General features: G+C 64.6%; 33 protein-coding genes and 6 pseudogenes. 22 read left to right on the top strand and 17 right to left on the bottom strand.

Annotated elements, in window-relative coordinates:
- Positions 1 to 112: 112 nt before the first annotated feature.
- On the top strand, positions 113 to 658 hold the full coding sequence (locus ACTJLF_RS32870; RefSeq protein WP_440884740.1) for a 2OG-Fe(II) oxygenase: 546 nt from the start codon (positions 113 to 115) through the stop codon (positions 656 to 658).
- A gap of 77 nt (positions 659 to 735) precedes the next feature.
- Positions 736 to 1713, top strand: a complete 978-nt coding sequence (locus tag ACTJLF_RS32865) for an IS5 family transposase (RefSeq protein WP_145762084.1) — start codon at positions 736 to 738, stop codon at positions 1711 to 1713.
- Between the two features lie 248 nt (positions 1714 to 1961).
- Here the strand turns inward: ACTJLF_RS32865 and ACTJLF_RS32860 are convergent, their stop codons facing one another.
- The 5 genes from ACTJLF_RS32860 to ACTJLF_RS32840 form a co-directional block, all read right to left on the bottom strand.
- Positions 1962 to 2960: an alpha/beta hydrolase gene (locus ACTJLF_RS32860; protein ID WP_157773730.1), complete on the bottom strand. Its 999-nt coding sequence runs from the start codon at positions 2958 to 2960 to the stop codon at positions 1962 to 1964.
- Positions 2961 to 3006: 46 nt separating this feature from the next.
- A complete protein-coding gene (locus tag ACTJLF_RS32855; protein ID WP_026346465.1) occupies positions 3007 to 4677 on the bottom strand; it encodes an HAL/PAL/TAL family ammonia-lyase in 1671 nt (556 codons plus the stop codon).
- A 5-nt stretch (positions 4678 to 4682) separates the two neighbouring features.
- Complete coding sequence (locus ACTJLF_RS32850) at positions 4683 to 5810, bottom strand: branched-chain amino acid ABC transporter substrate-binding protein (protein ID WP_019655379.1); 1128 nt, start codon at positions 5808 to 5810, stop codon at positions 4683 to 4685.
- A 50-nt stretch (positions 5811 to 5860) separates the two neighbouring features.
- Positions 5861 to 7147, bottom strand: coding sequence for an MFS transporter (locus ACTJLF_RS32845; RefSeq protein ID WP_440884739.1), 1287 nt, complete (start codon positions 7145 to 7147; stop codon positions 5861 to 5863).
- Between the two features lie 73 nt (positions 7148 to 7220).
- Complete coding sequence (locus ACTJLF_RS32840; RefSeq protein WP_019655377.1) at positions 7221 to 8309, bottom strand: succinylglutamate desuccinylase/aspartoacylase family protein; 1089 nt, start codon at positions 8307 to 8309, stop codon at positions 7221 to 7223.
- A 100-nt stretch (positions 8310 to 8409) separates the two neighbouring features.
- Between ACTJLF_RS32840 and ACTJLF_RS32835 the strand changes: the two genes are divergently transcribed.
- The 5 genes and pseudogenes from ACTJLF_RS32835 to ACTJLF_RS32815 all read left to right on the top strand — a co-directional run bounded on the left by ACTJLF_RS32835 (position 8410) and on the right by ACTJLF_RS32815 (position 12758).
- Positions 8410 to 9318 (top strand): LysR family transcriptional regulator, encoded by a 909-nt coding sequence (locus ACTJLF_RS32835; RefSeq protein ID WP_440884738.1) that lies wholly within the window; start codon positions 8410 to 8412, stop codon positions 9316 to 9318.
- Positions 9319 to 9663: 345 nt separating this feature from the next.
- Positions 9664 to 9870 (top strand): annotated as a pseudogene (locus tag ACTJLF_RS32830) (ATP-binding protein); the annotation flags it as partial.
- 217 nt (positions 9871 to 10087) lie between these two features.
- Positions 10088 to 10285 (top strand): annotated as a pseudogene (locus tag ACTJLF_RS32825) (integrase core domain-containing protein); the annotation flags it as partial.
- Positions 10286 to 10357: 72 nt separating this feature from the next.
- A pseudogene (locus ACTJLF_RS32820) lies at positions 10358 to 10774 on the top strand (IS3 family transposase); the annotation flags it as partial.
- Between the two features lie 115 nt (positions 10775 to 10889).
- Positions 10890 to 12758 carry a DUF1963 domain-containing protein gene (locus tag ACTJLF_RS32815; RefSeq protein WP_157773726.1) on the top strand — a complete coding sequence of 623 codons (1869 nt, stop codon included), beginning with the start codon at positions 10890 to 10892 and terminating at the stop codon, positions 12756 to 12758.
- Positions 12759 to 12784: 26 nt separating this feature from the next.
- Here the strand turns inward: ACTJLF_RS32815 and ACTJLF_RS32810 are convergent, their stop codons facing one another.
- Positions 12785 to 13291 carry a hypothetical protein gene (locus tag ACTJLF_RS32810; protein WP_019655371.1) on the bottom strand — a complete coding sequence of 169 codons (507 nt, stop codon included), beginning with the start codon at positions 13289 to 13291 and terminating at the stop codon, positions 12785 to 12787.
- Positions 13292 to 13551: 260 nt separating this feature from the next.
- Between ACTJLF_RS32810 and ACTJLF_RS32805 the strand changes: the two genes are divergently transcribed.
- Positions 13552 to 13854: a transposase gene (locus tag ACTJLF_RS32805; protein WP_440884737.1), complete on the top strand. Its 303-nt coding sequence runs from the start codon at positions 13552 to 13554 to the stop codon at positions 13852 to 13854.
- 309 nt (positions 13855 to 14163) lie between these two features.
- On the opposite strand, the gene ACTJLF_RS32800 is transcribed toward ACTJLF_RS32805, so the two are convergent.
- Positions 14164 to 16140, bottom strand: coding sequence for an SMI1/KNR4 family protein (locus tag ACTJLF_RS32800; RefSeq protein ID WP_440884736.1), 1977 nt, complete (start codon positions 16138 to 16140; stop codon positions 14164 to 14166).
- Between the two features lie 172 nt (positions 16141 to 16312).
- Here ACTJLF_RS32800 and ACTJLF_RS32795 point away from each other — a divergent pair, with 172 nt between their 5' ends.
- Positions 16313 to 16858 carry a hypothetical protein gene (locus tag ACTJLF_RS32795; RefSeq protein ID WP_019655369.1) on the top strand — a complete coding sequence of 182 codons (546 nt, stop codon included), beginning with the start codon at positions 16313 to 16315 and terminating at the stop codon, positions 16856 to 16858.
- Between the two features lie 136 nt (positions 16859 to 16994).
- Here the strand turns inward: ACTJLF_RS32795 and ACTJLF_RS32790 are convergent, their stop codons facing one another.
- Positions 16995 to 17969, bottom strand: coding sequence for a hypothetical protein (locus ACTJLF_RS32790; RefSeq protein ID WP_019655368.1), 975 nt, complete (start codon positions 17967 to 17969; stop codon positions 16995 to 16997).
- Between the two features lie 100 nt (positions 17970 to 18069).
- Positions 18070 to 18555 (bottom strand): hypothetical protein, encoded by a 486-nt coding sequence (locus tag ACTJLF_RS32785; RefSeq protein ID WP_440884735.1) that lies wholly within the window; start codon positions 18553 to 18555, stop codon positions 18070 to 18072.
- A 1538-nt stretch (positions 18556 to 20093) separates the two neighbouring features.
- On the opposite strand from ACTJLF_RS32785, the gene ACTJLF_RS32780 reads away from it, so the two are divergent.
- Genes ACTJLF_RS32780 through ACTJLF_RS32770 form a run of 3 tightly spaced genes read left to right on the top strand, consistent with a single transcriptional unit; the run spans position 20094 to position 23021 of the window.
- Positions 20094 to 20774: a DJ-1/PfpI family protein gene (locus ACTJLF_RS32780; RefSeq protein WP_019655365.1), complete on the top strand. Its 681-nt coding sequence runs from the start codon at positions 20094 to 20096 to the stop codon at positions 20772 to 20774.
- 36 nt (positions 20775 to 20810) lie between these two features.
- Positions 20811 to 21791: a tripartite tricarboxylate transporter substrate-binding protein gene (locus tag ACTJLF_RS32775; protein ID WP_440884734.1), complete on the top strand. Its 981-nt coding sequence runs from the start codon at positions 20811 to 20813 to the stop codon at positions 21789 to 21791.
- A gap of 21 nt (positions 21792 to 21812) precedes the next feature.
- Positions 21813 to 23021, top strand: coding sequence for an amino acid aminotransferase (locus tag ACTJLF_RS32770; RefSeq protein ID WP_440884741.1), 1209 nt, complete (start codon positions 21813 to 21815; stop codon positions 23019 to 23021).
- Positions 23022 to 23034: 13 nt separating this feature from the next.
- Here ACTJLF_RS32770 and ACTJLF_RS32765 read toward each other — a convergent pair whose 3' ends face one another.
- A complete protein-coding gene (locus tag ACTJLF_RS32765; protein ID WP_440884733.1) occupies positions 23035 to 24033 on the bottom strand; it encodes a GlxA family transcriptional regulator in 999 nt (332 codons plus the stop codon).
- Positions 24034 to 24743: 710 nt separating this feature from the next.
- On the opposite strand from ACTJLF_RS32765, the gene ACTJLF_RS32760 reads away from it, so the two are divergent.
- Together ACTJLF_RS32760 and ACTJLF_RS32755 are read left to right on the top strand one after the other, a co-directional pair.
- Complete coding sequence (locus ACTJLF_RS32760; RefSeq protein WP_440884732.1) at positions 24744 to 25466, top strand: helix-turn-helix transcriptional regulator; 723 nt, start codon at positions 24744 to 24746, stop codon at positions 25464 to 25466.
- A gap of 36 nt (positions 25467 to 25502) precedes the next feature.
- A complete protein-coding gene (locus tag ACTJLF_RS32755) occupies positions 25503 to 25895 on the top strand; it encodes a VOC family protein (protein ID WP_440884731.1) in 393 nt (130 codons plus the stop codon).
- Here the strand turns inward: ACTJLF_RS32755 and ACTJLF_RS32750 are convergent.
- Positions 25892 to 26084 (bottom strand): annotated as a pseudogene (locus ACTJLF_RS32750) (IS3 family transposase); the annotation flags it as partial. The gene ACTJLF_RS32755 and the pseudogene ACTJLF_RS32750 overlap by 4 nt on opposite strands.
- Before the next feature lie 84 nt (positions 26085 to 26168).
- Between ACTJLF_RS32750 and ACTJLF_RS32745 the strand changes: the two are divergent.
- From ACTJLF_RS32745 to ACTJLF_RS32725, 5 genes and pseudogenes are all read left to right on the top strand, one after another.
- Positions 26169 to 26723 (top strand): annotated as a pseudogene (locus ACTJLF_RS32745) (helix-turn-helix domain-containing protein).
- Between the two features lie 363 nt (positions 26724 to 27086).
- Complete coding sequence (locus ACTJLF_RS32740; protein ID WP_440884730.1) at positions 27087 to 28271, top strand: efflux RND transporter periplasmic adaptor subunit; 1185 nt, start codon at positions 27087 to 27089, stop codon at positions 28269 to 28271.
- Between the two features lie 10 nt (positions 28272 to 28281).
- On the top strand, positions 28282 to 31425 hold the full coding sequence (locus ACTJLF_RS32735; protein ID WP_440884729.1) for a multidrug efflux RND transporter permease subunit: 3144 nt from the start codon (positions 28282 to 28284) through the stop codon (positions 31423 to 31425).
- Positions 31426 to 31429: 4 nt separating this feature from the next.
- Positions 31430 to 32839, top strand: a complete 1410-nt coding sequence (locus ACTJLF_RS32730; RefSeq protein ID WP_440884728.1) for an efflux transporter outer membrane subunit — start codon at positions 31430 to 31432, stop codon at positions 32837 to 32839.
- Positions 32840 to 33289: 450 nt separating this feature from the next.
- Positions 33290 to 33622 carry a DMT family transporter gene (locus tag ACTJLF_RS32725; RefSeq protein ID WP_440884727.1) on the top strand — a complete coding sequence of 111 codons (333 nt, stop codon included), beginning with the start codon at positions 33290 to 33292 and terminating at the stop codon, positions 33620 to 33622.
- 136 nt (positions 33623 to 33758) lie between these two features.
- On the opposite strand, the pseudogene ACTJLF_RS32720 reads toward ACTJLF_RS32725, so the two are convergent.
- Positions 33759 to 34083: pseudogene (locus tag ACTJLF_RS32720) on the bottom strand (DNA-binding protein).
- 335 nt (positions 34084 to 34418) lie between these two features.
- Positions 34419 to 34664 (bottom strand): hypothetical protein, encoded by a 246-nt coding sequence (locus tag ACTJLF_RS32715; RefSeq protein ID WP_440884726.1) that lies wholly within the window; start codon positions 34662 to 34664, stop codon positions 34419 to 34421.
- 132 nt (positions 34665 to 34796) lie between these two features.
- On the opposite strand from ACTJLF_RS32715, the gene tnpA reads away from it, so the two are divergent.
- The 3 genes from tnpA (at position 34797) to tnpC (ending at position 37136) form a co-directional block, all read left to right on the top strand.
- A complete protein-coding gene (tnpA, locus tag ACTJLF_RS32710) occupies positions 34797 to 35144 on the top strand; it encodes an IS66-like element accessory protein TnpA (protein ID WP_145762085.1) in 348 nt (115 codons plus the stop codon).
- Entirely contained in the window at positions 35141 to 35473 is a 333-nt protein-coding gene (gene tnpB / locus ACTJLF_RS32705) for an IS66 family insertion sequence element accessory protein TnpB (protein ID WP_440884725.1), read from the top strand. Before tnpA ends, tnpB begins: the two co-directional genes overlap by 4 nt.
- 103 nt (positions 35474 to 35576) lie before the next feature.
- Positions 35577 to 37136: an IS66 family transposase gene (gene tnpC / locus ACTJLF_RS32700; RefSeq protein ID WP_354415532.1), complete on the top strand. Its 1560-nt coding sequence runs from the start codon at positions 35577 to 35579 to the stop codon at positions 37134 to 37136.
- Here tnpC and ACTJLF_RS32695 read toward each other — a convergent pair.
- The 4 genes from ACTJLF_RS32695 to ACTJLF_RS32680 all read right to left on the bottom strand — a co-directional run bounded on the left by ACTJLF_RS32695 (position 37102) and on the right by ACTJLF_RS32680 (position 40198).
- Positions 37102 to 37551, bottom strand: a complete 450-nt coding sequence (locus tag ACTJLF_RS32695; RefSeq protein ID WP_145762087.1) for a carboxymuconolactone decarboxylase family protein — start codon at positions 37549 to 37551, stop codon at positions 37102 to 37104. The two genes, tnpC and ACTJLF_RS32695, sit on opposite strands and share 35 nt — an antisense overlap.
- Positions 37552 to 37700: 149 nt before the next feature.
- The gene (locus ACTJLF_RS32690; RefSeq protein ID WP_354415522.1) at positions 37701 to 38609 is read right to left on the bottom strand and encodes a sigma-70 family RNA polymerase sigma factor; all 909 of its coding nucleotides are present in this window, start codon (positions 38607 to 38609) and stop codon (positions 37701 to 37703) included.
- A 243-nt stretch (positions 38610 to 38852) separates the two neighbouring features.
- The gene (locus ACTJLF_RS32685) at positions 38853 to 39086 is read right to left on the bottom strand and encodes a hypothetical protein (RefSeq protein ID WP_440884724.1); all 234 of its coding nucleotides are present in this window, start codon (positions 39084 to 39086) and stop codon (positions 38853 to 38855) included.
- A 521-nt stretch (positions 39087 to 39607) separates the two neighbouring features.
- Positions 39608 to 40198: a hypothetical protein gene (locus tag ACTJLF_RS32680; RefSeq protein ID WP_440884723.1), complete on the bottom strand. Its 591-nt coding sequence runs from the start codon at positions 40196 to 40198 to the stop codon at positions 39608 to 39610.
- Between the last annotated feature and the right edge of the window lie 1066 nt (positions 40199 to 41264).

Here is a 41264-nt window from a genome sequence, read left to right as displayed (position 1 = left end):
CACAGCCGGTTTGGGCCCGTTCACGATGCTGTCGCGACCGGCTACAGTCGGCCAGGAGCGGTCATCCGCCTTTGTTGCAGGATTCACATGCTCTTAAACCTTGACGTATCGCATGAACCGAATCGATGTAGCCAGTGGGATTTTCGTAATCGACCGGTTGGTCGACCTGGCCGAATGCGAGGCCCTTGTTCGGCGAGGTGAAGAAAATGGGTTCGAGGCGGCTCCCATCATCACGGCTCGCGGCACGCAGGTGGACACCGCGACACGAGACAACGACCGCTACGTCTTTGATGATTCGGCACTCTCAGAGTCGCTCTGGCTGCGTGCCCGAGGCATGATTCCCGGCGCGATAAACGGGCGCAAAGCGATCGGTCTAAACGAACGCTTTCGCCTTTATCGCTATAGCCCGGGCCAGCGCTTCAAATGGCACTCAGACGCTCCATTTCATCGGCCGAACGGGGATATCAGTCTCCTAACATTCATGGTTTATTTGAACTCTGACTACGAAGGAGGCTCGACTCGATTTGAAGGCGCAAAGGTCATGGGCAGTATGGGGCAAGCCTTGGTCTTTGAACATGGCCTGATACACGAGGGTGCCGAGGTCCTGAAGGGCATCAAATACGCGCTGCGCTCCGATGTCATGTTTGGACCACGCTGACCCTCTAAGGAACGTCTGATCAAGTCCACGGATGGCCAATCTGAACGTTGATCACGGATGCTGAAGGATCGCCAACGATGAGCCAGATCAGTTTTTCGGATGCTGAGCACGCGGGTAAGAGGAAGAAGACGCGCCGGGAGATTTTCCTTGCCGAGATGGAACTGGTGGTGCCCTGGAGGGCACTGCTCAAAGTCATCGAACCGCACTACCCGGTGGCAGGACGTGGGCGCCGGCCGTATCCGCTCGAAGCGATGCTTCGCGTGCACTTGATGCAGAACTGGTTCGCGCTGAGCGATCCGGCGATGGAGGAGGCACTTTACGAGATCGCCTCGCTGCGCACGTTCGCGGGGCTGGGGCTGGAGTCGATTCCCGACGAGACGACGATCCTGAACTTCCGTCACCTGCTGGAGGCCAGTGATCTGGCCGAGGACATCTTCAAGCAGGTCAACGCCCACCTGGCCAAGAAGGGTCTGCTGCTGAAGCGCGGCTCCATCGTTGACGCCACGATCATCGCGGCGCCCAGTTCGACCAAGAACGAGAGCGGCGAGCGAGACCCTGAGATGCACCAAACGAAGAAGGGTAACCAGTGGCACTTCGGGATGAAGGCTCACATCGGTGTGGACGCAGATTCGGGGCTGGTGCACACGGTGGCGACCACTGCAGCCAACGAGGCGGACGTGGAGCAGGTGAGCGATCTGCTGCACGGCAAAGAAAACGCGGTGTGGGCAGACTCGGGCTATCGCGGAGCACAGAGCCGAGTGAAGCAGGATGTGCGATGGCACATTGCGGGGCGCCCCAGCGACATGGCCAAGATGCCAGAGGGCCGAGCCAAGGCCAGAGCGCGCAGGCAGGAGTTCCAGAAGGCCAGCATCCGGGCGAAGGTGGAGCACCCGTTCCGGGTGATCAAGCGGCAGTTCGGCCTGGCGAAGGTGAGGTTCAAGGGGCTGGCCAAGAACACGGCGCATGTGATCACGCTGTTTGCGCTGTCGAACCTGTGGATGGCCAGAAGGAAACTGATTGCGATGATGGTGCAGGTGCGCCCGCAGGCAACGTGAAGGGGCCACGGGGGCTCTCAAACGCATGGGATCCTCGGTGAGACGAGCCTGCGAGCGCAACGGCCCAACCACGAACCTTCGCCGACAAGCCAATTTACGACTTGATCAGACGTTCCCTAAGTCAGAACGGATAGCAATCATCCGCGAAAGGATGGACTTAGACACGGTTGCGACCTGCACTCGCAATGCCATGGCTGCATCAGGCAAGCTGAACTCCTTGCGTTAGGCTACTTCATGTGATTTGGGGGTCATTCAGTCCTGATCAAATCCAAGGCCGCGCGACCGAACGTGCCATACGGATTTCCCAGGGTCTCGAGTTGTTCGAAGTGGTTGTAGAACTCGGCCTTGATCAGCTGGGCTTTGCGGCCACTTCCGATCAACGCATCGACCAACGCGCGGGATTGCCGCTGATACTCTGGTGTGTCCAGCGAGCCGTGCCCGACAGTGGCGGCGCAGGCAAAATGGGACGCATTCTGCAGGGGACTGAGCGCGGCGACCACCTGCTTGTCGGTAAGCCGAACGTAACTGCTTCGCTCGGACAGGCTGACGGGTTCAAGGTCGTAGATGCCACTGAGTAGCAGTGCGGATCGGAAACCATCCGGATAGATGCCCTGCTCTGTCTTCCAATCGTGCGTGAGCGCGACCGCCAAGAGGTGTGCCCCTGACGAGTGACCCGAGAAATGCAGCCGCTTGGCATCACCCCCGAACGTCGATGCATGTCGTGCTATCCATGCGATGCTTTCCCGGACTTGCCTGGCGAGGGCCACCAGGTCGCCGGCGAGGTCCTTGACCGAGGCAAAGTCAGGGATCACGAAGTGGACGCCCGAATTCACGAACATCTCGGCCAGGAAGACATAGTCCCTGGCGTCGGTGATCACCCACGCACCACCATGGACGAAGACATGGACGGGCGCGTTCGGGCGGCTCGTCCGGTAGATGTTCACGAACTCACTCGCCGAGGCGCCGTACTGCAGACGCTGCGGTGCTACGAGCCTGCCTGCCACGTCGTCACTTCGGCTGCGGTAGCGGTGCAGCACCTGCTGGCTATTGGGCGCATAAGCGAGTTGGTCGAAGGCCTGGTCGAGCTGCTTCTGAGTCAGCCCACGCCACACCACCGGACCTGCCGGTACAGGCCTGTCCTCCTGCGCGCCCATCGCAGCCAAGGGCGCCGCCGCACAGCTCAGGGCGCAGAGCATGGCATGGCGGCGCCCGTTCGGCGGCTCTCGGCTGTCTGTTGGTTTCTTCATGCACGTGTCCTGAAGGGTGGATTGCGATTTGGAGGAATGAGAATGCTCAAGACAGGCCCGTCTGGGGCCATAGCGGCCCGACGGCATCTTCGACGGCGCGCAAGATGCTCCCATCCTCTACCAGGGACCTGAGGATCTCGATGTCCTCGAAGACCCAACGATCATTTCCAAGCGATGCAGGCAGGTGGACCCTCACGGCGTCCCAGGCAGCCTGGGTGCCGGTCCCGACGTGAAATGCCGCCAGGTCTCGCTCGGCTAAGTCCAGCGCCTGCGTGGCCAGCAGCATCTCGACCGCAACCACCGTCTGCGCATTCCGGACCACCGTGCGCGAGCGTCGCGCCGCAACGCACGAATTGCTGATGTGATCCTCGGTGTTGCCCTTGGCGGGCAGACTTGTCGCACTCGCGGGGCTGCAAAGACCCATGTTTTCTAGGACCAGGGCCGTGCCCATGCTCTGGACGCCCGTCAGGCCGGTGTTCACGCCCGCGCGCTCGGCGACCAGTCCGGCGGGCAGATCGAAATTGCAGGCGGGATCGACGAGACGGGCACTGCGGCGATCGCAGATGGCCGACAGGTCCGTGATGACCAACGCCAGCAGGTCCATCGCCTGCGCGATGTACTGCCCGTGGAAGTGTCCGCCCGAGACGACCTGGTAGCTTGGATCGTCCTTGAATATCAACGGGTTGTCCGTTGCGCTGTTCATCTCCGTCGCCAGGATGCGGTCGATGTAGTCCAGTGCGTCGCACACGGGTCCATGCACCTGCGGCGCACAGCGCAAGGAGTAGGCGTCTTGGATGCGCGGTGGGATCGGCGGCACGTGCGGCGACCCCGCTAGCGTGTCATCGAGCCCAGCCATGCTGCGCAGACGCACTTGGCGGGCTCCTTCGCTGCAGCGTTGCGTGCCGTCCAGCACCCGGCGCATCGATGCAGCCACGGCGCGTTGCCCGGGATGGGGACGCGCCAGCATCACGCGTTCGTCGAAGCAAGAGGTTTCGCAGCGAAGTGCCTCCAGCGACAAGGCCAGCGAGATCGTGGCGTCGCTCAGCAGCCGTCGCGCGTCGTGTGCCGTCAAGACCGCATACGCCAGCGAGGCCGCGGTCCCGTTGATGAGGGCCGTGGCGTCCTTGGCCTGGACATCCATCGTCGCGGCCATTCCCGCCGCCATGAAAGCGTCGGCGGCCGCCATCGCCCGGCCCTGAAAGTCGACCTTGCTCTGCGACAGCCCCATCATGGCGCCGGCCATCATCGCGAGGGGTGCCAAGTCTCCGCTCGCGCCCACGCTGCCTTGCGCCGCGATCCGCGGGGTGATGCCGTGGTTGAGCATGGCGACCAGGCGATCCACGATCGCCGGGCGCACGCCCGAATAGTCACTGGCAAAGGCGTTCACGCGCAGTGCCATCATTGCACGCACGACTTCCGTAGGCACGGGCTCCCCAGTGCCCGCCGACGCCGCACGGATGAGATTGGTCTGGAACTGCGCGATCTGATCCGCGCCGACCCGGACGTTCTTGAAAGCCCCCACACCTGTGTTGAAGGCATACATCAGCGGCGCATCGTCTGTGAGCCAGTGATGATCGATGTACTGCCTCGTTGCCTGCAGCTGGGCGCGTGCCGCCGCCCCCAGTTGCACCGGCGCATTGAAGCGGGCAATCGCGACCAGGGCGCGAGCATCGAGACTGCGCCCATCGAGAACTACCGAATGGAGAGGGGCATCCATCCTGCTCACTCCAAAGGCGTCTTCACGCCGTTCCTGTAACTGTTGAGAGTGATCGCGGGAGCCTGCAGGTCCCCCGCTTCATCGAAGCGGACGTGCGTCGAGACGCCCTTGAGATCGGCGGCGAAAATCCTGGGGCCGAACTGGCCCGGCTCCACGGAGTTCGCCCGCTTCATCGCGTCGGCGACGACCATGAATCCGTCATAGGTGTAGGGCGAGAACAAGACGTACTCATTGGGAAAGCGAGCGTCATAGCGCTTCTTCCATTCGTTCCCGCCCGGCATTCGTGCCAGCGAGGCACCGCCCTCGGCGCACACCACACGGGACAGAGGCGGCGCGTTTCCGGCCAGTTCGCCCAGGTGGCTCGTGCAGATGCCGTCTCCACCGAGCATGCGCGTGTCGCTCATGCCGAGCTGATGCATCTGGCGCAGCATCGGGCCGGCCTGGCCATCCCCGCCTGCAAAGAAGATGGCGTCCACGTTCTTGCCTTTGATCTTTGTCAGGATCGCAGAGAAGTCAGTCGCCTTGTCATTCGTGAACTCCTCGGCAACCACTTCGATGCCAGCCGCTTTGGCGCGCGCCTTGAAAACCTCACTGACCCCCTGACCGTAGGCCGTGCGATCGTCAACCAGGGCAACCGTCTTCACCTTCAACTCCCTCGCTGCATAAGTCGCTACGGCTGCTCCCAGCGCCTTGTCGCTCGCCAGCATGCGGAACGTGTTCTTGTAGCCCTGTTGGGTGAGTTTGGGATTTGTGGAACCAGGACTGAGAAACGGAATGCCACAGTCTCGGTAGATGCGCGATGCGGGGATGGCGGAACCCGAGTTGATGTGGCCGATGACGGCTGCCACGCCGGAATCGCAGAGCTTCTGCGCAGCAAGCGTGCCCTGGCGTGGATCACCGGCATCGTCTTCGGTTTCGAGTTGAAACTCGATTCGTTTGCCAGCGATGACCAAGCCTTGGGCGTTCAGGTCGTCGATGGCCATCACGGCCGCGTTGCGCGTGTCCTTGCCATAGTGCGCCATCCCGCCCGAAGTCGGCCCGACATGGCCGAGGCGCACGACCTGGACCGACTGGGCCAGCGCACCGGACGGGCCGACAAGTGAAGCGATGAGCGCGAGATGGATGGTCTTCATGATGATCGAAATGGGTATGGGTATGGGTATGGGTGTGAGGGTTGGGGCGACTAGCGAACGCCGTAGCGGCGGGCGCTGCGCAGGGCTACGAGACTGACAAGGACACCGAAGACGACGTAGAAGGCCGGCGCGATCTTGCTGCCGGTCGCCGTGATCAGCCAGGCGCTGATAAAGGGCGCGAAGCCACCGAAGATGGCCACTCCCAGGCTATAGCTCACCGACAGCCCCGTCCCCCGAGTGGTCGCCTGGAAGAGCTCGGACATGGCGGCGGCGATCGGACCCCAGTAAGCCGAAGCGATCACACCGATGGCCGTGACCGTGAGCATCAGCGTGGCCACGGAGGGATGGTTCACCATGAACCAGAACAGCGGGACGATCACGACCAGCATCGCAAGTGCCGAAGTGCGCATCAGCGCAACGCGCCCGATGCGGTCGGAAAGGCTGCCGAACACGGGCACCAGCAAGAACTGGAGCAGGCCGAGCCAGAAGGTCCCGGCAAAGGATACGGATGGTGGCAGACCGAGCTGTCTGACCGCGAATGTCGGCATGAACAGGCCGGTGTAGGCGAGGATCGAGGCAAGAATGATCAGCCCCATGGCGGTGAGGGTGCGTCCCCGCTGGTCGATGAGCGTCGTGCGCACCGGGCTCGGCTCCTGCACGGACCTGGCGAACTCGGCGCCTTCACCGAGATGCCGGCGGATGTAGAGACCAACCGGCCCGATCAGCAATCCGAAGACGAAGGGGATTCGCCAACCCCAGGACAACAGTTCCTCCTGCGTCAGCAACGTGTTCAATCCGATGCCGAAGCTGGCCGCAACGAAGGTGGTGATGCCCTGGCTGGCAAACTGCCAGCTGGCGAAGAAACCGCGGCGTTTCGGATCCTGTTCGGCAAGTAGCGCCGTCGCACTACCGAATTCGCCACCGGCCGCGAAGCCCTGGATCAGGCGTGCAACGATCAGGATCGCCGGCGCCCACAAGCCGATCTGGGCGAAGGTCGGCGTCACCGCGACGAGCAAGGTGCCGCAGAGCATGAGACCCATGGACAGGCTCAATGCGCGTTTTCGGCCGGCCGCGTCCGCATAGGCGCCCAGAACGACGGATCCGACGGGCCGCATCACGAAGGTCACACCGAAGGTGCCTAGAGCGACCAGCAGCGAGACCGCCGCGTTCTCTGCCGGAAAGAACAGCTTGGCGATCGTGACCGCCATAAAGCCGTAGATAACGATCTCGAACCATTCGAGCGCGTTGCCGATCGAGATGGTGGTGATCACCTTGAGTGTGCTCGGCGGCGCGACTGCCTGTCTGCCGGGCAAAAGGGAGGCCGTAGGGTTGCTCATGATGTGCGGTGTGGGATTTGGTGGGCATGCAAGGCGGGGAGGGCAATCGGGGCGACGGACAAGATGGCGCGGATCAATCGCTACGCGTAGCAACGACGCAGCACAGGTTGCCGGCCTGGATCCGACCAGGATGGCGTCGGGCGAAGACGATCCCGGCGTGCGCGCAACGCACCTCGACGGGCACTTGTCCAGGGTCGGTCGGCGAGTGAATCAGGCCGACAGGTTGGCCCGTCTCCACCCCGTCGCCGACGGCATGGAAGCATTCGAAGACACCGTGGCTGGGCGCCAGGACGAACCCGTCCATCCCCGGCACCCGGTAGATCGGCGCCGCGACCACCTCGGTGGGGGAGAGGGGGCCATCCAGGACGCCCCAGTGACGCAGCACGTTGACGACGCCTTTTCGGCAGGTGTCGAGGGCAATCTGGCTGACGCTCCCGGTGCCGGCCATCTCTGCACCGACGCAGGTCAGCCCCGCGGCGACGGCAGCAGCAATGCTGGTGCGCGTGTCGCCCAGCGCATCGCTCACCATCACCAGCGGCGCTCCGAAGGCCTGGCCCGCTTCCAGACTGCGCTGGGTCAAGCGCGCATCGCTCGACGACTGGACCATGGCGCAACGTGCGATGTCCATCGACGAACCGCCTGAGTGCAAGGTCAGCAGCGCGTCGCTTCGGCCGAGGACCTCGTCGCTGACGAAGGCGGCGATCTGCTGAGTGATCGATCCCGCATGATCCCCGGGAAAGACGCGATTCATGTTGAGCCCGTCCAGCGGCGAGGTCCTCCGGCCGGCGTCTACGGCCGGACTGTTGATGGCCGGTACGACGATGAGGCGACCGTGCAGCCGCGAGAGATCGAGGTTTCGGATGAGTTCGCCCAGGACGATCTGTCCTTCGTACTCGTCCCCGTGATTGCCCGCCTCGAGGGCAACGGTGGGCCCTGTTCCATTCGCAAGCACGGCGAGCGGCACTCGAACGGTTCCCCATGCGTCCTCGTCGGGTGACTGAGGGATATGGAAGAAGCCGATCTGACGGCCCGGCTTGTCGAAATCGATGCGCGTGAACGCCGAGGCGCTCTGCGGATTCAGGGCGCAGAGGCTGCGGCGACTCTTGCCCGAATCGCGAAGGATCGGGTTCGAAGCGTCTGCTACGTCGCTCGAAAGATTCATGCGTGCTCTGAGTGAAATGTGTGTTGACATCGATGCTAGGCAGGACATCTGGCCGTCACAATTACCGAATTCCGATCCCGCATATACCCTTGAGGCATACATGGAGCTCCGCCAACTTCGCTACTTTCTGGCCGTCGCTGAGCACGGAAGCGTGGCGGCGGCCAGCCGCGTTCTGCACATCGCGCAACCCGCCCTGTCGCGACAGATTGCATCGATCGAGGACCAGATGGGCAGTCGGCTGTTCGACCGTCTCCCTCGCGGTGTCGCATTGACCCGCGCGGGCAGGGAGCTCGTCGGGCGGGCCGCGCGCGTGTTGCAGGATGCGAATGAACTGCAGCAGCATGTCGCGCAAGCGGCGACGGGAAGCGTCGGTACCCTGCGCGTCGGCGTCATGCCGGGCCACAGCGCACTGCCGGCACTTGGCAGTGCGATTCAGGTCTTTACGCAGGATTCGCCGGAAGTCACGATCGCCCTGGAGACGCAACTGTCAAACAACCAGATGGCGGCGATCAAAGAGGGCAAGTTGGATGCGGGCCTCGTGGTGTGGCGCTCGCTTCTTGATCCGACACTCGCGGGCGAACTGATACACCGCGACGAGATGGTTGTCGCCATGCCGCGCGCCGTGTCGCTGGCGAAGGGGCGAGTCCGGCGCCTCAGCCAGTTATCGACGGAGCGCTTCGTCCTTTTCCCAAGGGATCGATCGCCATTCCTGTACGACATGGTCGTCCGGTCATTCGAACTGGCCGGGGTCAAGTCGCTTGCAAGCCCGACGGCCGCCGACATGCCGGCCTTGATGGGGTTGGTGGCAACGGGCGTCGGCTGCGCGGTGGTGCCTGCGTCGTACCAGCAGCAATGTCCATCGAACATCGTGCTGAAAAGGGTCTCAGGCCTGGAGATCGTCTGCGAAATTGAACTCGTCTTTCGCACGGACAATCGCGATCCCCTGTTGCTCAAGTTCGTCGATGTCGCGCGCTCCGTGGCAAGGAATGTGGTCCGGCGGGACCGCTGAGCTCACCGTGGCCTTGCGCGGCCATGCGGGCCCCGACCATCCGGGCATCGGGTCGACGCCGCGCTCCGGCAGGGCCGAATGGCGTAAGACATCGCTCAAGAGTCTGCACGTCGAGCGGTGCCACGTGCCCACCGCCAGAGAAAGTATGCGGAAGCGCGTTCGGCGGCGTGGGGGGGAATGCCATGACACGGGCTGGCGCAAGGTGTCACGGCAGCCTCAGGGTGCGCGCAGCGTTCGCGTTTCGCACGGTCGTTCGCCGAAGCGCGAGCGGTACTGGGCCGCGAAATGGCCAATGTGCAGGAAGCCATACTTCTCCGCGACGGTACGCACCCCCGCATGACCCGGTACGAGCGCACCAGCGTGACGATCACCACCAATCTGACGTTGGCGGAGGGGTTCAGTGTGTTCGGCGACGCCAAGATGACCACAACGCTGCTGGATCGCTTGGCCCATCACTGTCACATCATCGAGACGGGCAACGAGTCCTACCGCTTCCGCCACAGCACGCACGAAGCCAAGGGGTGCATCGAAACGCGCGAGCAGACCAGGAGGGCAGCGGCCGCCCAGATGAGCGAGGTCGTGGAGGAAGGGGCCTCGCCTGAAGGGTCGGCAATACCAACCACCGGTTCAAAAAAGAGGAGGGCCCACCGAGGCATCCGCCCTATGGTTATTCACAGGTGGCTCCTAGCGGAACCAGCTCCAGCCCCCGGTCAATGTTCGATTGGCACCCCCCGCTGGTCTCGATTGCACTGGCGCTAACACCACCGTGCTCAACGATCCGGGAAAGCCTTGGCAGAACGGCACCGACGAAAGCTTCAACGGCAAGTTCCGCGACGATTGCCTGTCCATCGAGTGGTTCCGCTCACGCCGCGAAGCCGCTGTTCTGATCGAAGCTTGGCGCAATCACTACAACGAGGTACGTCCCAACAGCAGCCTGCAATACCTGACGCCGGCGGAGTTCAAATAGGAACTCCACAAAGAACTGCAACCCGCCGTCTTCTAGAAAAACTGTCTCGACTAAACCGAGCAGGTCAACAGCATGACCTCGCAGCTGGTGGCCGATGCGTTGATGATGGCAGTGTGGCGCCGGGGCAAGCCGGTCGCGTTGCTGCATCACTCCGACCAAGGAAGCCAATACACCAGCGAGCACTTCCAGGAGCTGCTCAAGGAGCAAGGCATCACCTGCAGCATGAGCCGCGCGGGTGAGGTCTGGGACAACTCGGCCATGGAGAGCTTCTTCAGTTCACTGAAGACTGAGCGCACAGCCAGAAAGGTGTACCGGTCCAGAGAACAGGCCCGAGCCGACGTGTTCGACTACATCGAGCGGTTCTACAACCCGACGCGCCGTCATTCGACGCTCGGCTACGTCAGTCCGGTAGAGTTCGAGAAAGCTCAAAAAGCTGAGGTCGGTGTCTATGAGACCGGCAGCAGCCCATGGCTTCTAAAGAGAAGATGATCGGATGCGGGCCTCCCTGATGCATGCGCGCAAAGGAATCGCAGCCACCTTCAAGAACTACCAGGGCCTTGCGCCTGCTGATAGGCTCGGAAGCCAGTTTCCCCGCGGAGCCCTCGTGTCCATCAACAAGTTCCAGATCGGCAAATGCGCATTCGAGTTCGACCCCGAGACGGAGGTCGCGTTTGAGGACGGTGGCATGTCCTTCCACCTCAAGGCCCGGCCCGTCGGCTACGACGAGGCGCGGCACACGCCGCCCTTCGACCCGGAGGGCTCCGACAATCCCGGGGCCGGCCGGATCGCTCCCTCGTTCCGGTCGTCGACCTTCCACTTCTACGACAACCACGACACGCCGAAGCGGCGCATCAGCTATCTCCAGAACCAGCCGACGAACGGCTTCTTCGCGCTCTGGGAGAAGGGCTTCGACTTCGGCACGCGCTTCTTCGGCGAGATCGACCTGCGCCCCGACCGCATCGAACTGCAGGGCCTGCTGCGGCACGACTACGAGACGGACGCGCAGGGTGTGCCGGTGCATGTGGTGTGGCATTGCCCGCCGGGAGAGGTCGAAGTGCGCCCGTACACCTACGGCAGCTTCGAAGAGGCGATGGACGTTCCGCCCGAGCGCGTGCGCCGGCTGTTCATCGGCGACTGGAACGGCCGCTGGCGCGACGAACTGCTGCGCTTCACCCGGCTCGAGCACCTGTCGCTGCAGCATGCGTGGGGCACTGATACGGCGAACTCGGCCACCACGTTCCCGGAATCCTTCTGCACGCTGACCCGGCTTCGCGAGCTGTACCTGCGCAGCCCTGTCTTCTCACGCCTCCCCGATGGCCTGGGTGCGCTCGAATCGCTGGAAGTGCTCTCGCTCGAGTACTGCCGCATCGAGGCATTGCCTGACAGCATCTCTCGGCTCGTGCGTCTGCAGCGCCTGTTGCTCGACGGAAACCGGCTTTCGACTTTGCCCGAGTCCGTGGGCAACCTGCCGGCCCTCATGTACCTGAGTATCAACAAGAACCCCTTCGAGTCGCTACCGGCCACGCTGAGGAACATCGAAAAGGTCGACGTCGAGAGAAAGAACGAAGCCCTGTTTCGCGACATCCGCTACCGCCCCGAGGTCGAGGCCGTGGTGGATCGCGAGGCCCTCATGGCACGCGGCAGTCCGCGGCATGTGGCGCTGCTGGGCGAGGCCCTCGCGCGGCACGGCCTCCAGCGCTACGAAGACGCACTCCTGCGCCATGCGCGCCAGGCGCTGCGCCTGCGCACCGTGGAACCCGAAGACTACGCGAGCCTGGGCAACAGCCGCATCGGCGGCAGGCCCGACCTGCCGCCCGACATCGACTACCCCGCGACCGACGGAAAACCCTGGCGCTTCTACGCGCAGATCGACCTGGCCGACATCGCGCCGCTGCAACCGTGGCTGCCGCGCTCGGGCCGCCTCTATTTTTTCGGCGAAGGCCAGGAAGAAGACGACGGCGTGCGCGTGCTGTATTCAGATGCGCCGGCCGACGCGCTGCGCACGCACGCTTGGCCGGAAGACGCCGAGTTCGCCGACGGCTGTAGCGTGTCCGATGGGTACGAGGGCTACAAGATCAGCGTCGAGGTCACCGTGTCGTTGCCGAATCTCTACAACGCCGGCAACGGGCGTCTGCTGGGCGACGACACCGTGCTGCTGGAGATCGACAGGGACGACGCGCTGCAGGAGGCCTACTGGGCACTCGAAGCCGAACTGGCTGGCGACGGCGAGCGCCGGAACGCCGCTCACCTGATGAACGCCCACGTCTTCACGCAGCACGAGAATCCGCAGGAGCAGGCATCGCGCGAGAAGGGCGGGCTGCCCGTGGAGTGGGTCAACCTGCTGACGCTGTGCTCCGACGGCAACCCGGGCTTCTGCTTCTGGGACGCGGGCACCTTCACCTTCAGCATCCACGAGAAGGACCTGGCGCTAGGCGATTTCTCCCGTGTGCACGGGAGCCTGGAGAGCAGCTGAGGCTGCTGCTGCCCGGTCGACAGCGGTCACGACACCCACCACGGCACCACGAAGAACGGACCCGGCTCGCCCGGCACAAGGAACAGGATGTCGCCCCTGCCGCAGGTCGGCCCGCATTTCAAGCCGAGGTAGCGGACCGTGATCCGGGGCTGAGCCTTGCCGGAGAGCAGGACGGATGCGATGCCCCGCTCCAGGAAGTCCGCGACCACGTGCTGTGCGTCGGAATCGGCAGGGCCCTGCAGCGCCTGGCAGCCGTTGGCGTCGGCAGTCGATCCGTCTCCCGCCGCCTTCAGCACCGCGGCGGCTCGTCGACCCTGGATGAGCGCCTGGCGCTCGGCCTCGGTGGCCCATGCGGTCGGCGCACCAGCGGCCATCTGCTCCAGTTCGCGACGCGAAAGCAGCACTGTGGCCTGTCCGCCAGGCACGGCGATGCACGGCCGGGGAAGCTCGCCCGGAAGCTCGATCGAACGCGATTCGTCGACTTCCTGGCCGGCAGCAGGGCGAGTGGCTTGGGCGGGCGGGATGGAGCTCATGAGTGCGAGTGCGGCAAGGGCGCAGCAGGCCAGTCTGTGCATCCGCAAGACTGTACCCGGCTCGATCGCTCCCGGCCGAGTTCGACAGCAGCAGCACGCAGTTCTTCCACGTGGTGCGACATCGTATCGACGCCGGCGCGGTGGCGCTGGAGCCTTCGCCGGCTTGGCGCATGTGCGGGCTGCAGGCGATTGCCCGACGCCGACATTCCCACCCGCATCCTGAGCGTCTTTATCGATGACCCATCGGCCCGGAAACTCCCATGCCAAGAGCTGGAGCACATGGCGTTTCCGACACTGGGCGGCAACTGCACGCGAACATCGGAGCCATCGAGCGTAGCCTCGCGCATCAGCTGCGCCAGAGTAGTGCGTGCAAGGCAGTGGCCGAGATTCCCGGCGTCGAGCTCACGAGGGCCACGGCTGTCGTCTCCAGCATGGGCTCGCCAACGGCGTTCAAAGATGGTCGGGATATCGCTGCCTGGATCGGTCTGGTCCCGCGGCAAACCGGCACGGGCGTGGGCCAGACAGGTGGGACCGGGACGGGAACACTCCGGCAGGGAAGTTGAGCCTTGAGCCCGATGTTCAGATGGGAGAGTCTGTCCCCGAATCAGTACCTCTCGGGATAGAAACTCCCGGCTCCTCTGACATCAACCTTGCTGCCTGCAGCCAGCAACGGCGGGCGAATTCGGTAGGCGTCACCCACTCCTACATACCCGGCCAGCTGTATTGCAGAGCTGCTGCCGCATCGCTGGTTGCCAACCACGGCTTGCTGATCCGCGCCGTCGTCAAGACGGGTTCGCCGCGCGCTTACATACTTGGCGCCTTCTTTGCACTCCTCATCGCCAGATACCGGGTCGAAGTGGTGACCCGGGCGCCTATCGCTTCCGCAAGGCGCCAGCCGAAGTCCGGTACTTCTTCTTGAGCAGGTCCCTCGGTGTCTTGCCTACATGGTTGCGGACCTCCCACGAGGCCCCCATATCGATCAACTGTTGCACGCTGGGCAAGTCGTGCTCGCTGTCGACATACCCGGCCATGAGGTGCAGCGCCGTGTTGCCGTCGGCATCCTGAGCGTCGATCTCCAGCCCCCAGCGCACCAGCTGGGGCCACAAGGTAATGGAATGGACATAGAGGCGCTGCCCCTGTTCCACCGCGAAATGCAGGCAGGTCTGGCCCCGCGCATTACGCCAGGCGGGATCGAAGGGCAGATGTTTGGCCAGCAGCTGGGCGCATGTGAGGTGCCTGCAGTATGCCCAGGCGTTGTTCCCCAATGAGTCCGTCAGGGCTGGATCGGCCTCGGCCGACAGGAAGGCCTGTACGGCCTCGGCGGGTGCTGTCTCCGACCATTCACCCAGCACATCCTGCAAAGGGGTGGTGCCCGTGTCACCGGGCGGAGGGCGGGAAAAGTCGTTCGCATCCAGGCCGTGATCGGCCAGTAGCTTGATCTGCTCCGGCGAGCGCGCATGGTGCATGGCCGTCCGACCTTGCAGGTCGCGCATATGTGGATCGGCGCCGGCAGCCAGCAGACGGGCCTGGCTCATGGGGCCTGTGCGCATCAGCATCGTGGTCGACGCTCCGCTGGATGCGGTGTCCCACCCTACGTTGGGGTTGGCTCCCGCAGCCAGCATGGCGTCGAGTACAGCGAAGTACTCGTCGTCTGACAGCTGTTCAGCGTCCAGCAGCCGGTGCAGGGCCGCGAAGCGCTCTTCGGGCCAGGGATCGATGCGGGCGCCGGCGCGGATCAGCCATAGCAGCGTCGGGGCCTGCGCCGTGGTCATGGCGGCCACGAGCGGTAGCTTGTGAGGCGCGAGCGAGGCACCATGGCGCAACAGGCACTCCAGCATCGCAAGATCGTCGCGCTTAGCGGCAAGGACCACGGCCGTGTTCTCGTCGTTGTAGTGATCGTCCAGGTCCGCGCAGTCCAGCCGGGCACCCGCGGCAATCGCCGTTTCTGCGGCGCGGATGTCTCCCTTGACCGCGGCCTCGAGCAATGCGAAATCGGCCGACGTGCTCGCACGTACGGGCTTGGGGCGCATCACGCCCCCCTCCGGGGCGAACGCTGGGTCGTCGGCCAGCCACATGCGCCAGCGCTCGGCGGCTGGGCCTGCGGTGTCCAGGCGCACGCGCTCGGGCCCCTCGTCGGCCGTGAACAGATCCCAGCAATGCCAGGTCGAGCCCACACAGCCCAGGGCCATCCAGCCGCTGAGGAATTCGAACAGGTCGGCAGCGAGCACATGACCGTGCAGGCCGTCCCGTTCATGGCTGAAATAGCGCACGGGCTGGCGAGCAGGGTCGTCGCTGCTCAGGTCCAGCACCAGCAGATCACCGTTGGGCAGGTGAAGGAATGGCAGATGTCGATCCCAGAGCGCCTGCATCGCGGTGGCCTCGGCGTCCTCCTCGTTTTCCCGCAGGTCCTCCACCCAGCCGTCAACCCAACTGGACAAGGCCTGGCCGGTGGGGTCGATCTGCTCCACGTCCCAGAGCGCTCCTGCGCCGCCTGCGTAACAGGCGGCGAATTTGCCATCCGGCTCGTCTTCGGCCGAGGTGCGCCAGCCGAAGGCGCAGGACGAGGCGCGGGTCAGCAGCCAGCGCAGTTGCGCGGGTAACGGGCGTCCCGTGCGCCGCATCAGTTTGGCATCGAGTGCATTCAGCGTCTTTCCGGAAACCGGTGCACCGAATGCCAGCGGCTCGATCTGCCAGCCGCGGCCGCTGGCCACTGACTCCATGGACGACAGCTGGTCATTCCAGGTCTTCCACAAGAGCTCGAGCCCAGGCGCGTCGTCCAGCGATGCTGAGCCGGCAGAGCGCCAGGAGAGAACAACGGGATAGCGCGCGACGCTCTTGGGTGTTGGCATCGGAAGAGTGTCGCATCATGGCCGCCTGTCCGATACTCGGATCGAGACGTCACCATGAACGGACCTGCGGCATACCGCGGGCGATATCGATCTGAACGAGTCGAAAAACTGAATGGGCCTGGAACTATCTCCAACCTGCACCAGCGGATGGGCGACCATCCCAAGGGTATTGATGGCCGCTGGCATCCTGCTGGGCACACCTGCATGGTCTGAGCTTGCATCCGCGAAGGGTGCCGGAAAGCCGGTTGACGCCTGGCGGAAGTTACAGCCGGGGTCTTGCACGCAGCTGGAAGCGAAGGATCGGGACCGCTTGCCAGCCGCGTGGACGCCTTACCTGGCGGCGACCCGCCGTTGCGAACTGGCGGCGCCCGGTGCACGGCCGCAGGTGGCGCTGGTCACCATCTTTGCATCCGCCTATTACGAAGGCAGACCGGCCAACGCGCCGTGGGAGAGCTTCCCGACACCGTTGCTGGTGGACAGCGAGTTTCGCTGTGTCGGCGGCATCGATCAGCTCTTTCCGTGGGATCAGCCGGCCATGCTCGAGCTCAGGCACGGGCGTTGGTTGGACGGCGTTCCGCAGGAGATTCGCGTCCATGTCGGCACGCCGAGCGTCGGTGGGGCGTATGAGCTTCCCACGCTGCACTGGAATGCCGAACAGCGTCGATACCAGGCTGTCGGCCACGCCGATCGCAAGGCGAATCCATGTCCACAGCCATGACCTTGGCTTGGGGCCGGCCCAAGGCTTCAATGCGCCTGTCGGGAAGGTAGCTCGTCAATCAAGGAGGAAGCAAAGGTGAATCCGAAGACTCGTTGGACGGCGGACTCCGGAAGCCGGCGCCTTCCGGTGGCCCGACTCAGAACTTGCTGCGAGTCCAGGGCGTCGCCTGGTTGGCCGGGTCATGCACGATGTACTGCATACGGGGCGCGGCGGGCTCGGTGAAGAACACACGGCCTCGACCTTCGAACGCACCCGCCGTCTTGAAGTTGTCCTTGACGATGCGGACCTCGCGTCCGAAGAGCTCCGCCACGCCGTCCCAAGCTGCGAACAGCAGGCGATCGCCCAGTGCCGCCACGCTGTTGAGTTGCATGGGATAGCGGCCAAACTCCGTGAAGCCCGCGGCATTGCCACGCAAGAGCCGTCCGTGGACGCCGGATGCGCAAACCATCACGGTCCGGTCAGGCAGCAAGGCGATCCCACCGAGCGATTCCCCTTCCGTGGGTGTCCCGGGAATGGGCAGATTGCGCCACCGCTGCCCGTCGTAGTGCAGCAGCGTGCCGACAGCCCCCACCGCGTAGACATCATCGGCTGCATGCCCACGGATGGTCCGGATCGTCTGGTCGGCCGTGCCGTCGCCGTCTCGCGTCTGGGTCCATTGCTTGCCATTCCAGTGGTACAGGTGTCCGCCGTGCACGCCCACATGAACGTCGTCGTCCGCGCTGCCCCACATGGCGGTGATATTGGGTAGCAAGCCTTTGACACGGTCGCGGGGCAGGGTCGAGACCGTCCAGGCCGGCCCTCCGTTCAATGCCTCGTACGCCAGGTCTCCCTCGGCCGCCGCCCACCCCGTCGATGCGGTGGTGCCCACACGCCCGTCGGCGCTGCCTACCCAGAGGCTGTCGGCAGGAGACACCCACAGCACACGAAGCGCATCGTTGGTCGAGAGGATGTGGACGGCCTGATCGCCGGCCTTGCTGCCGGGGGCGAGCCGATAGAGGCTTCCGACCGCCGCACCGACGTCCCCTGCAGGGTACGCCAGGCCCATGAACGCGATGCCTTCGGTGGTCTCCGCGACCTGATTGATTTCCCTTTGCAAGCCCAACTCCTTCAAGCAGCCCTGGTCCTTCGTATCGTCTCGCCGTGGACATCGACGCGCAGGACAACCGCAGCGTCGCCCGCACACCTTGCTCCCCAAACGTTGAAACGCCGCCTCAACCCTTCATGGGGAACGAGACCAGAACCGTCTTCACGGCCAATTCATCGTTGTAGTCGACCTTGATCTGCCGGCCGTCCTTCATCCAGATATCCCAGTAGACATCGCCATCCTCTTCCTCGGTTTCTTGCGGCTCACCGAAGGCTGCGAGCGCCTCGCCGCGGTTGCCGACCGGGCCGGCGGAAAACGGAACGGTTCCCAGGTAGGCGGACACCTTCGGCGCCCCATTGGGGTAGTAGAAAACGCCGCTCATCGCGTACGGGCCGGTGCCGATCGGATCGCGATAGTTCCGGGAGAAGAATTCCTTCGGCGTGAATGCGAGCGCGACACCGAGCGTGTTCAGCTGGATGAAGTCGATCGTCAGCTCCGCCAGCTTCTTCTCGGAGAGCGCTCCGATCGCCCCCCCATGGGCCCGGACCGCGTCGATCACGTTGTCGTCGGTATTGGTCATTCCGACCAGCGCAAACAGTCGTTCCGCATTCATGTTTCCATCTGCTTTCTCAATTGTTCCGGATCGATCCCGAATAGCTTAATCCACGCAAGACGGTCAGTTCATCCCCTCGGCTCCTGCAGCACGAGCTCGTGGCGCACGGCCCGCGCCAGGCCGAGCAGCTACGGTCCGAGGTCCTGCGCGATCGTCTCGATCGACTCCTGCGTCGAAAGGCTGACGTTCAACGCGTAGATGGTGCCTTCCACCTCCAGCGGTGTGGCCAGCGCAAACCACCTTGGGCTGCCAGGCCGCGGCGCGGAAGCCTTGTGCGAGGACGTCGGCGCACGCTTTCCGGATCTCGGACTCGACAGCTTTCCACTTGAGACGCCGTTGTGAAGAAACTGTAAGAGCTGGGTCCGGCGCTGTGGCGTGAGCGCAGCCAGGTATGCGCGTCCCAGCGAAGCAAGTTCCATCGGTACGCGCTGGCCGGAAGTCGCGAGACAAGGTACGGGCTCCCACCGAATGACCGGTTCTCTCAACGCGATCCGTAGCTGACGATGAAGCAGCTGGCGAACTGTCAAGAGCTTCTCGCCGGCATCTTCGGACTCACTGCATCTGCCGCGTGAGGTCTCTTCGGGAGACCGCGCACAGGCACTGCGATTCAGGGCGCCGGATGAAAGTGCGCCACCCATTGATCGCCCAGTTCGGTATCCGTCGTGGGGCAACTGGATGCTGGATATGTAGTCGCGGTGCCCACATCGGGCACAAGGCGTGAGCCCCGGCTCCGTTTGCAGGAGGGATCTTGGATCTATGGCATCAAACCAGTCCATTTTTTTATCTGCATCCCCACCGCAAAGTGCCAATCCAATATTGACCAGGGTGCCCCACTGACCTGCTGAGAATTCCAGCAGGGATTCAAGATGATCACCATGGACATGATTGGCAACGTCAGGCGCAAGAGGCTGCGCGACCAACTCTCTCAGCTAGATCGCAAAGCGCACGGGCCTGTCGCGCAATACGGTCAAGAAGTGGCTTCGGGCTTTCAGCGATGTTGTGCCGAAGTACGAACGGGTGAAGCTCGACGGCAAGCTCACGGGGTTCGAGCCGGCCCTGCATCAGGCTCTCACAACCGACAGCCATCGCCCCAAGCAGGCACCGCGCAGCGCTCGTGCCTTGTTTGCCGAGATACAGCCCCAGGGGCTACCACGGCGGCTACAGAGCCGCCACCGACTACATCCGGCGCCCGTACAAGACAGTGGTGCCTTGATATTGGGGGGGCGGGACCTTGTACGTCGACTTTGATCGTGCATTCGAGCGATCTGCTCCACACTCACTCTGCAACCGTGTCTCGGCGCTGCCGTCGGACATCTTTGCCATGTCGCTGGGGCGGCCCGCAACGTGCCGGTGCACAACGCGCACCACCCGCGCCTGCGCCCCGGTATCCGTAAGTCGAAACGATGTCGTGGCCGATGCAAGGTCGCGGAGTTCTAGCCTGCGCCTGGTCGTGGCAGAAACCGTGGGGATTCTGTCAATCAGGACCATGCCGTCGTTTCTAGACTGGGCCGCACCGAAACCCCTCGAGATCCCCGTCCATGAACATCGGCATTCTTGTTTTTCCCGACATCACCGCCATCGACTACGTCGGTCCCGCCGACCTGCTGGTGCGCATTCCGCACGCCAAGCTGAATCTGGTGTGGAAGCACACCGACCCCATCAGGACCGAACTGGGTTGGGAGTTCCGTGCCACCGCTTCCTACGAAAGCTGCGGCCAGCTCGACATGATCGTCGTGCCCGGCGGCCCCGGCATCGCCGCGCTACTGGAGGATGAGCAGACCCTGGCATTCCTGGCAGAGCAGGCCCCGGGGGCAGCCCTGGTCGTGGGTATCTGCACCGGCCCGATTGTTCTGGGCGCTGCCGGCCTGCTCGAAGGTTACAGGGCCACCTGTCATTGGGGCTCGCACGCGCTGCTCGAAGACGTAGGCGCGATACCGGTCGACGAGCGCGTGGTGGTCGACCGCAACCGCGTCACCGGCGCGGGCATGACCTCCGGCATCGACTGCGCATTGAAGGTGATCGCGCTGGCCAGCGGCGATGACGTGGCACGCAGCGTGCAGCTGTTCGCCGAGTACGACCCGCAACCCCCTTTCGATTGCGGCACGCCGCGCAAGGCTCCGGCTGCGCTGGTGGAAGCCATGTGTGGCAAGTTGCGCCCCGTCGTCGAACAGCGGCGTGCGCTGCTCGCGACGCGACGCGCGCGCGTCACCCCGGCTTGATCACCTGCGTTGTCGCTCATTTCATTGGAGGTTGACATGTCTCGTTCCATTTATTCGCAATGTCTCTTTCGTGCCTTGGCGGTTGGCATCTCGCTGTCGCTTTCGTGCCTGGCCGCGCAGGCACAAGGCGGCGGCCCGATCCGCCTTCTGGTCGGCTACACGGCCGGAGGCCCGGCAGACACTGCCGCACGCATCCTCGCGGAAAGACTCGGCACCGAACTGGGCCAGCCGGTGGTGGTCGACAACAAACCTGGCGCCGGCGGGCAAATTGCCGCGCAGGCGCTGAAGGCTGCGCCTGCCGACGGCAGCGTTCTCTTTCTTAGCAATACTCACACGGTGGTGACGGTACCGCTGACGGTGAAGAACCCTGGGTTCGCCACGGCGAAGGATTTCCGCACCGTGGGGGGCGTGGCCACCTTCGAGCTCGCGCTCGCGGTGAACCCGAAGACCAATGCCCACAACCTGAAGGAGCTGGGTGCGTGGTTCGCGGCGCACCAGAGCGAATCGGCCATCGGAGTGCCCGCACCCGCGAGTGCGCCCGAATTGGTGGCGGCCAAGGTGTCGCGCGCGCTGAAGGCCGACACCGTGGCGGCTTCCTATCGTGGCGCGCCGCCCATGGTGCAGGACCTGCTGGCGGGGCAACTGGCCGCGGGCGTGTCTAGCATCTCGGACTTCCAGCAGTACCACCAGGCCGGCACGCTGCGCATTCTTGCCGTGACGCGGAGCACGCCATTGCTGCCGGGTGTGCCCTCGTTCGCGGAGGCGGGCCTCGGCGGGCTCGACAACACAACCGACCTGCTGGGCATCTACGCACCCGCCGCAACTCCCGACGCGATCGTCGCGCGCTACAACACGGCGCTGAACCGTGTGCTTTCCAAACCCGATGTGCAGGCCAGGTTCAAAAGCTACGTGATGACCCCCGCGCCGATGACGCCTGCCGAACAGATGCAGCGACTCGCGCAGGCCTCCGTCGTGCTGTCGGCGCTGATGAGCGAGAGCCGCTTCGTGCCACAGTAGAGAATCGTCTTCATGCCCTCGATGTTCGGACACACTGGCGCCCACGCGGGCGACCCCATTCTTAGTCTCAACGAAGATTTCCAGAAAGACCCGCGCGCAAACAAGACCAACCTGGGCATCGGCGTCTATGTGGACGAGAGCGGCACGCTGCCGCGCATGGGCGCAGTGGCGCGGGCCGACGCGGAATTGCGCTCGCATGGCGGTTCAACCCCGTACCTCCCGATGACGGGCCTGCCCTCGTACCGCGACAGACTACAGGTCCTGGTGTTCGGCGCGGACCACCCGGCACGGGCCGACGGCCGCATCGCGACCATCCAGTCGCTCGGTGGCTCCGGCGCGTTGCGCGTCGGCGCGGACTTTCTCAAGAAAAACTTTCCGGGGTCGGGCGTGTGGATCAGCGACCCCAGCTGGGAAAACCACCGTGTCGTGTTCAAGGCCGCGGGTTTCGCCGTCAGCACCTACCCCTACTACGACGCGGCCTCCGGCGGCCTGCGCTTCGAGGCCATGTGCAATGCCCTTGGCGGCCTGCCGCCGCAGAGCATCGTGCTGTTGCACGCCTGCTGCCACAACCCCACGGGCGTCGACCTGAGCACGGCGCAATGGCGCACCGTGGCCACGTTGATGCGCGAGCGCGGCTTGATCGCCTTCGTCGACATGGCCTACCAAGGCCTGGGCGACGGACTCGCCGAAGATGCCTTCGCGCCGCGCGCCCTGGCCGAGGCAGACGTGGCCTGCCTGGTCGCGAGTTCGCTGTCGAAGAATTTCTCGCTCTACGGCGAGCGGGTCGGCTCGCTGAGCATCGTCTGTGCGTCGAAGGCCGAGGCCGATCGCATGCTCGGTCAGCTCGCAGGCACCGTGCGTGCCAACTACAGCAATCCTCCCACGCATGGCGCGACCCTGGTGGCTGCCGTGCTGTGCTCGGCCGAGCTCCGTGCGGCTTGGGAAAGCGAGCTGACCAGCATGCGCGAGCGCATCCAGGCGATGCGCAGCGCCATTCACGCGGCGCTCCAGGCGCAGAATCTGCCGTCTGGCACCACCCTGTCGCGCTACCTCACGCAGCGCGGCATGTTCACGTACACGGGCCTGTCGGCATCGCAGGTCATGCGGCTGCGCGAGGCGCATGGGGTCTACCTGTTGACTTCGGGGCGCATGTGCGTGGCCGGGCTCAACCGGCGCAACGTCGACGCAGTGGCCCGTGCGGTGGGCGAGGTGATGCGGCAGGGCGCCTGAACTTTGTCGGACGTCAGGCTGCGGCGAAGCGCTCGCGGTATTCGGTCGGCGACACGCGCAGGTGTCGCACGAACGCACGCCGCAGTACCTCTTCGGAATTGAAGCCGCACTGCAGGGCGATCGACTTCAGGCTCTGGCGCCGCGTCTCGACCAGCTGGCAGGCTTTCTCCAGGCGCATGCGTGCCACCGCCAGCGCGGGCGTCATGCCCGTGCGCTGTTGGTAGAAACGCGCGAAGGTGCGGGGCGTCATCGAGAGCTGATCGGCCATGTCGGCCACCAGCAGCGGTTGGTTCAGGCGCGCCGTCATCCACGCATGCAGCTTGCCGATGCGCGCGTCGTCGGCGGTCTGCGCGAGCAGCGCGCTGCTGAACTGCGACTGGCCGCCGGGCCGCTTGTAGAAAACGACGAGTTTTTTCGCCACGCCCATTGCGACCTCGCGGCCCAGGTCGATCTCGACCATGCCCAGCGCCATGTCGATGCCGGCCGTGACGCCGGCCGATGTCCAGACGCGGCCCGAGCGTGAATAGATCGCGTCGTGCTGCACGTCGACAGCGGGATGCTCCTTGGCCAGTTGGCCGCACACCGCCCAGTGCGTCACTGCGCTGCCGCCGTCGAGCAGGCCCGCGCGCGCGAGCACGAACGCACCGGTGCAGACCGACGCGATGCGCTGCATTCGTAGCGCCCCGCGACGCACCCAGGCAGTCAGGTCGTCGAGATTCTTCGACTGCTGCGCATGGGGTGTCGGCAGGCCCGGGCGCCAGATGCCGGGGCCGCCCGGTACGAGCACGGTGCCGATGTCGCGCCCGAGTTTGCGGGGAAGCGCACGCGCCATCAGCTCCACGCCGCTGGAGCTTTGCACTGGGCCAGCCTGCAACGCGTGGATGGAGGTCTCGTACACGGGCTTGCGGCCAACGAGCACGAGCTCCTCGTTCGCGCTCGCGAACACCTGCAGCGGGCCGCTGATGTCCAGCAGCTGGAATCGATCGAAGACGAGGAACCAGATTGGATGCATGGCTGCCACTGTGCCTGACTTTTTCCGCCTCGTCAGTTGCCGCGGTCCGGTCAGGGCGAGCTTTCCACCAGCGGTCAGCGTCGTACCGGCCTTTGTCGGCGAGCGAGCCCATTACCTAGACGAAGCCCGCTTCGGGGTAGAACAGCAGCTACTTGTCATGGTTCTTCGTGATGTCTCGCTGTAGCGGTTTTTGGGCCAGCGGCTGCGAGCGGGCGGGGTAGAGGGCGTGATCGTGAGGCTAGAGGTGCGCAGGCGAAGTGAAGGAGACGCAGAGAAGTCGCTGGCGCGGGTCCGGTACATGAGAAGGGAGCGGCCCTCCTTAACAGCAGTCGTGACACGAGCATCTGCCGCACGCGTCGCTTATCTGCGCATTGCAATGGCAGTGTGCCCGCCATCTCCATTACCAAGCCCTGCAAGCCAGGCAAACACCCGCCCAATTCGCACGCTCCATGTTGCGGCTTCACCAACCACTGCACCACGGCCGGATGCAAGCCACAGCGCGGGACAGCTCACCGCTGCTAGCTGTCTACGTGGCTTGCTCTGGTCATGCCCGCGAACGCAGTAGAGCTGGGCTTGTCTCTTTAGGCTGCAGCCACAGCGATTTCCTCTTGCGAATAACGGCCCAGCGATCAGTTGGCACCCGACAGTTGATGATCCTGCGTCGAACGCGCAGTCATTCAGCGCGCGGTCGCTCGCCTATGATCCTGCTTATGTCGCGCTCCGAACGCCTGCTCAAACTCTTGCAGGCCCTGCGCCGCCATCGTCGACCCGTGAGCGCCCAGGCGCTGGCCGACGAGCTGGCCGTCAGCGTACGCACGCTCTATCGCGACATTTCGAGCCTGAAGGCGCAAGGCGCGGAGATCATAGGTGAGCCCGGAATCGGGTACGTGCTGCGACCGGGCTTCGTGCTGCCCCCGCTCATGTTTCGGTCCGACGAAGTCGAGGCCTTGATGCTGGGGCTGAGGTGGGTCGCCGATCGCGGAGATCCAGCGCTAGCGGTCGGCGCGCGAGAGGCGGCAACGCGAATCGCGGCGGTTCTCCCAGCGGCGTTGCGGCGCGAGTTGGAGACGTCTGCGTTGCTTGTTGGCGCCCGGGCGCGATCGTCCGTCGATGTCGTCGGCTTCGAGCTGCTGCGCACCGCCATTCGCTCGGGCCGCAAGATGCGGCTTCTTTATCGCGACAAGCACGACGCGAGTTCGGAGCGCGTGGTCTGGCCGTTCGCCCTGGTCTATTTCGAGGAAGCGCGGGTGCTCGCAGCGTGGTGCGAGTTGCGGGGCGACTTCCGCAATTTCCGAGCCGATCGCATCGAACGCATCGAACTGCTCGACGAGTTCGCGCCCAGATCGCCGACGGCGATGTTGAATGACTGGCGTAGAGCGCTGCAAGCGAGCGGACGCACGATCCTGCCAGAACCTGACAGTGCGCCTTTCTAAGCTAAGGGCTCCTCCAGCAACAAGCAAGTGAGTCCCATGAAATTCGCCTCGGTCCGGCTCGTCACACTTGACGTCGAGCGCCTCATCGCCTTCTATGCACAGCTCTCCGGTGTCGCTGCCGTTGGTCTGGCCGACGGTTTCGCGGAGTTCCGGCTTCCGGGCGCAACCCTTGCGATCAGCGCACAGCAATTGATCCAGCGCTTCAATGCAGGCGCTGCGCCGGCTGCAGCCAATCGCTCCGCAATCCTCGAGTTCGAGGTCGACGACGTCGACCGCGTGTCGTCGTTGCTCGGCAGCGCCGCGGTGATCGTGCAGGAGCCCACCCTCATGCCGTGGGGCAACCGCTCCTTGTTGCTCAGGGATCCGGATGGAAGCCTCGTCAACATATTCTCTCGCCTGCGTGCCTTTGAATTGCCCCGGCTTCCCTAGACACTTTGGAGCCGTTGGAAATGGCGTCGCTCGAACTCTACGGGCGACAAGTCGCCAGCGGTGTTGTGGCGACGCCTGGGGTTATAGAACATCTCGATGTGGTTGAAGACCATCGGCCCTGGCCTCCTCGCGCGTCGAATGGATCTGTCGGCGAATGCGCTCTCGCTTGAGCAACTGGATGAAGCTCTGCCTACCGCACAGCCGCTGCGTCTGCCGACCTCGGTCACGCGTGTCCGGCCAAGGCGGCCGGCGCCTGCGCCGCGTAATCCATCCATGTCGCGCATCGGCATGCGGGTGAGGGCGCTGCGCGTGGCGGCGGGGCTATCGGCCGGGCAACTCGCATCGGCATCAGGGATTTCAGCCTCAATGCTTTCGCGCATCGAACGGGGGCTGGCCTCGCCCTCGGTGGAGACCTTGGAGCGGCTCGCGCAGGGGCAGCACGTGCCAGTGTCGCGTTTCGGGGACCAGGCCCGGCGGACGGATTTCTGCCATGTGAGGGCAGGGCAGGGGCTGGTGGTCGACCGCATCGGGGCCATGGAGGGCTACCGGTACGAGTTGCTGGGGCATTCGCTGTCCGGCAACCTGTTTGTGGAGCCCTATTTGGTGACGTTGATGCCGGAGGCTGGACCGTACGCGACCTTCCAGCGCCCGGGGCTCAAGTTCCTGCACTTCCTGTCGGGGGCGGTGACTTACCGATAAGGCGCGAAATCAGTGGAGGTCGGGACAGGGGACACGCTGCTGTTCGATGCAACGGTGCTGCATGGGATCGAGGCGATCCTTTCGGGGCCGGTGTCGTACCTCTCGGTGGTCTTCACCCTGCGCGATTGAACGGCTCGCGGCGACACCGTCAGGTTTGTTTATCGAGGCGGCAGCCAATCAGGCTCGTCGCTCGGACATTCGCCCATGCCTGTCCTTTTTAATTATCTTGGCTTCGCTGTCCGGCATCCCGAACACCGAAGGGACTTTGACCAAAGGTCGGAAATGGGCGCTCCCGGTCGATGGAAAGGGCGAGGACGGCTTGGACACCGGTGAGGTCCCGGCCGCGGTGGGCATGGTCGGGCTTGCGGCCAACCTTGGTCCTGAATTTCTCCATCGAATCTCGACACAGGCTCATCCGAGCCTCAACGCTGTCCTTGAACAATCGTCTTTTGTTGCTGCTCGCGGAGGTCCGCCAGCTTCTCGAAGGCACTCATGAAGATCGATTCTCTGCTCCGTCAGGGCGGCATGTTCGCCCTGGCATTGGTCCTGATCGCTGGCTGCGGCGGCGCGCAGACCGAAACCGGGCAGGCTGCGCCGCCCGCGCCCATCGTCTCGGTCATGACGGTGCGTGCCACCCGGCTGGCGCTGACGCAGGACCTGCCAGGTCGCGTGGCGGCCGTGCGCGTCGCCGAAATCCGTCCCCAGGTCAGCGGCATCGTCCAGCGTCGGCTGTTCGAGCAGGGCACCGAGGTGCGCGCAGGCCAGGGCCTGTTCCAGATCGATCCGGCCGCGTTCAAGGCCGAGGTGGACACGGCCGCGGCAAGCTTGCAGCGTGCCGAGGCCGCGCTGGCAAGCGCACGGACGCAGGCGTCCCGTCTCCGGCCTCTGGTCGAGGCCGAGGCGGTCAGCGGCCAGGCCTATGACGACGCGGTCTCCCAGCGCGAGCAGGCTGCAGCCGACGTGAAGCAGGCCCGCGCGACCCTGGCGCGCAGACAGCTCGACCTCCAGTTCGCGCGGGTGGAGGCGCCGATCTCCGGGCGCATCGACCAGGCCCTGGTCACCGAGGGCGCCCTCGTCGGCAGCGGCGACACCCATCCGATGGCGCGCATCCAGCAGATCGACCAGGTCTACGTGGACGTGCGCCAGCCGGCCGCTTCGCTCGACGCGCTGCGTGATGCGGTTTCAACGCATCAGCCGGACGCCCGGGGCGGTCTGGCGGTGACCCTGCTGCGAAGCCATGGCGAGCCCTACACCGCCAAGGGGCGCATCCTGTTCTCCGGTATGAACGTCGACGCCGGAACCGGAGCCGTGCTGCTGCGCGTGCTCGTGGACAACCCTTTGCGCGAGCTCCTGCCCGGCATGTTCGTGCGGGCGCGGGTACCTCAAGCCAGCCATGCCCAGGCCCTCATGGTGCCGCAGCAGGCGGTGGTCCGCGTGGCGGGCCAGCCCCAGCTGTGGGTGCTCAGCGACCAAGGACAGGCGAACCGCAAGGCGGTCGACTTGGGTGAGTTGGTCGAGCGCAGCTACCGCGTGCGTTCCGGTCTCCGTGCTGGCCAGAGGGTCGTTGTCGAGGGCATGGAGCGCCTGTCCGAGGGTGCATCGGTGACGCCCCGGGACTGGAAGCCGGCCGATGTGGCTGCGGCGACTGACGCCGTCGGCGCCGCGGCCGCCCGCTGAGAACGCCGCCATGCCGCAGTTCTTCATCCAACGCCCGGTCTTCGCCTGGGTCGTCGCCCTGTTCATCATCCTGTTCGGGGTCATCGCGATCCCGATGCTGCCGATCGCCCGCTATCCCTCGGTGGCGCCTCCCACCGTCAGCATCACCGCGACTTACCCGGGAGCGTCGGCACAGACCATGAACGACGGGGTCGTCAGCCTTATCGAGCGAGAGCTGTCCAGCGTCAAGAATCTGCTGTACTTCGAATCGTCCGCCGACGCCTCCGGTTCGGCCTCCATCGTGGCCACGTTCAAGCCGGGCACGGACCCTGCCATGGCCCAGGTCGACGTGCAGAACAAGCTCAAGGCCATCGAGCCGCGGCTGCCGCAGGCAGTGCGCCAGAACGGCCTGGCAGTGGAATCCGCAGCATCGGGCTTCCTGATGATCATCGGGCTGAGTTCGACGGACGGGCGTTTTTCCGAGACGGCGTTGAGCGACTACATGGTCCGCAACATCGTCGAGGAACTGCGCCGCATCCAGGGCGTGGGCAAGGTGCAGATGTTTGGCGCCGAGCAGGCCCTGCGCATCTGGGTGGACCCTGACAAGCTGATCTCGTACGGCCTGTCGATGAACGACCTGTCGGCTGCAGTCACCCAGCAGAACGCGCAGATCGCGCCGGGCGCCATCGGCGCTTCGCCCTCGCTGCCCGGGCAGCGCGTGACCGTGCCACTGACGGTGCAGGGCCAGCTGAGCACGCCCGAGCAGTTCGCGGCGATCGTGCTGCGCGCCAGCGCGGACGGCTCCAAGGTGACGATGGGTGACGTGGCACGGGTCGAACTGGGTGCGCAGTCCTATGGCTTCATCAACCGTGAGAACGGAAAGGTCGCCACGGCGGCGGCCGTGCAGCTGTCTCCGGGCGCCAATGCCGTGCGCACCGCGCAGGGCGTGCGCGACAGGCTCGAGGAGCTCAGGCGCACCATGCCGGCGGGCATGGACTACTCGGTCCCGTTCGACACCGCGCCCTTCGTGAAGATCTCCATCGAGAAGGTGATCCACACCTTGATCGAAGCCATGGCGCTGGTGTTCCTGGTGATGCTCCTGTTCCTGCAGAACATCCGCTACACGCTGATCCCGGCCATCGTGGCGCCGATCGCCTTGCTCGGCACCTTCGCCGTGATGCTGGTGGCGGGGTTCTCCATCAACGTGCTCACCATGTTCGGCATGGTGCTGGCCATCGGCATCATCGTCGATGACGCGATCGTCGTCGTGGAGAACGTCGAGCGGATCATGGCGAAGGAAGGCCTCGCGCCACGCGAAGCGACGATGAAAGCCATGCGGGAGATCACCGGGGCTGTCGTCGGCATCACGCTGGTGCTGACGGCCGTGTTCATTCCCATGGCCTTCGCCAACGGCTCCGTGGGCGTGATCTACCAGCAGTTCGCGCTGTCGATGGCGGTCGCGATCCTGTTCTCCGCCTTCCTGGCGCTGACGCTCACGCCTGCGCTGTGCGCGACGCTGCTGAAGCCGGTGGCACAGGGACACCACGAGAAGCGGGGTTTCTTCGGCTGGTTCAACCGGTGCTTCGATGCCATGAATGCGCGCTACGCCTCGCGCGTCGGCCAGTTGGCCGCGCGCGCCAGTCGCGTCATGCTGGTGTTCGTGGCGCTTTGCGCCGTGTGGGGCCTCGCGTTCCGGCAACTGCCCTCGGCCTTCCTGCCCGAAGAGGACCAAGGCTACTTCATGACGGTAGTGCAGCTGCCCGCCGAGGCCACCATGGAGCGCACGCTGGACGTCGTCAAGAAGTTCGAGGCGCACACGGCGAGCCGCCCTTCGATCCAGTCCAACATGACCGTTGTCGGCTTCGGCTTCTCCGGCTCGGGCTCGAACGCAGCCATGGCCTTCACCATGCTCAGCGATTGGGACCAGCGCGACGGCGCGACCGCCAGTGGCGAAGTGGCTCTGGCGCAGCAGGCCATGGCGGGAACCACCGAGGGAACGGTCATGAGCCTCATGCCGCCCGCGATCGACGAATTGGGCAACAGCTCGGGCTTCGCCCTGCGGCTGCAGGACCGTGCCAACCAGGGCCATGCCGCGCTCAAGGCCGCCGAGGCCAAGCTGCTTGCGCTGGCCGCCCGAAGCAAGGTCGTGACCGGCGTCTACCCCGATGGGCTGCCGCAGGGCACCAGCATCCGTCTGGATGTCGACCGGCAGAAAGCCGAGGCGTTGGGCGTGTCCTTCTCGAACATCAGCGAGACGCTGTCCGCCGCGATGGGCTCGGCTTACGTGAACGACTTTCCCAATGCGGGGCGTATGCAGCAGGTCATCATTCAGGCCGATGCGCCCGCACGCATGCAGATCGACGACGTGCTGCGTCTGCACGTGCGCAACAGCAGCGCAGGCATGGTGGCATTGAAGGAGGTGGTCACGCCTGTGTGGACGGACACGCCGCTGCAACTGGTGCGCTACCAGGGTTTTCCCGCCACGCGCATTTCAGGCAACGCGGCACCGGGTGCTTCCAGCGGAGCGGCGATGGCGGAGATGGAGCGGCTGGCTCGGCAGCTGCCGGCGGGCTTCGCCCTCGAATGGACAGGCCAGTCGTTGCAGGAGCGGCAGTCCGCCGCCCAGGCACCGATGCTGATGGCGCTGTCCATGCTGGTGGTGTTCCTCGTGCTGGCGGCGCTCTACGAGAGCTGGGCCATCCCGCTGTCGGTGATGCTGGTCGTCCCCTTGGGCCTGCTGGGCGCGGTGGCGGCCGTCCTGCTGCGCGGCATGCCCAATGACGTGTTCTTCAAGGTCGGGATGATCACCGTCATCGGCTTGTCGGCAAAGAATGCAATCCTGATCGTGGAGTTCGCCAAGCAGCTGCGCGAGGAGGGCAAGGGGCTGATCGAATCGGCGGTCGAGGCGGCGCGCCTTCGGCTGCGCCCCATCCTGATGACATCGCTCGCTTTCGGCATGGGGGTGGTGCCGCTGATCGTCGCCTCGGGCGCCAGCGCCGAGACACAGCGCGCGATCGGCACCGGTGTGTTCGGCGGGATCGTGACGGCCACAGCCCTGGCCATCTTCTTCGTGCCCGCCTTCTTCGTGTTCGTGATGAGCTTGCAGGAGCGCCTCGCGGCTTGGCGTGTGGCGCGCCGCCCCCGTGTCGGGCATGGCCATGAGCAGGAGGGCTGACGCGATGCGGCGCCTCGTTCTTCCTGTCGTCCTGGCGCTGTCCGCCTGCTCGCTGACGCCCGGGCTGGTCAAACCCGCGACGCCGATCCCTGAGATGTATCCGGGCCAGGTACCGGCCGATGCCACGGCGCACGGCGCAGACCTCGGCTGGCGCAGCATGTTCGGCGACGGGCGGCTACAGCGATTGATCGCACTGGCGCTCGAGAACAATCGCGACCTGCGCATCGCCGTTTTGAACGTCGAGGCGGCGCAGGTTCAGTACGGCATCCAGCGCGCGGCGCGGTGGCCCGGGGTCGATGCGACCGGTAACGCGACGCGCCAACGGATCGCAGCCAACGACGGATCGAACCCCGCGATTCCCGCCGCCGTTCAGAATCAGTTCGGTGTGAGCGTGGGCACGAGCGCGTTCGAGATCGACCTCTTTGGCCGCGTGCGCGCCCTGTCGGACGCAGCGCTGGCGCGCTACCTGGCAAGCGATCACGGACGGCGGGCCGCGCAGATCGCCTTGGTCGGCGCGGTGGCCGATGCCTACTTCGCCGAGCGCCTGGCCCAGGAGCAGCTGCAATTGTCCGAGCGCACGCTCGCCGACTGGCGCCAATCGCTGGACTTGGCGCGCCGGTTGAAGGCCGCCCGCCAGAGCAGCGGGCTGGAGGTTGCCCAGGCCGAGGGTCAGGTGGCAACTGCCGAGGCGGATGTGCAGGCGCGAAGGCGCGCCATGGCGCAGGCCGGTCATGCACTGCGGCTGCTGGTGGGCACGGAGATTCCGGCCGGCCTGCCCGATGGGCTGCCGCTGCAGGATCAGCCGGTGGTGAGCCAGCTGCCGGCGGGGTTGCCTTCGGACCTGCTGTACCGGCGGCCGGACATCCAGCAGGCCGAGCAGGCGCTCATCGCGGCGAACGCGGACATCGGCGCTGCGCGGGCGGCTTTCTTCCCCCGGCTCTCGCTGACGGCATCCCTGGGCTACACCAGCCCGGCCATGGGCAGTCTGTTCGATGGCGCGCAGCGTGCGTGGAGCTTTGCGCCACAGCTCTCCTTCCCATTGTTCTCGGCCGGCCGGCTGCGCGGCGAGCTGCGCCTGGCCGAGGTGCGCAAGTCCAGCGCGGTGGTGGCTTACGAGCAGGCCATCGAGACAGCCTTCCGAGAGGTGGCCGACGGTCTGGCGGGGCGCCAGACCTTCGCCGTGCAACTGGAAGCCCAAGCGCGCGCGGTGGCGAGCGCAGAACGCCGTTCGGCCCTGTCCAGCCTGCGTTACCGTGAGGGAACGGAGGGACGCCTCGAACTCCTCGATGCACAACGCCAGCTCTATGCCGCCAGGCAGGCGCAGCTGGATCTGCGGCGCAGTGCGTTTGGCAGTGCGGTGGCGCTGTACAAGGCCTTGGGCGGCGGCCTGCTGGACGCGGATGCCGGGCCCTGAATTCGGGTGCGTCGCGGGTAGTCAGGATGGCGGCTACGCCTCTGGATCGTTGTCAACCGTCAACCGTCAACCGTCAAGCGCTGTCGCCGATGGCGCGCCTCGCCGGCGCGGTTTGCTGCCGCGGTCGATCCCGCATGCCAGGTGGCTGAGCCGAGTGGCCTTGCGCAACCCAGCGATCAGGATTTCGTAGCCGTCCAACTTGGGAACAGGATTCCATGGAAATCAACAGGCCGCTGTTCTTTCGCACGATGCGGTCCACGGTCGCAGCTCGGACCGTGGCATAGCTTGGTGCTGACGTAACAGCGCATAGCGTCATGCAAGGTCTCGGCGCAGCCTTCGCCCGAAGGATGGCCATCGGGAAACCGCTCATACAATTAGACATCCTGGGGTACCGTCCAACTCTCGCTCTGGCCTCGTCCGGTATGGCGCTGGCTGAAGACGAGGTGTTCCATGGGCTTCCATGTCCCTGCGTGGTTGCTGCTCGCGGCCAGCATCGCCGCCGAAGTATTCGGCACCATTGCACTGCGCCATGCGGATGGCTTCACTCGATGGTGGCCATCCCTTCTCACTTGCGGACTTTATGCATTTGCCATCTGGCTGATGTCACTTGCAGTGCGACATCTGGATGTCGGCTTGGCCTACGCCGTGTGGGCGGGTGTGGGAACCGCACTGACCGCAGTGGTGGGAATGCTTTGGTTTGGCGAAGCCGTCCATGCCTCCCGGCTGATAGGAATTGCGTTGATCGTGGGTGGAGTTGTGATCCTCAATCTCGATTTTCGCTAAGTCACGCACTGCTAGATCGCTGAACCAAGCGTGGTTGACGCTTCAGAGCGCATGCCCCGCACCTTCTGAAACGATCATTCCATTGACCCGTCGCCGTGCGGCAACGCGTGCAACAGCGTGAGCTGTTCGTGTTCGCTCAGGCGCTTCGACATGCCTTGGGTCCCCTGTGCGGCCGTTCGGCGCACGGATTCGCGCTGCACTTAGCCCGGTCCGAGTCCATGCCGTAGGTGTTGCGATCCGCCCAGCCCCGTCAGATCGACGGCCGCGTCGATCACGCGTGGACCGGATCTGCGAAAGCGCGTACCACCGCCAAGCACGCGCCGCTTCTCCAGCGTGCGCGGCGAAAGCCGTACGAAGGCATCAGCTTCGTCGATGGTCAGAAACTTAGGATTGGCCGGTGCGGGCGAAACTGCGGCTGTCTGCGGTGAGGCCGCTGCGGCCGTGCGGAGAGAGAGAAACAACGGCCAACTGCCATGACGAACTCCCTCGCTATCGATGGGCCGCAAAACATTCGCGGCCCGATGGAGGCAGTTTCGAGAAGCAAGCTCGATCGGGGCAGGGAGAGATTCAGCGTACCGGTTCGTCTCCGGGGTGCTCAGGCGCCGGTTCCTGGCCACTGGTGGTGCAGATACTCGAAGAGGGCAAAAGACTTTCTTGGCAAAAGCGTCCGAGAACGTGGCGATCGGTTTCAACCTTTTCCATGAGGGGTATCACACTTCGCTATTGGCACCACTCGGCCTCCTGGCAGCCGCCACAGCGCAGCCAGACAGACTGCACGCGAGGACTTGCGCATTTGCTAGGACACCCATGAGAGCCTAAAGACGTTGTGGTCTGCAGGCAAGACGCGCCGCGCAATCGACGCAGCCGGCGGCATGCCATGCTCGCTGTTGGTGAGCACGACGAAGCCGTCCTTCGACCTGGCGGAGGCCATCGCCAATGCCCGGAAGCCCGGGTTGTTGCTCCACTGCCAGAGATAAGGGCCGCCCTGTGCGAGTTCGATCCCCCAGCCCAGCCCCCATTGCAGGCCGAATGCGCTGTCCACGTCAATTGGTTGGTCGAGCGTCAAGGCCAACAGCGGATCATTTGTCAGCAGCTCGGTATCCGTCCGGCAAAGTCATCTTGAACCGGCAGTCGCCTGCGACAAGGATGCTGTCCACGTAACGTAGGTGGACGCATGACAAGCGACAAGAAGACACGGCGGCGATACAGCGAGTTGGAGAAGGCGCAGGTGCTGGCCGAATGCAGCGAGCCTGGCGCGTCGGTGGCCAAGGTGGCGATGGCCCACGGCATCAATGCCAACGTCGTTCACCGCTGGAGGCAGTTGTCTCATGGCCAGGCCCCTACCGGACTCGCCAAGACAAGCGAGTTCATCTCGCTCCCGCTCCCTGCGCCGACGGAGCCTGCTGCGGTGGCGCCTGATGTCCGAGTCGAACTCCGGCGCGGGCCAGTCTCGATCACGGTTACCTGGCCGGTCAGCGTGGCGGCAGAGCTTGCCGCCTGGACTCGCGAGTTGTTGCGGTGATCCGCGTCGACGCCGTGTGGCTGTCGGTCGAGCCGCTGGACATGCGAGCCGGCAACGAGGCCGCCCTGCGCCGCGTTGTCGCTGTCTTCGGTGCTGCCCGGCCCCACCATGCCTACCTCTTCGCCAATCGCCGGGCCAACCGGATGAAGGTGCTTGTGCATGACGGCATCGGCGTGTGGCTGGCGGCTCGTCGCTTGAACGCCGGCCGCTTTGTGTGGCCACGGGACGTGACCGCCACGGTGAGCCTGAACCGCGCCCAATTCGACGCGCTGGTGCTGGGCCTGCCCTGGCAGCACGTCGGCGAGGCCGGCATCATCACGCTGCTGTAGCTCTGAGTCCATTGCGGCAACTGCCGATGGGCAGCTCGGTCTGCGCCGGGCAGCATCACGTCTCGTGATTGCCGATGACCTTGACACGCTCGATGCCCAGCAATTGCGCGACGCCCTGAGGGCCGCTCGCGCCGAGGCCGCGTTCAAGCAGGCCGTCATCGACAAGCTCACGCACGAGAACGCCATCCTCAAGCGATTGAAGTTCGCGGCCCAGAGCGAGCGCTTCAGCGCCGAGCAGAAGAGCTTACTGGACGAGACGCTGGACAGCGACCTGGCGGCTGTTGCCGCCGAGATTGAGGCACTGCAGCCAGCCCGCGCCGCTGGCGAGCGGCAACAGCCCCGACGCGAGAAGCTGCCGGCGCACCTGCCGCGCCGCGACGTGCACCATGAGCCGCGGGACACCACCTGCGGCTGCGGGCAGACCATGCAGCGCATCGGCGAGGACGTGGCCGAGAAGCTGGACTACCGGCCTGGCGTCTTCACCGTCGAGCGCCACATCCGAGGCAAGTGGGTGTGCAAGTGCTGTGAGCGCATCGTGCAGGCGCCGGTCGCGCCGCACATCATCGACAAGGGCCTGCCGACGACGGGCCTCCTTGCCCAGGTGCTAGTGGCCAAGTACCTCGACCACCTGCCGTTGTACCGACAGGAAGCTATCTTCGAGCGGGCCGGCCACGCCATCGCGCGTTCCACGTTGGCGCAATGGGTCGGCGAGTGCGGTGTGCAATTGCAGCCGCTCGTCGACGCGTTGATCGCGGAGTTGCTGCGCCAGCCGGTGCTGCACGCTGACGAGACGCCGGTGGCGATGCTCAAGCCCACCGGTCAGCGCGACGGCAAAACACATCGGGCCTACCTGTGGAGCTACTGCAGCACGCAGTTCAGCGCGTTGCAGGCCGTCGTCTTCGACTTCGCCGACAGCCGTGGTGGCCAGCACGCCCGCGACTTCCTCGGACTGCCTGGCACGTCAAGCCAGCCAGCTTGGCAAGGCAAGCTCGTCTGTGACGACTTCGCCGGCTACAAGGCTTGCTTCGAGCAGGGCGTGACCGAGGTCGGCTGCATGGCGCACGCGCGGCGCAAGTTCCACGAGCTCTGGGCCAATCACGGCAGCCAGGTCGGCGAGCAGGCGCTGAAGTTCTTCGGCCAGCTCTACGAGGTCGAGCGAACCACCGCCAGCGCCGACAGCGCGACCCGGCTTGAAGCCCGGCAGGTCGCAAGGCCACTAGCCGACGCCCTCCACCAGTGGCTGCGACAGCAACGCCAGCGCGTGCCCGACGGCTCAGCCACCGCGCGGGCCCTCGACTACAGCCTCAAGCGTTGGGTGGCGCTGACGCGCTACCTCGATGACGGCGACCTGCCCATCGACAACAACTGGGTGGAGAATCGCATCCGTCCCATCGCGCTCGGTCGGCAGAACTGGCTATTCGCCGGCAGCCTGCGCGCGGGCAAACGGGCAGCGGCGGTGATGAGCCTCATCCAATCGGCCAAGCTCAACGGGATTGATCCCTATGCGTACCTTCGCGACGTGCTTGAGCGGCTGCCGACGCAGCCGGCCAGCCAGATCGGGAAATTGATGCCGCATCGCTGGAGGGAACCCTCGAACTCAGTCCACAGAACTGCGCTCTCCGCAACCGTTAAGCTTTCGCCCGCGGCTTCATGCGGAAGCTAATGCCCATGCGGTTTATCGCGTTCATCGCGGCGATGGTAAGGGTCAGGTTGACCAAGTCCTTCTCGCCGAACACCGCCAACGCCGCCTCGTAGGCTTCATCGGAAGCGTGCGTTTCGCTGACGCGGGTGACTTCCTCGGACCAAGCAAGGGCCGCTCGCTCTTGCTCCGAAAACAGGTACTCCGCTTCGTGCCACACTGGGACGAGAACTACTTTCTCAACCGACATTCCGCCAGTCATCAGGTCCCGGGTGTGAATGTCGATGCAGTGGGCACAGCCATTGATCTGCGAGACTCGCAGGAACACCAGATGGATAAGCTGGCTCGGCAACGACGTGCCCGAGGTGACGAAGTGATGCAGGCCACCGATGGCCTTAGCGCCTTCGGGAGATGCTTGAAACCAAACTGCGCGGGTCATAGACGCTTTCTTCAAGTAGAGATTGGGAGCGGCTGCAGGAGCAACCTGATCCCAAGACGTTTGACTTGATCGCGTTGTGACAGCCACAGCAAAAAAAGGGCCGCTCCCGGAGCATCAGGTTCGTGGTGGCAGCCCGTTTGGCCAAAAACTCAGGAAACGAGTTCCTTTGCCTTCAACCGTGCCAACTTCACCGGATTCCGCTGGATGCGAACCCGAGCGACCTGAACATCGGTGAACTCGAACGTTTGTACGGAGTCAAGGGCACCATCGAGGTAGCGCAGGAGCGCCCATTCGCCATTGAGTTTGGCCAGCTCAAGTCGCATGGCGTCACCGTGGCGACGATGCATGGCGAAGTAGAGCTGAGCGATGCGTTGAGCCCCAAGCAAAGGCCCCGTAAAGCTTGGCCTGACGTCGCCGAAATCGCCCAGCATCTCCGCTTCCTCTGCGAGGAGCATCTTTATGTCTCCAAGGTTGCCGCTCGAAATGGAATGAACGAGACGTCGCAACAGTTCCAGCTGAGCCGGTGCGGGCATTGGCAAGGCCTTGGTGCCCGCCGATCCACGTGCGTTCTCAAGCCGTCGCTTGGCTCTATGGACAATCTGGCGGGCGGAAGCCTCGCTTCGTCCAATGGCCTCGGCTATCTGCTCGTACTCAGCGTCGAAAACCTCACGCAGCAAAAAGGCGGCCCGCGCTTCCGGCGACAGGCAGTCCAGAAGTAGCAGGAAGGCGATAGACACATCGTCGGCTGTTTCACATGCCTGCTCAGGCGTGGTCGGCGCCTGTTCCAAAAGCGGCTCAGGGAACCAAGCGCCCTCATATGTGGCTCTTCGTAGTTTTGCCGCCCGTAGCCGGTCTATCGCCATCCGCGTAGTCACTGTGACGAGCCAAGCTTCGGCATTCAAGACATGGGTTTGGGACGACTTCGTCTCCTCATGCCAGCGCAACCATGCGTCTTGCACCAAGTCCTCCGCCTCCTGCACGGACGAAAGCATGCGGTAGCCAATTGCCATCAGCCTGGGACGCACGTTCGAGAACAGTTCGGTAGACGCGGACGACATGATGAACAAGTCTAGTACGAGGGTCAGGCTCCCTGGCGCGGCGTGACCATCTCCCGTCGCGAGCCGGTTGCGGGCATTGGTTCACGACGTTGGTTTCGCTGCCATACGCCATCGCTACCCTGTCCACAGCGCGCCAGAGTCCTTTCACGCCGCCACTCAAGGCCGCGCTGTAGCGCCGTCGCTATCCGTCCTGTCATCACGTCCACCCGTCCACTAAGTTGGGTGCACACGACCCTTCTGCCTTCAGCCCCGGTTTCCAGATGACTTGGCCGGACGGATACGCAGCTCGGACATGAATCGCGCATAGTCGGCCGCAGTGGTGTACATCGACGCGGCGGCCAGCGCGCGGTGGAAGCGGACCTGCTTCCCGATCCCCAAAGAAGTGGTGTCTCTCGCGGATCGAGCATTGAAGTCGTTTCGCCAAGCCAGGCTGCTATCGCGCATTCCCAGCGTTGAAGACATGTTGATCCACATCATCCGCCAGCCCTGTTTGGGTGAGCGACTCAATGACGGACTGCAACAAGTGTTCGACGATCGATGGGCATGTGACTGTTGAAGGAGGGGAGAGTCTGTTTAATCAGTGTGACCGTCCGTGTGATCAACTGGCACTGTTCACAAAGAAAATGAGCGCTGCTGCACAGGCTCTTCTCTTGCAGCGTTTAAGCAGTTGAGCTTAGGGCTTTGGAAATCCTTCACCGTATACGCCTCTTGTTCGCAGATCCAACGCAGCAGGCGTACGCAAGGTGGACAAGATGCGGATTGCGGTGAATGCCCAATTCACGCTGCGCTTGCGAGAGCAGATCTTCAAGGCGTGCGTCGGGCAACGGGCGTTGATCAGACCTTCCTAGAAAAGGCCTGGCGCGCGACAGGCCGCTCTCTCTCGATGTCGGAAGTGGCAGCGCGGGAGAACTGCTTCCCGATGATTCCTGTGAAGCGAGAGCATCACCGAACGATGGTGGCGAAGGAGCGCTGGTAAGACGAGTCTCAAACCAGCGCCTTCACACAGTGTTCCTAGAACATAAGAAGGCCGCGCCGCCAGCGACAAGTAGCGCGAGCGCGAACACGTCAGCGACGAACACCCTGGACAGCTCCGCGTTGCTGCCGTCCACCATCCATGAGAGTAGGAGGAACGACCCAACGCTGACGAAGCCTGCTACCAGTGCCAACGCCTGCTGCTGCGGCTGGAACGCAGCGTAGCAGAAGAAGGCGCCGAGCAGGCCGAAGAGCACAGCCCGATGGCGCATCAGGATCTCAAGGTTGGGCTCTTCGATGACAATTCCATAGAGCCCCGTCAGTCGCGTAGCGCCCATCACGCCAGCCAGCGGCAGCAGATGAATGATTCCGACAAGTAGCAAAGCGATGGTGATCAGGGGGCGCATAGATGATCCTACCGCGCGAGCGCAGGTCCACGCCATGACCTCGCAGGTCATGGCGGGCATCAGGCAGGGCATTTCTGGATCACGTCCTTGGCCGCCAAAATGGCGGCGAACACAGTTCCTGCGTCCGACATCGAAGGCCAGATGCAGGGCGTCCTGAGGAAAAAAAGGCGTGGCCGTCACGAGGTCAGTGAACGCGATGGCGGCGCGCACGCGCGCAGGCGGCAGCCGCCGCGCCGCGGTGCCGCCCGCGTGCCGGCTACCGCAGCCCCGCACGATATCCACAGCGCATATGACCAGACGACAGCGACCCTGGCTGCGTTGAGCGCCACGGCGATCAGCGTCAGGATGGCCGAGACATCGCTTTAGATTGAGTGATGCGGCCTATTCGGTAAGGCCTCGTGCACCGAGTACCGCGATCAGTGGGATGCCCGGGCCGCAGCTGGAACCGCCATTCCGCTTCCCGCACTGTATCGATTTCCAGTTCGGCGATGCGGACGCGCAGAAGCTGCACGAGCTTTGTCTCGAGATGGCATGGAAAGCGAAGAAAGCGCCAGCCGAGGATCCAGCAAGATCGAACGCGCCGGCCCTGGCGATCGGTGTGGGACTGACCGCTGGAGGTGGCGGAATACGCGGGCCCTTCGCTTCAACGGCCTGCTCGCCGGCCTCTTTTGGGTGAACGCGCCGTGTAGCGGGCTGGCCGGCATGTCCAGCACCGGCTTCCATGGCCGGCACCGGCGCGTTGCCAGGGGCGTGACAACGTTGGGGCGGTGGACGGGGGATCGGGTGCTGTAGCATGACCTCAATCAACTCATCGTCGGTCCACTTCGGATCGTCCGGGCCGGGTTCGTCGCAGTGCGTGGCCTTGCGGCGCATCATGCCGCGCGTGACCATGCCCATCGCGGCGATGAGGCGGCCACCTGCGTGGCCCGCGCCCGGTCCGCCTTCGACTGCTGCTGTGTGCGCCTCGTCATCTTCGATCAAAAGCCGCCGACGAGTCTGGGTGTCTGGCCGGAAGCGACGCAGCGACGGCGGTGCTGCCTTCGCACGGCGGACAGCGCCATGTGTGTCGCGCCCGCTTGATGTCGGTTCAGGCCATCCAGCGCACAGCGTCCCGCGACCCGGCAGGTGGTCGCTCCCCTGTGGACGGGTGGTTCCAAGCGCCGACGCTCGCCGGACCATGTGCTGGCTGCAGTTGCCCGTGTCTTCTCTTCACTTCCATGACTCGCTTCGCCTCGTGCCGGCCCATGGAGGCGCATGCAACTGGGGGACAGTCTGC

Origin of the sequence: Variovorax sp. 22077, assembly GCF_052044195.1 — a bacterium.
Classification (GTDB): Bacteria; Pseudomonadota; Gammaproteobacteria; order Burkholderiales; family Burkholderiaceae_C; genus Variovorax; species Variovorax atrisoli.
Note: the sequence above shows the minus strand (reverse complement) of the source record. Positions and strands in the feature narration are given on the sequence as shown.

Excerpts from the sequence above, each read along its gene's own strand:
- ACTJLF_RS32870 (WP_440884740.1), top strand. The coding sequence starts at position 113 with ATGAACCGAATCGATGTAGCCAGTGGGATTTTCGTAATCGACCGGTTG.
- ACTJLF_RS32865 (WP_145762084.1), top strand. The coding sequence starts at position 736 with ATGAGCCAGATCAGTTTTTCGGATGCTGAGCACGCGGGTAAGAGGAAG.
- ACTJLF_RS32860 (WP_157773730.1), bottom strand. The coding sequence starts at position 2,960 with ATGAAGAAACCAACAGACAGCCGAGAGCCGCCGAACGGGCGCCGCCAT.
- ACTJLF_RS32855 (WP_026346465.1), bottom strand. The coding sequence starts at position 4,677 with ATGGATGCCCCTCTCCATTCGGTAGTTCTCGATGGGCGCAGTCTCGAT.
- ACTJLF_RS32850 (WP_019655379.1), bottom strand. The coding sequence starts at position 5,810 with ATGAAGACCATCCATCTCGCGCTCATCGCTTCACTTGTCGGCCCGTCC.
- ACTJLF_RS32845 (WP_440884739.1), bottom strand. The coding sequence starts at position 7,147 with ATGAGCAACCCTACGGCCTCCCTTTTGCCCGGCAGACAGGCAGTCGCG.
- ACTJLF_RS32840 (WP_019655377.1), bottom strand. The coding sequence starts at position 8,309 with ATGAATCTTTCGAGCGACGTAGCAGACGCTTCGAACCCGATCCTTCGC.
- ACTJLF_RS32835 (WP_440884738.1), top strand. The coding sequence starts at position 8,410 with ATGGAGCTCCGCCAACTTCGCTACTTTCTGGCCGTCGCTGAGCACGGA.
- ACTJLF_RS32810 (WP_019655371.1), bottom strand. The coding sequence starts at position 13,291 with ATGAGCTCCATCCCGCCCGCCCAAGCCACTCGCCCTGCTGCCGGCCAG.
- ACTJLF_RS32805 (WP_440884737.1), top strand. The coding sequence starts at position 13,552 with ATGCCAAGAGCTGGAGCACATGGCGTTTCCGACACTGGGCGGCAACTG.
- ACTJLF_RS32800 (WP_440884736.1), bottom strand. The coding sequence starts at position 16,140 with ATGCCAACACCCAAGAGCGTCGCGCGCTATCCCGTTGTTCTCTCCTGG.
- ACTJLF_RS32795 (WP_019655369.1), top strand. The coding sequence starts at position 16,313 with ATGGCCGCTGGCATCCTGCTGGGCACACCTGCATGGTCTGAGCTTGCA.
- ACTJLF_RS32785 (WP_440884735.1), bottom strand. The coding sequence starts at position 18,555 with ATGAATGCGGAACGACTGTTTGCGCTGGTCGGAATGACCAATACCGAC.
- ACTJLF_RS32780 (WP_019655365.1), top strand. The coding sequence starts at position 20,094 with ATGAACATCGGCATTCTTGTTTTTCCCGACATCACCGCCATCGACTAC.
- ACTJLF_RS32775 (WP_440884734.1), top strand. The coding sequence starts at position 20,811 with ATGTCTCGTTCCATTTATTCGCAATGTCTCTTTCGTGCCTTGGCGGTT.
- ACTJLF_RS32770 (WP_440884741.1), top strand. The coding sequence starts at position 21,813 with ATGTTCGGACACACTGGCGCCCACGCGGGCGACCCCATTCTTAGTCTC.
- ACTJLF_RS32765 (WP_440884733.1), bottom strand. The coding sequence starts at position 24,033 with ATGCATCCAATCTGGTTCCTCGTCTTCGATCGATTCCAGCTGCTGGAC.
- ACTJLF_RS32760 (WP_440884732.1), top strand. The coding sequence starts at position 24,744 with ATGTCGCGCTCCGAACGCCTGCTCAAACTCTTGCAGGCCCTGCGCCGC.
- ACTJLF_RS32755 (WP_440884731.1), top strand. The coding sequence starts at position 25,503 with ATGAAATTCGCCTCGGTCCGGCTCGTCACACTTGACGTCGAGCGCCTC.
- ACTJLF_RS32740 (WP_440884730.1), top strand. The coding sequence starts at position 27,087 with ATGAAGATCGATTCTCTGCTCCGTCAGGGCGGCATGTTCGCCCTGGCA.
- ACTJLF_RS32735 (WP_440884729.1), top strand. The coding sequence starts at position 28,282 with ATGCCGCAGTTCTTCATCCAACGCCCGGTCTTCGCCTGGGTCGTCGCC.
- ACTJLF_RS32730 (WP_440884728.1), top strand. The coding sequence starts at position 31,430 with ATGCGGCGCCTCGTTCTTCCTGTCGTCCTGGCGCTGTCCGCCTGCTCG.
- ACTJLF_RS32725 (WP_440884727.1), top strand. The coding sequence starts at position 33,290 with ATGGGCTTCCATGTCCCTGCGTGGTTGCTGCTCGCGGCCAGCATCGCC.
- tnpA (WP_145762085.1), top strand. The coding sequence starts at position 34,797 with ATGACAAGCGACAAGAAGACACGGCGGCGATACAGCGAGTTGGAGAAG.
- ACTJLF_RS32695 (WP_145762087.1), bottom strand. The coding sequence starts at position 37,551 with ATGACCCGCGCAGTTTGGTTTCAAGCATCTCCCGAAGGCGCTAAGGCC.
- ACTJLF_RS32690 (WP_354415522.1), bottom strand. The coding sequence starts at position 38,609 with ATGTCGTCCGCGTCTACCGAACTGTTCTCGAACGTGCGTCCCAGGCTG.
- ACTJLF_RS32685 (WP_440884724.1), bottom strand. The coding sequence starts at position 39,086 with ATGATGTGGATCAACATGTCTTCAACGCTGGGAATGCGCGATAGCAGC.